This window comes from Anaerobacterium chartisolvens, assembly GCF_003337415.1.
Classification (GTDB): Bacteria; Bacillota; Clostridia; order Acetivibrionales; family DSM-27016; genus Anaerobacterium; species Anaerobacterium chartisolvens.
Genome location: NZ_QPJT01000004.1, coordinates 230686 through 274022 on the forward strand (window position 1 = coordinate 230686; position 43337 = coordinate 274022).

The 43337-nt window shown below is 41.1% G+C and carries 42 protein-coding genes, 2 tRNA genes, 1 other RNA gene and 1 riboswitch (1 of these 46 running past the window's edge); of the genes, 7 read left to right on the top strand and 38 right to left on the bottom strand.

The annotated features are described in order from the left end of the window. The 5 genes from DFR58_RS05180 to DFR58_RS05200 all read right to left on the bottom strand — a co-directional run. A protein-coding gene (locus DFR58_RS05180; RefSeq protein ID WP_114296748.1) for an Msr family ABC-F type ribosomal protection protein crosses the window boundary here: on the bottom strand, nucleotides 1-1094 show its 5' portion. 409 nt of this gene lie to the left of the window's left edge; 1094 of the gene's 1503 nt are visible here — the first part of the coding sequence; it begins with the start codon at nucleotides 1092-1094; its stop codon lies beyond the left edge, outside the window. A 586-nt stretch (nucleotides 1095-1680) separates the two neighbouring features. Next, nucleotides 1681-1866 carry an ATP-binding protein gene (locus tag DFR58_RS22345; RefSeq protein ID WP_341457385.1) on the bottom strand — a complete coding sequence of 62 codons (186 nt, stop codon included), beginning with the start codon at nucleotides 1864-1866 and terminating at the stop codon, nucleotides 1681-1683. A 64-nt stretch (nucleotides 1867-1930) separates the two neighbouring features. Beyond that, a complete protein-coding gene (locus tag DFR58_RS05190; RefSeq protein WP_114296749.1) occupies nucleotides 1931-2242 on the bottom strand; it encodes a type II toxin-antitoxin system RelE/ParE family toxin in 312 nt (103 codons plus the stop codon). Next, on the bottom strand, nucleotides 2229-2501 hold the full coding sequence (locus DFR58_RS05195) for a type II toxin-antitoxin system Phd/YefM family antitoxin (RefSeq protein WP_114296750.1): 273 nt from the start codon (nucleotides 2499-2501) through the stop codon (nucleotides 2229-2231). Before DFR58_RS05195 ends, DFR58_RS05190 begins: the two co-directional genes overlap by 14 nt. A gap of 333 nt (nucleotides 2502-2834) precedes the next feature. After that, nucleotides 2835-3155: a helix-turn-helix domain-containing protein gene (locus tag DFR58_RS05200; RefSeq protein WP_114296751.1), complete on the bottom strand. Its 321-nt coding sequence runs from the start codon at nucleotides 3153-3155 to the stop codon at nucleotides 2835-2837. Between the two features lie 252 nt (nucleotides 3156-3407). On the opposite strand from DFR58_RS05200, the gene DFR58_RS05205 reads away from it, so the two are divergent. Further along, on the top strand, nucleotides 3408-3788 hold the full coding sequence (locus DFR58_RS05205; protein WP_114296752.1) for a hypothetical protein: 381 nt from the start codon (nucleotides 3408-3410) through the stop codon (nucleotides 3786-3788). 208 nt (nucleotides 3789-3996) lie between these two features. On the opposite strand, the gene DFR58_RS05210 is transcribed toward DFR58_RS05205, so the two are convergent. From DFR58_RS05210 to DFR58_RS05250, 9 genes are all read right to left on the bottom strand, one after another. Then, a complete protein-coding gene (locus tag DFR58_RS05210) occupies nucleotides 3997-7122 on the bottom strand; it encodes a type III restriction-modification system endonuclease (RefSeq protein ID WP_114296753.1) in 3126 nt (1041 codons plus the stop codon). Beyond that, the gene (locus DFR58_RS05215; RefSeq protein ID WP_207659130.1) at nucleotides 7123-8991 is read right to left on the bottom strand and encodes a site-specific DNA-methyltransferase; all 1869 of its coding nucleotides are present in this window, start codon (nucleotides 8989-8991) and stop codon (nucleotides 7123-7125) included. It abuts the gene before it with no gap. After that, nucleotides 8984-9601: a DUF4391 domain-containing protein gene (locus DFR58_RS05220; RefSeq protein WP_114296754.1), complete on the bottom strand. Its 618-nt coding sequence runs from the start codon at nucleotides 9599-9601 to the stop codon at nucleotides 8984-8986. The genes DFR58_RS05215 and DFR58_RS05220 overlap by 8 nt, the downstream gene beginning before the upstream one ends. Before the next feature lie 9 nt (nucleotides 9602-9610). Continuing rightward, nucleotides 9611-12850, bottom strand: a complete 3240-nt coding sequence (locus DFR58_RS05225) for a helicase-related protein (protein ID WP_114296755.1) — start codon at nucleotides 12848-12850, stop codon at nucleotides 9611-9613. A 36-nt stretch (nucleotides 12851-12886) separates the two neighbouring features. Beyond that, nucleotides 12887-13078, bottom strand: coding sequence for a helix-turn-helix domain-containing protein (locus DFR58_RS05230; RefSeq protein ID WP_114296756.1), 192 nt, complete (start codon nucleotides 13076-13078; stop codon nucleotides 12887-12889). Nucleotides 13079-13876: 798 nt separating this feature from the next. Beyond that, nucleotides 13877-14092, bottom strand: a complete 216-nt coding sequence (locus DFR58_RS05235) for a PIN domain-containing protein (RefSeq protein ID WP_207659131.1) — start codon at nucleotides 14090-14092, stop codon at nucleotides 13877-13879. A 54-nt stretch (nucleotides 14093-14146) separates the two neighbouring features. Continuing rightward, entirely contained in the window at nucleotides 14147-14386 is a 240-nt protein-coding gene (locus tag DFR58_RS05240; protein ID WP_114296757.1) for a hypothetical protein, read from the bottom strand. A gap of 154 nt (nucleotides 14387-14540) precedes the next feature. After that, on the bottom strand, nucleotides 14541-15350 hold the full coding sequence (locus DFR58_RS05245; protein ID WP_114296758.1) for a class I SAM-dependent methyltransferase: 810 nt from the start codon (nucleotides 15348-15350) through the stop codon (nucleotides 14541-14543). Between the two features lie 93 nt (nucleotides 15351-15443). Then, nucleotides 15444-15797 (bottom strand): PadR family transcriptional regulator, encoded by a 354-nt coding sequence (locus tag DFR58_RS05250; protein ID WP_114296759.1) that lies wholly within the window; start codon nucleotides 15795-15797, stop codon nucleotides 15444-15446. Nucleotides 15798-16167: 370 nt separating this feature from the next. On the opposite strand from DFR58_RS05250, the gene DFR58_RS05255 reads away from it, so the two are divergent. After that, on the top strand, nucleotides 16168-17445 hold the full coding sequence (locus DFR58_RS05255; RefSeq protein WP_114296760.1) for an MFS transporter: 1278 nt from the start codon (nucleotides 16168-16170) through the stop codon (nucleotides 17443-17445). Between the two features lie 47 nt (nucleotides 17446-17492). Here the strand turns inward: DFR58_RS05255 and helD are convergent, their stop codons facing one another. Further along, a complete protein-coding gene (helD, locus tag DFR58_RS05260; protein WP_114296761.1) occupies nucleotides 17493-19814 on the bottom strand; it encodes an RNA polymerase recycling motor HelD in 2322 nt (773 codons plus the stop codon). Between the two features lie 29 nt (nucleotides 19815-19843). After that, nucleotides 19844-20041, bottom strand: a complete 198-nt coding sequence (locus tag DFR58_RS05265) for a helix-turn-helix domain-containing protein (protein WP_114296762.1) — start codon at nucleotides 20039-20041, stop codon at nucleotides 19844-19846. A gap of 316 nt (nucleotides 20042-20357) precedes the next feature. On the opposite strand from DFR58_RS05265, the gene DFR58_RS05270 reads away from it, so the two are divergent. Next, entirely contained in the window at nucleotides 20358-21818 is a 1461-nt protein-coding gene (locus DFR58_RS05270; protein ID WP_207659132.1) for a SulP family inorganic anion transporter, read from the top strand. A gap of 98 nt (nucleotides 21819-21916) precedes the next feature. On the opposite strand, the gene DFR58_RS05275 is transcribed toward DFR58_RS05270, so the two are convergent. From DFR58_RS05275 to epsC, 7 genes are all read right to left on the bottom strand, one after another. Further along, nucleotides 21917-21992, bottom strand: a tRNA-Thr gene (locus DFR58_RS05275). A gap of 3 nt (nucleotides 21993-21995) precedes the next feature. After that, nucleotides 21996-22069 (bottom strand) — tRNA-Gly (locus DFR58_RS05280). 73 nt (nucleotides 22070-22142) lie between these two features. Next, entirely contained in the window at nucleotides 22143-22793 is a 651-nt protein-coding gene (gene sigH / locus DFR58_RS05285) for an RNA polymerase sporulation sigma factor SigH (RefSeq protein WP_423230827.1), read from the bottom strand. Nucleotides 22794-23009: 216 nt separating this feature from the next. Continuing rightward, nucleotides 23010-23846 (bottom strand): 23S rRNA (guanosine(2251)-2'-O)-methyltransferase RlmB, encoded by an 837-nt coding sequence (gene rlmB, locus DFR58_RS05290; RefSeq protein ID WP_114296764.1) that lies wholly within the window; start codon nucleotides 23844-23846, stop codon nucleotides 23010-23012. 82 nt (nucleotides 23847-23928) lie between these two features. Next, complete coding sequence (locus tag DFR58_RS05295; protein ID WP_114296765.1) at nucleotides 23929-24363, bottom strand: Mini-ribonuclease 3; 435 nt, start codon at nucleotides 24361-24363, stop codon at nucleotides 23929-23931. A 106-nt stretch (nucleotides 24364-24469) separates the two neighbouring features. Continuing rightward, nucleotides 24470-25885 carry a cysteine--tRNA ligase gene (gene cysS / locus DFR58_RS05300; RefSeq protein WP_114296766.1) on the bottom strand — a complete coding sequence of 472 codons (1416 nt, stop codon included), beginning with the start codon at nucleotides 25883-25885 and terminating at the stop codon, nucleotides 24470-24472. A gap of 57 nt (nucleotides 25886-25942) precedes the next feature. Beyond that, entirely contained in the window at nucleotides 25943-26602 is a 660-nt protein-coding gene (gene epsC, locus DFR58_RS05305; RefSeq protein ID WP_114296767.1) for a serine O-acetyltransferase EpsC, read from the bottom strand. 512 nt (nucleotides 26603-27114) lie between these two features. On the opposite strand from epsC, the gene DFR58_RS05310 reads away from it, so the two are divergent. Further along, nucleotides 27115-27480 carry a phage holin family protein gene (locus tag DFR58_RS05310; RefSeq protein WP_114296768.1) on the top strand — a complete coding sequence of 122 codons (366 nt, stop codon included), beginning with the start codon at nucleotides 27115-27117 and terminating at the stop codon, nucleotides 27478-27480. Between the two features lie 61 nt (nucleotides 27481-27541). Here DFR58_RS05310 and DFR58_RS05315 read toward each other — a convergent pair whose 3' ends face one another. Next, nucleotides 27542-28480, bottom strand: a complete 939-nt coding sequence (locus DFR58_RS05315) for a hypothetical protein (RefSeq protein WP_114296769.1) — start codon at nucleotides 28478-28480, stop codon at nucleotides 27542-27544. 216 nt (nucleotides 28481-28696) lie between these two features. Here DFR58_RS05315 and DFR58_RS05320 point away from each other — a divergent pair, with 216 nt between their 5' ends. Beyond that, nucleotides 28697-30154: a coiled-coil domain-containing protein gene (locus tag DFR58_RS05320; protein ID WP_114296770.1), complete on the top strand. Its 1458-nt coding sequence runs from the start codon at nucleotides 28697-28699 to the stop codon at nucleotides 30152-30154. 37 nt (nucleotides 30155-30191) lie between these two features. On the opposite strand, the gene ssrS is transcribed toward DFR58_RS05320, so the two are convergent. The 3 genes from ssrS to DFR58_RS05335 form a co-directional block, all read right to left on the bottom strand. Continuing rightward, nucleotides 30192-30405, bottom strand: a non-coding RNA gene (ssrS, locus tag DFR58_RS05325) — 6S RNA. Between the two features lie 207 nt (nucleotides 30406-30612). Further along, nucleotides 30613-30858 (bottom strand): putative Se/S carrier protein, encoded by a 246-nt coding sequence (locus DFR58_RS05330; protein WP_242987405.1) that lies wholly within the window; start codon nucleotides 30856-30858, stop codon nucleotides 30613-30615. Between the two features lie 96 nt (nucleotides 30859-30954). After that, nucleotides 30955-31845 carry a DNA-3-methyladenine glycosylase family protein gene (locus tag DFR58_RS05335; RefSeq protein WP_114296772.1) on the bottom strand — a complete coding sequence of 297 codons (891 nt, stop codon included), beginning with the start codon at nucleotides 31843-31845 and terminating at the stop codon, nucleotides 30955-30957. 125 nt (nucleotides 31846-31970) lie between these two features. On the opposite strand from DFR58_RS05335, the gene DFR58_RS05340 reads away from it, so the two are divergent. After that, nucleotides 31971-32747, top strand: a complete 777-nt coding sequence (locus DFR58_RS05340) for a DUF6062 family protein (protein ID WP_114296773.1) — start codon at nucleotides 31971-31973, stop codon at nucleotides 32745-32747. An 87-nt stretch (nucleotides 32748-32834) separates the two neighbouring features. On the opposite strand, the gene dapB is transcribed toward DFR58_RS05340, so the two are convergent. After that, complete coding sequence (dapB, locus tag DFR58_RS05345) at nucleotides 32835-33713, bottom strand: 4-hydroxy-tetrahydrodipicolinate reductase (protein ID WP_114296774.1); 879 nt, start codon at nucleotides 33711-33713, stop codon at nucleotides 32835-32837. A 178-nt stretch (nucleotides 33714-33891) separates the two neighbouring features. Then, nucleotides 33892-34095, bottom strand: a riboswitch (cyclic di-AMP (ydaO/yuaA leader). A gap of 195 nt (nucleotides 34096-34290) precedes the next feature. Further along, entirely contained in the window at nucleotides 34291-35355 is a 1065-nt protein-coding gene (locus DFR58_RS05350; protein WP_114296775.1) for a DUF1646 family protein, read from the bottom strand. Nucleotides 35356-35748: 393 nt separating this feature from the next. On the opposite strand from DFR58_RS05350, the gene DFR58_RS22465 reads away from it, so the two are divergent. After that, on the top strand, nucleotides 35749-35880 hold the full coding sequence (locus DFR58_RS22465) for a hypothetical protein (RefSeq protein WP_278278798.1): 132 nt from the start codon (nucleotides 35749-35751) through the stop codon (nucleotides 35878-35880). A 525-nt stretch (nucleotides 35881-36405) separates the two neighbouring features. On the opposite strand, the gene fusA is transcribed toward DFR58_RS22465, so the two are convergent. The 9 genes from fusA to DFR58_RS05390 all read right to left on the bottom strand — a co-directional run bounded on the left by fusA (nucleotide 36406) and on the right by DFR58_RS05390 (nucleotide 43100). After that, nucleotides 36406-38496 carry an elongation factor G gene (fusA, locus tag DFR58_RS05355; protein ID WP_114296776.1) on the bottom strand — a complete coding sequence of 697 codons (2091 nt, stop codon included), beginning with the start codon at nucleotides 38494-38496 and terminating at the stop codon, nucleotides 36406-36408. Between the two features lie 292 nt (nucleotides 38497-38788). Next, nucleotides 38789-39136, bottom strand: coding sequence for a DUF3793 family protein (locus tag DFR58_RS22350; protein ID WP_242987400.1), 348 nt, complete (start codon nucleotides 39134-39136; stop codon nucleotides 38789-38791). Then, nucleotides 39106-39402 (bottom strand): hypothetical protein, encoded by a 297-nt coding sequence (locus tag DFR58_RS22355; RefSeq protein WP_242987401.1) that lies wholly within the window; start codon nucleotides 39400-39402, stop codon nucleotides 39106-39108. The genes DFR58_RS22350 and DFR58_RS22355 overlap by 31 nt, the downstream gene beginning before the upstream one ends. Before the next feature lie 25 nt (nucleotides 39403-39427). Continuing rightward, complete coding sequence (locus DFR58_RS05365) at nucleotides 39428-39859, bottom strand: flavodoxin (RefSeq protein ID WP_114296777.1); 432 nt, start codon at nucleotides 39857-39859, stop codon at nucleotides 39428-39430. A gap of 35 nt (nucleotides 39860-39894) precedes the next feature. Further along, nucleotides 39895-40197 carry a DUF2325 domain-containing protein gene (locus DFR58_RS05370; protein WP_114296778.1) on the bottom strand — a complete coding sequence of 101 codons (303 nt, stop codon included), beginning with the start codon at nucleotides 40195-40197 and terminating at the stop codon, nucleotides 39895-39897. A gap of 78 nt (nucleotides 40198-40275) precedes the next feature. Continuing rightward, complete coding sequence (locus DFR58_RS05375) at nucleotides 40276-40431, bottom strand: FeoB-associated Cys-rich membrane protein (protein WP_114296779.1); 156 nt, start codon at nucleotides 40429-40431, stop codon at nucleotides 40276-40278. 71 nt (nucleotides 40432-40502) lie between these two features. After that, nucleotides 40503-42572 carry a ferrous iron transport protein B gene (gene feoB / locus DFR58_RS05380; RefSeq protein ID WP_242987402.1) on the bottom strand — a complete coding sequence of 690 codons (2070 nt, stop codon included), beginning with the start codon at nucleotides 42570-42572 and terminating at the stop codon, nucleotides 40503-40505. A gap of 66 nt (nucleotides 42573-42638) precedes the next feature. Further along, the gene (locus DFR58_RS05385; RefSeq protein ID WP_114296781.1) at nucleotides 42639-42863 is read right to left on the bottom strand and encodes a FeoA family protein; all 225 of its coding nucleotides are present in this window, start codon (nucleotides 42861-42863) and stop codon (nucleotides 42639-42641) included. A 21-nt stretch (nucleotides 42864-42884) separates the two neighbouring features. Further along, nucleotides 42885-43100, bottom strand: coding sequence for a FeoA family protein (locus DFR58_RS05390; protein WP_114296782.1), 216 nt, complete (start codon nucleotides 43098-43100; stop codon nucleotides 42885-42887). Nucleotides 43101-43337 lie beyond the last annotated feature (237 nt).

Here is a 43337-nt window from a genome sequence, read left to right on the forward strand (position 1 = left end):
TATCCGGTCTGAGCGAAGTAGCCGATGACAGCTTTCGGGGAGATGTATATCCCTGGCTCCCGGTCTAAAATCATTTGAAACAATGTGGTTTTACCAGTTCCGTTATTCCCTGTAAAGACAACCTTTTTACCAAGGGGAATCTGGAAAGATACCTTGTCAAACAAGACCTTATCATCAAAGCATTTACTTATATCCGTTGCGGTAATTGGATATGGGTTGTGAAGCTCAAGTGACTTGCTCTGCCGGAAACGTATTGTGCGAATATTTTCCGGCGCTTGTATGTCTCCCATTGCTTGCAACCGGTGCTCCATATTTTTAGCTGCATTATAAAGCTTTTTTTGTTTACTTCCAACGGTTTTTTGATGTCCCAGACGACCGGCACTTTCTGAGTTATTCTTTTTTTCGGCACCTTTTTCTTTTTGAGTAACTTTTCGTGCCTGCTTTCGTTTTTCCTCAGCCGCTTGTTCTAAGCGGTTGCGTTCAGCGATATATAGCTCATACTGTGCTGTTTGATTTTGGCGTTCTTCCTCCTTTTGCTGTAGATAATCGCTATAACCACCCCAATATTCAATGATTTTTCCATCTTTTAGTTCCCAAATCTTATTTACTATTTCATCCAGAAAATATCGGTCATGACTGACCAGAAGCAATGCTCCTGAATAATATTTTAACTGGCTAATCAAAAAGTCAATCCCGAGCCTGTCTAAATGACAGGTAGGTTCATCAGCAAAGATACCATGTACATTTCCTGAAAGGGCTTGTGCGATTTTCAATCGTGTCTCCTCACCTCCACTCATGGTTTGAGCGGATAACTGGTTTACACCCAACTTACCAGTCAGCACATGGTTAATATCCTTCTCTACAACTGTCTCATCAAGTTGGGGAATGTAAGAAAATGTTCCATATCTGCTGATTTTACAGTCAGGCAATGAAATCTCACCCAAAAGCATTTTAAGCAATGTGCTTTTCCCGGCTCCATTACCCCCAACCAGACCAATTCTATCATAGTCGTAAAGTTCCAAATCATCAATATCCAAAACATCGCGTCCAACATACTCAACGCGAATGTCTTTTGCTTTTATCAATAGGTTCATTAATCCAACCTCCTTATTAAATTCGCAGTTTTCTAATTATCTGAATATCCTGCAATTTCCCCAATGAGGCATATGCGAAATAAACCAAGGCATAGTTCTTTCCTCTTTATCTCTGATGAATTAAAACCGTTCACTTAAAGTTTTTTCACATATGGATGCCATATACTCACGAGTACAAGAGTCAAAGACATGATGCCTATTTTGTTTATTCATATAAATTCTCCTCATATTCTTTAATATTTTAGCAATTTAGGCAATAAAAATGCAGATTAGAAGCTACGACAAGAGCTTCTAATCTGCATATATACGAGAAGAAATCACAACGAAAGGGCACAGTAAAAAACTATCCCCAATTACAAGTCATGTCTGCATCTCAAAATAAGCACAACAAAAAAAGCTCATCATCATAAGATGAAATCCACTCTTTATTGCTAACTTATTTTAAACATGGATGCAGAGTCATAACTTCAAATCCTCCTTAATCTTTATACATTGTAACATCCAACGTGTATATTTGTCAAAAATATGTCTCCACTGTTTTGCAGTTACATTTTGTGAATTTCATAGTTTGGAAATTCATCATCGCCTAAATATCTTGTTTTCCAGCAATTAATGGATTTCTTGCGTAAGAAATACCTATTTTCATTTTTTCTATGGTAACAGTATTCGGTAGTCTGCCTGGGCTGTGAAATTCCACTCTGTCATCGAACATAAATATCCTTATCTTTGAGCCGCCTATACTATAGTTACGATGAACCAGCGTATTAACGATTGCTTCCCTTAAAACAAGGACTTTTTATCATTTACACATTGTTTCTCTTTCAATAGTCTTAGCCTCATGATCTAAATAATCTAGGATAGTCTCTTGAACCATGTACTATATGATAAACAAAAACAGTATCTCCAATAACTCTGTATATACAAACATATTTTCCACTAGCTACAAATCTATATCCTAATAAATTCAATTCATTATCTTGGACAGCAACACCCGATAGCGGATATGTTTTAAGCCGCTCAAGCGATGTAAGTATTTGATCTGTTATATTTTTTGCAGACACCGGACCAACCATAATTAAATGATAGTCCGCAATTTCCTCAAGTTCTGCCCATGCAGGGGCTAAAATATCTAAATTATACTCCTGCATTTCTGTATTTCTCCTCTAACCTTTTTTTAGCGTCTTCTAGTGAAACTGTGGGTTCTCCAGAAAGCCTTGACTGTTCAGCCATTGCAAGCTTAGCTTTGAGCCTTAAAAGTTGCTCTCTCTTTTCAAAAGCTTCAATGCTCATTACCACAATGTCTCCTTCACCATTCTTGGTAATATATATAGGCTCTTCTACCTCATGAGCCAAGGTAGAAATTTTGCCGTAATCGTTTCTCAATGTTGTTGATGATTTAATTATCATAAATAACAGCCTCCAGAATTAATTATTCTGCTATTATTATACCATAATTCTTAATGGTATATCAATAAATATGGTTTTCCAACTAACTAATTACAATAGATTCTAATTGCAACTACTATCACATTTATAACGGTAGTTTATATTTTCGTTTATTTACGGTATATAATTAATAGTACGTGAATTTTAAAAATAAGTTTTATACACCATCCGTAATTATTGGACTAAATGGCAATTCATTAAAAGCTGTTTAGACTCTAACCCAAATCAAACTGGCACTCTCCCCTTGCCAATGTATTCTTTATGAATAGCCGCTTCCTATTGTTTCAGATATCGCTATCTGCCTTTGTTTTTCAGCATTGAAGCGTATTCCTTGATTTTATCCATATCCTCCTGAGAAAGTCCCTCAGAATCAATATAAATAATGTTTGAGCCATCTTTTGAAAAGCTGCGGATTTCAGTCCTGCCCAAAAGCCAGTCAATTGAGACATTAAAGAAGTCGGCAAATTTTATTAAGGTTTCTTTTTCCTGCGGAAATCTTTTATTAGTTTCATAAAAACCAATAACTCTATATGGAATATCTATTGCTTTACCTAATTCTTCTTGAGATAAATTTTTTTCTTTTCTTAATTTCTTTATTTTTTCTGCAAAATCCATTATTATCACTCCATCAACAGTTTAACATAGAAAATTAATATTGTATATATTGAACTAATTAGTAGTATTTCCTTGACATTCTACTTTTATGTAGTATAATTATATTATAACCTACTATTAAGTAGCATAAATTAAAAAATTCGACCATATATACAAATATTTATAATCATATACCCGATTTAATGTATATTTGTCTAAATGACAGCTGTTTTCCATTCGCAGATAATAGTCTTTTTTAGGGAGGCATTAATTATGTGTATTGCAATAGATACATTGGATATGATCCGGGATAAGCTTGATAAAGCTAATAAGGAATATCGCAGGCTGCGCCAGGAGCTCAGTACAGCAGATAAAACAATCTCAGATATCCTTCATGAGCTGGAATTCTGCGAAGCCCTCAGTGCCTCTCAGGGCTATAAATACGCCAGAATGCTTAAAAAGCTTCGGAAAGACCGAAGGTATATAAAAAATGAGCTTGAAGAGCTGCAGGTATTTCTTGAGAAATTTGCCGGATTCGATTTTCATAAGCTGAAGAAGTCCCTGCTCGATCTGGAAAACCGCCAGAAGCATAGAAAATATACCCCACGGGTATTGACACCTGAGAAGCGCGAGATAATGCTGAATATTTTATGAAATTTTGCCCTATATTTGCAAGCTCCTTTTACGCCCCTCCCAAAACCCCTCTCTTTTCTGCCCGATTTTCGCCGCAGCCTGATACAGTCAGCTTGTTTCAGGTTTTTATACTTTCCGATAAATCAGCGCTGTACTGGACATTGCCACTCACTTTTTTAGCCTGTGAGTTCTCACTAATATCTGTATGTAAAGCGGAGCATCATTTTATCTACAGTGTCTCCATAACATCGAGCAAACTCTGGTAGCTGTCAACATCATAGTACTTTACACCTGCTGTGGAAATCTCATTAAATAGTTTCTTTGCGCACATAATTTTAGCTTTCTCAATATCGTCGGTACGGTTCATTTCACCGAATTTCGTCGATTGCATACTTCCTTTAGTTTCAGCAATGAAGAAAATATGCTTTACCGCGCCTTTCTTAAATGAAATTGCCCAGTCCGGCGAATATTCGCCAACGGGTGTAGGAATATAAAACCCACGCCGGCCCCTGGGGAGTTTGGCGTAAACAACAACCTCGTCGGCAGCATCCAAATCCTTGGCAAACCGCCGTTCTATGCTATCAGCCGCCGTACCGTCCGTGAATACATAGTCTTGAATGGCATGTTTCGCCTTGAACGCCTTTGCGTATTCGTCAGTGGCTCGGCTCATATTGAAGATGCTCTGCGAATACGGTTCTTGCGCGCTTGGTGTATAGGTGATATGCTCCACTACAACCGACGCTTTTTGTCGATTGATGATTCCAGCAGCTTTGATAATAAACTCCTCCGGGTTTTCTCGAAACAGCCATAGCTTTTCAAGTGAAATACCTCTCAGAATTGCTGTTGCTGACCTACGCGTTAAAATTGTTCTTTCCGCAATTTTACCAATTAGATCATACTCGGCAAAGCTTCCTTGTGCACGTTCAAGTCTTTTTGTTTCAGTACGCTTTACATTAAAGTCTATGCCTGTCTGCTCACCTTTCGTCAAGGTATATGTCAAGCGGGCTACCCTAAGCTCGCTATTTATGGCGGCAATAGACTTTTGAATAAGTTCTGTGCTGTCAAACTCTACAGTATATGCGTACCTTTTGTTAATCCGTTCCCACAGCTCTTTGAAGTCCTTCCAGTTTTCATTCAGCGGGTTATTCTTGACCTTTGTATCGTGTCCATTTCCCGCCATTTCTTTCAGAATACTTGGGTCAAATATCGCTTGGACCAGTTTATGTATGTTTTCTGCAAGCGGAATCAGTTCCGGCTTTAGCGGAGCAAAGCTGCCCGCTTCGGTGGCAGCACGGTAAGTATCCGTAATACCAAAGTTATCGTCAACATATTCATTACGGACAAGGTAGTTGTATATTGCATTTGCTTCTTCGATTGTAATAGAGTGCGTATCTTCTCCAATTATAACATTCTTGCCGGCGAAATATTCCACATTTGCCTTTGTCGGACGCTCATAAAGGTCGGACTTGATTTCTCTCTGTAAATCTGCTACAAATCCTGCATAGCTTTCACTCGCAACAACCGTCAGAACATTTACACCATGAACAAGGGTTTCACCGCAAACTTCAACATCTTGCCGTTCGCCAGTACTGTTAACACAAAGACGCAGGCCGCGCCCTACTTCTTGCCTCTTTGCTGTCGCATTATCCGAATGTTTTAAAGTGCAAATCTGGAATACATTGGGGTTATCCCAGCCCTCACGCAATGCGGAATGTGAGAATATAAATCTTGTCGGCTCTTCAAAGGAAAGCAAGCGTTCCTTATTTTTGAGTATGAGGTCATAGGCTGAAATATCGTCCGAAAACTCACTTCCACGCTTTACATTACTATTTACAGATCTGCCTTTCTTATCTATGGAAAAATATCCACAATGGGTTTCCGAGGTTTGGATTCCTCTTAAGTAAGCTTGATAGTCCGTAGGAAATAGTGTCAGTCGTTCATTGAGTGCTGCATTGTACTCCTCTTCAAAAATACGTCCGTACTCACTGGGAATTTCCTCTCCATCTTCATTGTACTGACGGTACTTTGCCACTTCGTCGATGAAGAAAAGAGACAGACACTTTATGCCCTGCTCAAACAGCCCTTCCTCTTTATCGAAATGCGACGCTATTGTTTCCCTAATCTGAATGCGTCGGATATCATCCTCATTCACATTGCCGCTTGCCTCACCCGTTGCTAAGCTATCACCATTAGAGAATGTGATCATAGCGCGTATCGGATCTATTTCTGCAATGGAAATACCCTTGTATTCCTCCAATCCTTTCGAAGCCGTATAAAGGCTATCCCCTACGCGGAGGGTTTGTATTTCACGCTTGATACCGCCGCCACGTTTAACCTCAAGTTCTAAGCGCGCGCGCGGAGGATTTTTGGGGTCTATTACAATAGCGGCAAGATACAAATATCTGCTTGTGCCGCTTAGATTCTTCAGTTCAAACCCTTTGACCTCAATTTTTTTGACAAGCTTATTTTTAAAAGCATCCAGCGCATCCAAAACATAAACGAGGTTGTGTGACGTCTTATGCGTTGCGGAATAGTTCAGCGAAAACAGAGGGTTAAAATTCTTTTTCAAAGCATTCTGCGTTGCCGTGCCACCCATTTTCTGCGGCTCATCCAAAATAATAATGGGACGGTTCGCCTTGATAACGTCAATGGGACGGCGCGAGCCGAACTCGTCGCGCTTGGTATAAATAATGCGGGCGGCCTCGTTGCCGCTTCTGCCTTCGACATTCTTTTCCTCGTTCATGGTGGTGTTAAATGCTTGTGTATTGATTATCATCACGTTAATACCGGAGTTTTGCGAAAACTCGTCCAACTGGTGGAGGTTTGAAGAATTATACACAAAGAAACGAGCCTTAAGCCCATATGATTTCATAAAATGTTCCTGTGTAATCTCAAAGGTTTTTTTCACACCCTCACGAATGGCAATGCTCGGAACGACAACGATAAACTTACTCCATCCGTATGCCTTGTGGAGTTCAAACATAGTCTTTATGTAGCAATAGGTTTTACCTGTTCCTGTCTCCATTTCAACGTCAAGCGAAACAGCACCAAGCCCGGAGATTAGTTCCGTCGAATATTTGATGTTGTTGTCAGTCTGCACTGCGCGGATATTCTTCAGAAGCTGTTCTTTTTTCAAATCTACTTCTGCGTTGCGGTAGGCGATTTCGAACTCTTCCATTGTCTGTTCTTTTTCATCTTCAAGGAAAGAGCCTTGGGCAGGCTTTTCTTCCGGCCTTGTTGTGCCTATATCGCGACGGTATTTTGATATTCCATAGTTCGGCTGCCCGGCAAATACCTTGACGATGCTTTCGGCAGCCTCTGTTTGGAAAGGCTGTATTTTAAACTGAAATTTCATTTACAGCACCCTCCTTACAGTTTTCGGGCTATACGTATTGAACACCTGTTCAAAATTCGCAAGCGCACTGTCACTAATAAAACTGCTGTCGCGGAATACGGCATAGTACGGCTGACGCTTTGCAATTTCTGTTATCAAATTAGTGTCGACCTTATCAAAATATGCTATTAGGTAGTTGCCGTCTACATTAAACATTTTTCCATCCTGTTTTATTTTTGCCGACAGCGGAATCCCAAAGTCGAGCATAACCTGAAACAGTAAATCTTCATCCGTTCGGTCATCTTTGATGTTGTCCATAAATCCGTCGATGGCAAAGTTCATCTGCGCGTACTCTTCCGGCTTATAGTACACGTCTTTCATATTACTGCTGTCGAGCTTGAGGACGCGAAAGCCTGTGTCTAAATTTTCAATGCCCTCTTTATCCCTGTTGTCTTCTTTAATTTTCTTTCCCGCTCGTCGTATGCGCTCCTTACCGATTTCGCAGATGGTGGCGTAACCTGCTTTAGCTGCTTCGCTGTCCTCTGAGCAAACTTCTGGCAACTGCACCATAATGAATTTGCGTTTATCACTGTCCTCAGCATTTAGCTGCATTACTGAATGCGCGGTAGTAGCTGAACCTGAAAAGAAGTCAAGGATGATTTCGTCGTTTTTTGACGCCAATTCGACCATCCTCTTTATTAAACGTACAGGTTTTGAATAATCAAATATGGTTTTTGATCCCAAAAGGGAAGTAAGTGCCTGCGTTGCTTCTTGCGTATGGCCCACTTCGCTATTTATCCACCATGTCCAAATAGATTTTCCTTCTTTTTCACTTAGAAAAACTTTTTTTCGTGGCACACCATTCCCATCAGCTCCAAACCACATTCTGCCATCAGCGAGTAATTTTAGGAATACTCCCTCAACGTTTTTCCAACATCTTCCTTCCGATGGATAATATTCTTTACCGTTAGGTGTTGTGATTTTGTACATTTGATTCGGGCGATAACCTTGAGCACCAAAATCCGTTGAACGCCATGGCCCGCGAGGATCATCGTCTGGATTTTGGTAGCCATTTGAATCACTCTCTTCCAATGATAGATAATTCAATGCTTCGTTTATTAAAGCTGAGTTCTTTGAATACAATAAAATGTGTTCATGTCCATCACTCAATACTTTTCGTGCATCTGGAGATGTACGTTTTTGCCATAAAATATTTGAAATAAAATTTCCTGCGCCGAATATTTCATCACATATCTTCCGCAGATTATGCACTTCACTATCATCAATACTAATAAAAATCACGCCATCCTCAGTCAACAAATCTCGCGCCACACGCAAGCGTGGGTAGAGCATATTCAGCCAATCGGTATGAAAACGTCCGTTGCTGTCAAGATTCAGGGCTAGACGGTTGCCCTGCTCGTCATACTGCCCATCACGGCGCAAAAACGAGCTGGATTCCTCTGAAAAGTCATCTTCGTAAACGAAGTCGTTACCCGTGTTATACGGCGGGTCAATGTATATCATTTTCACGCGGTTAAGGTACGTCTCGCGGAGCAGCTTCAGCACGTCGAGGTTGTCACCCTCTATGTAGAGATTCCCGGTTGTGTCAAAGTCCACACTCTCCTCTCGGCAGGGGCGTAAAGCCGCCGCAATAGGTGCATTGGCAAGCAGTACGCTTTTGCGCTTGTCCGGCCATGTGAACTGATATCGCTCCTCTTTGCCCGACACCACTCGGGTGTTGATTTCTTGTGCAAGTACATCAGCGTCAATGGCACGGACAACCACACCGTTCTCATCCACTGTTTCCGTTACGGCATTTGGAAACATTGCCGCAAGGGCAGCAAAGTTGTTGTCGGCAAGGTTTGGTGTTTGCATTTTCATTTTATCCATTGTTAAGTTCCTCCAGTTCAACTTTCAGTCGTTTAATTTCCTCGGCTAATTCCCACTTGCGGCGGGGCTGCCGTTCGTTCATCGCCTTATTATCCAAGGCGGAAATTTGCTTTATTAGTTTATCACGCCGTTCATTCACAGCGATAGTATCATCAAGTTTCTTACCACCCGTGAGGTCAATATCCATGATTTCGGCGATCATATTCTCCCATACCACGCCAAGGTCAAGCCCTCTCAGGTTTAGCTTCCATTCATCAAGCTGCTTGCCCTGTGACACAAGTACACGTTCAGCACGGCAGACAACAAATCGGATTGTATCCTCATATTGCAATGCGAATAGCATACACTGGTCTATCAACTTTGATAGAAGGGCAATGTTCTTCTTGTCACAGTCCGCGGCCTTCAGTGTGACGAGAATGATATATATTGCCGAAACATCCTCACTTTCCGCTATACTCAACGTCTGTGGCGAGATCTCCGAGACAATTGTGAGGCGACTTATCTGATCGTCAAACAGCTTTCGGTGAGCCAGTGACGGCTTGAACTTATCAAATATCGTCTTTTTGGGAAGCATCTTATTTATTTCAGTTGATTTTGGCAGTCCAAACATTTAAATACCTCACTTCACTGTAACAAAGCAAACCAGTTCAAAGTCATCCAAGCCGTCAATCGTGTTTGCAGCAAGAGACATTTGCTTGCCCGAAAGGAAGCTGTTGATGGAGTCATCCTCATTCAGATCCACAATGGACTTCACAGTAAAATAAAGTAGTTCTGAATAGTGCCGCATATTCCTTCCGTCTTTCGTCTCGGTATTAAATTGCCTGCACAGCTCTTGATTTGGCACTGTTTTCCCTTTGCATAAACGTCGGAAAACATCCAACAGTTTTTTCGGCTGCAAATGGTCTATATGGACAACCGAACCGTCACGGACATACACCATATAAAACGGGTGCAATTGGTTTTTGTTCTGTGAGTTTATATTTGCATTACGGTTCTTTAAAATAAATATCGTACCCTTTGGTGCATCATCATTACCTTTTACGACAGCGTGCAAACCAAACGGCACCTTATCCAGATTATCATGATTTTTGACATAATCGAGCAGGTCGAGCCTAAATTCATTCAGCCCCAAATCCATTATAGAAACACCACTTTGCATTTCCTCAATATCCACAACCTCGTTTTGTAAACGTTCAAGCTGTGCCTTTCTGTACTCGAGGTCACCCTGTTCCTCTGTATCAATCGGGTTGTCGTCACCCGTAGCTGTCATAACCGTTGCTTTCATGCGGGTTTCTACGCGCCCTTTTAACTCAAGGTATTTGTCCAAGCCAATATTAGGCCAGAAGTTCACTAGCTGTATCTTCTGGTTGCGGCTTCCTATACGGTCAACGCGCCCGAACCTCTGGATAATGCGAACAGGGTTCCAATGTATGTCATAATTCACACAGTAATCACAGTCCTGCAGGTTCTGCCCCTCAGAGATACAGTCCGTCGCTATGAGAATATTTATTTCAGCGGAATTGTTCGGCATAAGCAAAGCTTTGTCTTTAGAGAGGGGCGAGAACAATGTAAGTATCGTATTCATATCGGTATGCGGAAGCTTAACCGTCGTCCTGCCATCAGTCGTACCGGTTATCATCGCAATATCAAGCCCGAACCGTTCTTTTACAAACGGTGCAATGTGCGCATAGAGGTATTCCGCGGTATCTGAGAATGCTGAGAAAATCAGTACTTTTTTATTTTCTTCATTGAACGGGTGTTGGACTTTCTCAGCTATCAGGTTAAGCATTGTCTGAAGCTTTGTATCATGATCGGGCGAGATGTCCTGAATCATCACCGACAACAGTTCGAGAATATCAGAATCCTCTGATAATTTCCCCCGCCAGGAAACATAGTCCATATCTAAAAGGTCGATGTCGAATTTCTTGCCTCTGTTCTCAAAGAAATCGGCGTTACTATCATCACCATCAAGCTCTGTGTCAGTGATTTCCTGCGTGTTGATAATCTTACCGTTTCCTCTTTCGTAAGCATCAATATCGGTTATAGTACCGTCAATCAGCTTCCTCACACGTTCAAGCGTAATGCGGAAGGAATATACAGAACTCTCAAGTCGCTTTAAAAGATTAATGCACATTAAACGGCGGATACCGATTTCACGCCCGGCACGGTCGATGTTCACGCTTGGGTCTATATATTTTGATCGCCTGCTGTCCAGTAGAAAATCGGTAGGTATATAAATAGCTAGATTGAGTTTCATTAACAGGTCATAAATCTCATCATAGTCAATTGCTGTGGGCAAATCGGTCAATTTAGGACGTAAGGCGAGTGGCTTCATCCTTTCAGGGAATTTGCCTATCTCTTCTGTATTGTAATACTTCTGTATATGCTTGCGCGAGCGGGCAATTGTAACATTGTCCAGCATCGTAAAGAAGTCGAAATCCAAAGAACGCAGGAGATTCTCAGTCGTGCGTTCCTCCACATCAAGTTTACTCCATTTGTTAAAAGCGGTCTGGGCATTTCGGAATATAGAATCAATTGGTTTTGAAGTTCCAAGCTTGTCCAGCTTATCATTTATCAGCGCGGGATCGCCTTCATAGGCCAGTTCAAGCTGATGCCTCAGATCGGAAAAGCTATTGTTGACCGGTGTTGCCGAAAGCATAAGCACCTTGGTCTTAATGCCCTGACAGATAACCTTGTTCAGCAATGTAAGGTAACGGTTCTCTCGCTTATTATCACTGCGTCCCGAATATTCACCGCCGTTGCGGAAGTTGTGACTTTCATCTATTACCACAAGGTCATAATTGCTCCAATTGAGCTTTGAGAGGTCTACCCTCCCAGAAAAGCCGTGTTCTCGGGATAAATCGGTATGGTAAAGCACGTCATATCTCAAGCGGTCAGTAGCTATGGGATTGTTGAGATAATTTTCCTTGAACGTTAGCCAGTTATCACCGAGTTTTTTAGGGCAAAGCACCAGTACGTTGCGGTTGCGGAGTTCGTAGTATTTTATAACGGCAAGGGCGGTGAATGTCTTACCCAAGCCAACACTATCGGCAAGGATACACCCATTGAACTTTTCAAGTTTATTGATAATTGCAAGAGTGGCGTCCTTTTGAAAATTGTATAGCTTGCTCCAGATTTTTGTTTCCTTAAACCCCGTCGCCTCGTTCGGCAGTACGTCCTCACTGATATCGGTGAGAAACTCGTTAAATATGTTATAGATAGCGACAAAGTAAACAAATTCAGGAGAATTCTCATTATAAGCTGCGGTTATGCCGTCGATGACCTGATCAGTCACATCCCGTAAGAGATTCTTATCATTCCAAATCTGCTCAAAAATTTTGACATATTCTCCTGCTAGCGGAGCGTCAATTCGGTTGACAAGGTTCATTATATTGTTGCCGCGTTCACACCCCAAGTCCGAGGTCGTAAATGAGTTCAACGGGGCATATGCAATTGTTTCGCTTGGCTTGACAACACTTAAAAAGCTTCCCATTGTTCCGCCTGTCACATTGGAACGGAAGCGCACTTTCTTTTTAATCCATTCAGCGCACTCGCGGGCAATAGCCTTTTGAGTCAATTCATTACGAAGCTTAACTTCAAATTCTGTTCCATAAAGGGAACGCTCACGGTTAAACTGGGGGATATAGAACTCACGCTTCTCCTTTGGTGCTTTTTCTTGAAGAAATGTCGGTGAGGTAAATACAAAGCGCAGCTCATTTACCCCATTAAGCTGTTTCTTAAGTGCTTCATAAGCATATATTGAAAAACAGGCAGCAGCTATTGAAAGCTTATCACCTTTTGATACCGTCGCTGCCAGATCGTCTTTGACGGTTTTATTCACATTGTCAAGGATTTGCATATATCTCCCCCCTTGTTTACAACATTTTACATTTATTCACTCAATCTCTGCACTTTTACCGCTATTTACCCATGCGTCTACTTCAGATATCTTAAACTTGTATTGTTTACCTACCTTTCTGTAAGGAATAGCTCCTTTTTTGATCCAGTTACGGACTGTATCCTTGCTAACACCGAGATGCTCAGCGATTTCCTCAAGGTTTGACCATTTTTCTGGTTCACTTATCATTATTGCTCCTCCTTATGGGTTCCACTCGCATACTACTTATTTTCAGCATTTTTGAATTTAACTGCTGTTCATTAAATGAATTCTTCACTATCGATTTCTGAAAGCAAGTTGGCATGTTTTCCCGGATTTTTGCGAGTGTCACTTACCGAAAGCCAGTAATCATCACCAACTTTTGCAAACGTAGAAAATTCATAAATCTCAAACTTTCCTTCTGGATCATTAACATGCTTGCACTGATTGGTTTCTATCTCCTCTATTCGTTTAAATTCTTCAATAATCTATTGTAAGTACCTGTAAGTAAGGAGTAAACATCACTCAATTTTGATGAAAGCCTCTGCTGAATTAAACTAATGTCAGAAGCTCTGGCATCGGCTATTTTATTGTTTAAAGCAATAGCAGTTCCTACTAATTCATATTAAATCATTTTAACACATTTCTTTCTTAATGTCAAACTATGGAAAAGAATGTTGAAAAAAGAGGACGATCACTAAACTGCTGTTGATTAAGGAAGGAACAAAATATACCCCACGGGTATTGACACCTGACAAGCGTGAGATAATGCTGAATATTTTATGAAATTTTGCCCTATATTTGCAAGCTTATATACTACTCTCTTACTATAGAGCTTTCTTTACTTATAATTTCCAGAAGCCTTTGAGAAGAACCTTGGGGGGAATATTAGTCCCTGCTTCCCATGCTTAAATAGTTTTTCTTGACACACCCATGAGGTTTGCAAATGAGGTCTGCGTTGATTGCAAATCAAGCATTTTAAGGGTGGTAACTCAATTCTCAAACTTTTTAACTTACCCAATTTTCAATTCTTAATCCTTCTATTCTTTCAAAATGCTTTGTATTATTGGTTACAATAACGCAACCATTTTTTATTGCAGTACAAGCAATTAAAATATCAAAGTCATCCAATATTTTGCCTTCAATCTTTAATTTGGCTTTAATTATTGCAAATTGCTCCAAGCAATCTCTATCAAGATTTAAAATCTGAGATTTTTTTATCAATGCCGTGTATGCCTTTAAACCAGTAAATGCACATATTCGTATCAAGAAGATATTTCATAACCCTATTTCTCCCTCTCTCGAAGCTCTGGAAGAATATATATCATCAATAGTATCATCCGCACTTTTATTATCATCCCATGTGCCAAACGTTTCCATCAATCTCTTTTTTCTATCGGACTTTCCCTGATAATCTTCCAAAAACACAACAAGTACTTTGGACTTTCCTTTGATCGGTACTTGTTCATTTAATATAACTTTCCCTTCGTCATATATTCCTTCAACAGCCTGTTTCATATAGCTGCACCTTCTTTCATTACAACCCTATTATAATTATAGCATATTAATAAACTGCTTACACTAAAAGAATAGTGGAGTTTATATCAATCCCCTGAAAAAATTTGCTTTATCTCTTCTCTTTTCAATATATTCATAAACTAGAATTCGGTTTTTATACTTTCCAGTAAATCAATGCCGTACTGGAACAAACCACACCCTTGATCACTTTATCCCCCTGCTTCTCTAAGAGAAAGGCCTTCATTTCATCCTCCCGCACCCCGGCTTCAAGCGCCCATCCATGATGACCCATCGCCTCCTCGGCAGTCAGCTCTATATCCTGTTTCATATTAAGGTACGTAATTTCGGGACTGTATCCCGACATCCATAATAAATTAAACATGGCGCACACCTTGTCTCTGTCGTTATGGGGATCATATTTCCTTTCAATTCCAAAATGCTCCGACAAAGCGTCTGCAATACTGTCCTTTCTTTGAATTGTACGGCTTATAAAGCAGTGGCCCCTTGACACCTCCGACATTTTTTCCAGCGCTCTCCTGCTGTCTATTCCCGGACACATGGACGCAAAAACAAGATCAAAGCTTTTTTCCCAGCCAAGCTCTTTAAAATCCGCTGTCCCCCAGTCCAGCTTGATATAACGGGTATTTTTCACATTCTCCCTGCTGCTGTTCTCAGCGGCATACTCCAGCATTTTGGAAGAAACATCAATACCCGTTACTTCTCCCGCCACCTTTGCAAACTCAACGGTATACCTGCCTGTACCGCAGCCGATATCCAGAACTGAATCCCCGGCTTTTAAAAGCTTGTTTGCCTTCAATACCGATATAAGAGCCTCCACCTGACCGCCTCCGCCTTTTTGCACATTGCTGTTAAACTGCTCCGCCCTTCCGTCCCAAAATGCCTCCGCGCTAACCCCTCTCTGATTTTTTCCCTTCAATAGCTCCTCAAAAAATGTACTTTCCATTTTATCTCCTCCATTGCGATATAGATATTCATTATCATTTAGCTTCTATAAATTAACCTCTGAGCGGCAACCCATATCAGAGGCTAAATCCCGTTAAGTTTTCTTATCCTTTTTTAGATTTTTATAGGTCGTGAGAAAATACTGCAAATTGCCCAGCCTGTGCCGGATGTCTTCCTCCCATTTATCTAGCTCCTCCCACCCCAAAGGCGTAATGTTATATATTTTTTTGGCAGGCCCAGGCTCTGAAGTATTCCATACCGATTCCACAGCCTTGTCGCTTTCAAGCTCCTGTAAGCACCTGTATACTGCTCCTGTATCGGTGTTAAAATTCGGCAGCGTTTCACAAAGCGTTGAGTGAATAGCGCCACCGTGCATCTCCTTCTGTGCCAGAACCAAAAGTATAAACGCCGTCAAATGCCTGTAATTGCGGCCCTTCACAACTGACATAAGTAGCCTCCTTACTGTCAAATACTTTTTAATACAAAATCCAGTTTACTGCAATTGACAGTATGTGTCAAGAAAAGCTTGCCCGCAGTCTATTGACTCATTATCAGCACTGTACAATATCAAAAACTCTATAGTGTTATTTACAGTATAATGTATACTCCATCTTGATGTCAAGAGCCATATGAATTGTTTTTGTACAAGGAAGACATTATCCTGAGGCAGGCCGCAGACATTTCTTGAGAAATTTGCCACCTGTGTTCAAAAGGGCTCATGCTTTCCTTCACTCCATCCGTTTTGATTATAAATAACATTTGTGGTATCCTATTACGGTATCAAAATACCTATAATGATAACATCGGAGGGTTTCCATATGAGGCAGAACAACGCAGCAAAAAACATAGTAAAAAACAGCCGTTTCTACTACGGCTGGGTTATCATAGCTATTTCAGCACTTGGCTATTTCTTTTCGGGACCCGGACAGACGTATTTTACTTCTGTCTTTATAGACTCATACATCAAGGACTTCGGCTGGAGCCGTTCTACAGTTTCAAGCCTTTATTCCGTGTCTACCTTGATAGCCGGACTCTTATTATTTATTGTAGGCCGCTTTGCAGACAGGTACGGTCAGAAAAAGATAATTATTATTGTTGCTGCACTATTAGGGGCATCCTGCATGTGGAACAGCTTCATATCAAGCTTATGGATGCTGTTTCTCGGTTTTTTTATCGGCAGGTTAACCGGACAGGGTTCAATGACCTTGCTCCCCGCCACAATTGTTCCCCAGTGGTTTATAAAAAAAAGAGCCTTTGCTTTCAGCATGATGTCTATGGGCGGTGTCGCCGGGTCTGCGTTCCTTCCACCCTTTAACACCTGGCTTATTGGCATATGGGGGTGGGCCGGGGTATGGAGGCTTTGGTCAGTACTGCTATGGTTTTTCTTTATACCTATAGTGTTTGTTTTCCTTTATGATAACCCCGAAGACCTAGAGCTTCTGCCTGACAATGTACCCACTGACGATACTAAGGATGCAGGAGTTGCTGCTTTTGAAAACACAGCAGGTTCATGGACATTAAAAGAAGCAATGCATACACGCTCTTTTTGGGGCATGCTTTACTGCCAGATACTTCTTCCGATGATTGTCACAGGAGTAGTTTTTCATTTTGTTTCAATATTAGGTACAAAAGGCCTGTCAGCCTCTTTTGCCTCTTATGTATTAAGCCTGCTGGCAGTAGTAAGCTTTCCTGCCACCTTGCTGGCAGGGTATATACTGGACAGGATTAAGCTGCATCATGCCGCCGCGCTAATATCCTTTTTGCAGCTTGCAGCATTAGCTGTACTGTTATTCTCAGCACCTATGTATGCCGCAATTGCCTTTACTGTTATTCAAGGTGCGGCAATGGGTCTGCAATCGGTTTGCGGGGGCGTGGTATGGCCTGATTACTATGGTATGAACCATCTTGGAAGCATCCGTGGACTGGCCATGACTGCAGCAGTTATTGCCTCTGCGGTGGGCCCCATTCCTTTCGGAATAGCATTTGACGCCTTCGGCAGATATACAGAAGCATTCCTTATAATGATGATTTTCCCTGCAATAGGTGTTCTTGCGGCACTTTTGTCTCCCAAGCCTATAAAAAACACCGGCCTGTAAAGAAATTCGCTTTAGCTGCCACTTTACGATGCTATGAAATATTTATATTATTCCTTTACAACATCCACCATCAAGCCTTCAGCCATTTGCTCCAGCAAAGCCATGTTTTTATCCGTGCATATGATATCAAGGCTGTGCAGGGCTCTGGTCATGGCTACGTAGAGGAGCTTTAAGTCAAGCTCTTCCAATAAATAGTCGTCCTCAAAGGCACAAATGATAACTGCATCAAACTCCAGCCCTTTTGCCAGATATGAGGGAACAATAACCGTACCTCCTTCATAGCTTATATCATCCGGGCTTAGCTGCTTGGCAGAAAGCCTTCCTCTTTTGTCTAAAAGCTTTTTAACTCTGCCGCACTCTTCAGTTGTTTTGCAAATAACAGCAATGGTATTGTAACGGCTGCTTTTCAGTAACTTCAGCCTTTCCTCCAGTGCATCAAGCATTTTATCCTTTGCCGTAAGCCTGTAAATACCGGGCTTTTCCCCATGCCTTACCACAGGCTTTGCCGGTACCAAGCCCTGAAGCCCGCTCATCTTAATAATCTCATTGGCTGCATTCATGATTTCAATGGTGGTACGATAGCTCTGTTCCAGAGTCAGGTATCTGCAGTTACCTCTTTTAAACACCCTTTGTACGACTTCCTTCCAGTCCGTAATTCCCCTATAGGAGTGGATGCCCTGAGCTAAATCGCCCAATATTGTAAATAGTTCGGTATCAAAAATTTCTTTCAGTGCATATATTTGAAACAGACTAAAGTCCTGTGCTTCGTCTATGATCATATATTTAATGTCCATATTTTTATCAAATGCGAAAACCTTGTACTTCAGATACATTAAAGCGGTAAGATCTTCATACTCAATGGTCTTCTTACTCAAAAGAGCTAAGTTGTGCTTACATAAGCAGGAAACAAATACACTGTCCGGGACACCTCTATAAAACTCCGTGAAATTTTCGGGATTAACCGCAAGCTCCCTGTAATAATGCATCACATCCTGTCTGGGAAGAAGTGAAAGATACTTGGCCACAGCGGTTTTTGCAGTCCTTTTAAGCGACTCCACCTTTCCATCCCTTGCATCCATCAAAGCCACAGCTTGCGCCCTTCTTTCCTCCGATGGCTTCATGGTATCTCTTAATCGCTCAATTTGTTTATCATAGTAGTCTTCCACTTCTTTTATAATAGATGCTCTGTCTCTTTTCAGTTTATTGGACAAGGCTTTTTTAATTTCAGGAATCCTTTTATACAGAGGCAGATAGGAAAAATCGGTCAGGAACATCTTTTTTATTTCATCTGCCGTAAAAATGGTGTGCTCCTCAAGGTTGAAATTCTGATTCGGTATAAAAGCCTGTTCTAAAGAAGCCACATAGCGGTCCATCATGCCTTTGAACTCCAATGAGCCTTTGAATTCCGATATCCGGCGCAGCAATTCAAGCTCATTGCTGTCAGCTTGTCTGCTGTGGCTAATAAGCTTTATCAACTTTTCATCCGGGCTTGCAAGCTTATAAGATGTTCCTGAAAGTTCATATGCCAGATCAATAAACGTGCTTTGTCTTACCTTCTCAACCCCCAGTTCAGGCAGCACTTCAGAAATATAGTTTAAAAACAGGCTGTTTGGAGCAATAATTAAAAAGTTATCCGGGTCAAAGGTTTCTTCATAAGTATAAATAAGGTATGCAATCCTGTGCAATGCAATGGTAGTCTTTCCGCTCCCGGCGGCCCCCTGCACAATCAAGGGACTGCCGATATCGGCACGGATTATTTCATTCTGCTCAGCCTGTATTGTAGACACGATGTCCTTCAGCCTGTTGTCCTTGTTTTCTCCCAAAGCAGCCTGTAAAAAGGTATCGGTAGTTGTAATATCTACATCCAGAATATTTTCAAGATTGCCATTATTAATTGTATATTGTCTTTTCATCTGCAGCTCACCGCCTTGTATTCCGGCAGGTGTGTTATAAGCTACATGCCCCAGCCGCCCGTCATAGTAAACGCTGGCAATTGGCGAACGCCAATCTACAATTAGCGGGAAATCGTCTTCGGCTCTGGACAGAGACATTTTTCCGATATACAATTTTTCTGGCTCGGCAGCTCCGTCCGATCTAAAGTCGATCCTGCTGAAATAGGGCTTTTTTCTTGACCTTATAAGCCCATCATAGTTTTTTTCCAGCATGTCCAGAAATTTGGCATTGGTCATAATCCTTACATAGCTTAAACTGCTGTCAAGAGGATCAAGATCTACATATGCCTCACGGGTATCGGCCCTCAAACGTCTGCGGTTTTCTTCGGCTGCTGAAATAGCATTTATAACATACTCTATTGTATCCTCAAGTCTTTTTAGTTCTTCCCGATAGTCGGGGTGTTTTTTCAATGACATTGGTGTTAATTCCTTTCGTTTATATTGCCTTAGATTCTTTCTCCTTTTTGCAGCCTGTCAATAAGAGAGGTCAAATCGCTTTTTTTCACTCTCCAGTGACGGCCGATTTTAAAAGCAGGAATTCTCCCTTCCTGCACCAGCTTGTAAGTGGTCATTTCACTAAGCTGTAAATATTCCGCCACCTGGCTAACCGTTAATATTTCATTTTCATGAAAGCTATTATCCATTTTGATCTTCTCCTTTATCATCATGTCGGACTAACCAAAGAATATCCGTTGCTATTGTATCTGAAGTCTGAAAGCCGTTGTAAAAATCGGCATATGCTTATCAATTATTATATCCTGTTATATTCTTTTATAATTTTACATTATATACTCATTAATAGTCAAATATATAAGCTGTTAATTGTATTTTATCTTTTTATTTATAAACATGTTTAATATTCTAATTTTAAGCCTATAGTTGTCAAAAGAAGCAAATTAGTTTATAATGTTTCTTTGTATGCTATAAAAACACATAAATCTACAACAAAGGAGTTTTATTTTGAGAGTCGTTGATATTCGGAATTCATGGTTTTGTAATGTTAGGGGAGATATTTTATCTGGAATAACCGTTGCCTTGGCACTTATTCCCGAGGCAATTTCATTTGCAATTATTTGTGGCGTAGACCCGATGGTAGGACTATATGCATCCTTTTGTATTGCTGTCACTATTGCCTTCTTTGGAGGACGGCCCGCTATGATATCGGCAGCAACAGGTGCTATGGCTTTAGTAATGGTAACTCTTGTGAAAGAGCATGGTATAGAGTATATGTTTGCCGCTACAATACTCACAGGTATTATTCAGTTCATATTAGGCAAACTGAAATTCGGAAGGCTTATAAATTTTGTTCCTCATCCTGTCGTTCTGGGATTTGTGAACGCATTGGCTATTCTTATTTTTATGGCACAGCTCCCTCACTTCAAGGGTGAATCATGGGTAATGTACGCAATGGTTGCCGGAACACTTGCCATAGTTTATCTCTTCCCAAGGATTACAAAGGTTGTCCCGTCTCCGTTAGTGGCAATTATAGTAATGACTGTTCTTGCAGTGTATACGGGAATAAATGTAAGAACCGTGGGGGATATGGGAAACATCACTGGTGCATTGCCAATTTTTCACATTCCCAATGTTCCCTTTTCTTTTGAGACTTTATCTGTTATTTTTCCATATGCAGTTACATTGTCTCTCGTAGGAGTCATGGAATCACTGTTAACAGCAACTATACTGGATGAGATGACTGATTCAAAAAGTAAAAAGAGCAAGGAAGTTGAAGGACAAGGTATTGCAAATATTGTAGCCGGCCTTTTCGGTGGTATGGCAGGCTGCGCAATGATAGGGCAGTCTGTAATAAATATTAAATCGGGTGGGAAGACCAGGCTGTCCACCTTGATCTCAGGAGTGTTTCTTCTATTTTTAATAATATGCTTTAGCGATGTCGTAAAAGCAATACCTATGGCTGCCTTAGTGGGTGTTATGATAATGGTTTCGATAAGTACATTTGAATGGAAATCAATTAAAGAAGTAAAAAAGATGCCCTTAAGCTGCGCTGTCGGAATGCTTGCTACTATGGCTGTTGTTGTATTGACTCACAATCTGGCACAGGGAGTTTTAGCAGGTATAGCTATCAGTGCCGTTATGTTTGCATGGAAGATAACAGAGGTTAAAACAAGAGTACATATTGTTGAATATGACGGAACCCCCTATAAAGTGTATAGAATATACGGGCAAGTTTTCTTTGCATCCACATCAAAATTTGTTGATCTGTTCAACTACTTACAAGACCCCGACAAGGTAATTATTGATTTTAAGAATTCTCATGTGTGGGATCATTCAGCGGTAAACGCAATGTTAAAAGTCAGACAAAAGTATTTAAATATGGGCAAGCAGATTTCTTTTGTAGGATTAAATAAAGAAAGCAACTCAGTTGTGATGAAAGCGGATGAAGCTTTTTTAGAATATTAAAACTGTGCTTCTATGATAATGTAAAAACCCTGCAAATACTGTACATTAACAAAAGTCCCTCAAGTACTGTTTTACCAGCACTTGAAGGACTTTCAGTTTGGAGCCCTCAATCGGAATCGAACCGATGACCTCATCCTTACCATGGATGCGCTCTGCCGACTGAGCTATGAGGGCATATGGAGCGGGTGATGGGAATCGAACCCACGCAGTCAGCTTGGGAAGCTGATATTCTACCATTGAATTACACCCGCAAGGTGCGTAACGAAAGATATTATAACATAAGCAGCATCAATAGTCCAGCAATTAAAAGCTCAAATAACCGATTTATACTTTACCTTCTTCAAGATATTTCTCTAATTTACGTTTTACTCTCTGTAACGCATTGTCAATAGATTTTACATGCCTGTCCAATTCCTCTGCAATCTCCTGATACGACTTGCCCTGCAAATATAAAGAAAGAACCTCCCACTCAAGCTCACTCAATATTTCCCCCATCTTGGCCTCTATCCCGACGAACTCCTCACGGTTTATAACCATTTCCTCAGGATCACTTACCGTCTCTTCACTTATTATGTCCATAAGCGTCCTGTCTGACTCTTCGTCAAATATGGGCTTGTTAAGAGAAACATAGGAATTCAACGGAATATGCTTCTGACGCGTCGCAGTCTTTATGGCAGTAATGATTTGCCTGGTTATACAAAGCTCCGCAAATGCCCGGAAGGAAGAAAGCTTGTCCTCCTTAAAATCCCTTATGGCCTTATATAATCCTATCATTCCCTCTTGAATTATATCCTCTCTGTCCGCCCCTATAAGGAAATATGTTCTTGCCTTGGCACGGACAAAGCTCTTATACTTGTTGATTATATATTCAAGGGCATCATGATTCCCAGACCTTGCATCCTCAATTACTTCCTCATCAAGCATTGTATTAAAAATATGCGCAATCTCACTGCGTGCGTTAGTCTTCAAAATCATGCCCCCTTATGCAGTCTAAAAAAAACGCCTGTATATAAAAAATATATCTTAATATTTTTATTATCCACAATTTAGGAAAATTTGTCAACAACAAGTATACAGCAGCATAAAGAGTTTTTATGATTATAGACGAAAATTTTATCTATAGACCGCACATGCATAATTATATGTAACTTCCATGTCCGTGTCAAGTTAAAACTCGTGCCTCTTTTCCTTTTATTTGCCCCGCTGCTTTAATATTTCATACATAACAACCGCTCCCGCAACAGCAGCATTCAGTGATGAAATTTCACCCTTCATAGGGATGTTAACAACAAAATCACACTTTTCCTTTATAAGCTTGCCTATTCCCTCTCCCTCGCTTCCTACCACAATCGCAATGGGACCCCTTAAGTCACTTTCATAAAAGGACTTTTCTCCTGAGGAATCCGTACCTATCACCCATATATTGCGCTTCTTAAGATAGTCTATAGTCTGCGCAAGATTTGTGACACGCGAAACAGGCACGTACTCTACAGCACCTGAGGATGCCTTGGATACGGAGGCAGTAAGGCCTACCGATCTCCTTTTGGGTATTATAACTCCATGCGCTCCCGCCGCATTTGCCGTCCTCAATATAGAACCCAGATTATGAGGGTCCGTTACCTCATCCAACAGCACCACAAAAGGGTCCTCTCCCTTTAGCTCGGCAGCCTTTAGTATGTCATCCACCTCAACATAATCCTTTACAGCCACAAACGCAATCACGCCCTGGTGTGCATGGGTTTCCGACAGGCTGTCCAGCTTTGACCGTTCAACCTCCTGCAATATTATATGCTTTTCTCTCGCAAGGGCAATAATCTGCTTTATAGAGCCTTCCTTGTCCCCTTTTGAAACCATAATCCTGTTTATCGATCTGTCCGACCGCAAAGCCTCGAGTATGGAATTTCTCCCCTCAAGCTTGTCAAAGCATGGCTCGGCTTCAGAAGCCTCCTCATGCCGTTCTCTTGAAAATACCGCCTTTTTCCTTACATTCCTTGCTTCTCCATGCTTTTTATTCCTGTCATATGGCATTATAGCACTTCCCTCTTACAAATATAGTTGAAATTACAGTTGCAATAATATGTTTCCATTAAAGCCGTAAAAATAAACGGAGCTATATACCACCCTGCCTGCCGGACACAGACATGCTTAAAATGTCCATCAGCCGCGCGTTGTCCTCCTTAAGAAACAAAAAGCCCACCAAAGCCTCAAACCCCGTTGCATATTTATATTCCGTAACATCGGCATTTTTAGGTATGGTACCTGACTTTGCATTTCTTCCTCTCCTCACAATATTCTGCTCCTCGGAATCAAGGTTGTCCCATATAAGGTGAATAATATCCGACTGGGCCTTTGCCTTTACAAACCCTATGGACTGCTTATGAAGCTTGTGTACAGGCGAATTTCCGTTATGTATCAAAAACGTCCGTATAAAAACCTCATATACGGCATCACCTATATAAGCCAAAACCAAAGGGTTGTACTGCCCCGGATCCTTTTTGTTAAGATTGAACTTGTCAAAAATCCCTTTAAAATAGCCATCAATCATAAATATTTGCTACCCTATCTATATTAAAAGTGCAATTCTCTATAACAGGCTTATTATATATCATAGAAAATTCCAAGTAAACAGCAATTTTTATATAAAAGCCCCCTTATCTGTCTTTTCTCGATATTTTGACGCCCTGGGGAGTGTCCTCCAGCGTAACCCCCATTTTATTAAGCCTATCTCTTATCTCATCGGCAAGCTTCCAGTTTTTTTCATTTCTTGCCTGCTGCCTTTGAGCCACCAGTTGATTGATTTCGCTGTCGTCCTCCTGCTCCTGCTCCTGCTCCCTCTGTGCAATTCCAAGCACGCCTGTAAGCTCTTTTAAAAGCATATGCGCAAAATCTGCAAGCTCTATGGAAGCTTCAGCAGCAGAGGTAATATTTGAATTAATCTCTTTTACGGCATCAAAAATTCTGGAAATGGCGTCGGCCGTGTTGAGGTCATCGTCCATAGCCTCTATAAAGCCCTCCTTAATCGCAGTCAGCCTCTTGAAAATCTCTTTTTCGCTGCCGGACATATGAGGAACAGACAAATGCTCTCTCACATGCTTAACATTTCCGATGCAATTATATATTCTCTCAAGGCCGTTTTTAGCCTGAGTCAAAAGCTCGTCACTGAAATTAATAGGACTTCTGTAATGAGCGCAAAGCATGAAAAACCTTATAACCTCATAATCAAATTTTTGGGCAATATCCCTCACTGTGAAAAAATTGCCCAGAGATTTAGACATCTTTTCATTATCGACATTTATAAATCCGTTGTGAAGCCAGTACCGGGCAAATATCTTTCCGTTTGCAGCCTCACTCTGGGCTATTTCATTTTCATGGTGAGGAAATACAAGATCCTGCCCTCCGCAATGTATATCAATAGTCTCTCCCAAATACCTGTTGGCCATAGCCGAGCATTCTATATGCCACCCCGGCCGTCCCTTTCCCCATGGACTGTCCCATGACGGCTCACCAGGCTTTTGTGCCTTCCAGAGTGCGAAATCCACAGGCGCCTTTTTTCTTTCATCCACATCAATTCTGGCTCCCGCTTCGAGATCCTCCACATTATGCCCCGACAGCCTGCCATACTTGTCAAACCTTTTAGTGTCAAAATACACATCTCCGTCAACCGCATAGGCATAACCCTTTTTCTCGAGAGTTTCAATTAGCTCTATGATTGCATCAATATTCTCGGTTGCCCTTGGGTGTACTGTGGCCTCGCTTATCCCCAGCCCCTTTGAGTCTATAAAATACTCCTTTATATACCTGTCCGCCAATTCCTTTACAGTAATGCCCTCTTCATTAGCCTTCTTGATCATTTTATCGTCAATATCGGTAAAGTTCTGCACAAATTTAACGTTATACCCTCTGTATAACAGATACCTTCTCATTACGTCAAATATAATAAAGGGTCTGGCATTGCCTATATGAAAATAATTATATACGGTAGGACCGCAGGAATAAATCCTTACCTCGTTATCATCCACGGGCTTAAAGTCTTCTTTTTTTCTTGTCATCGTATTATACAGCTTCATTATATATTTATGTCCCCTTCCTATAAAACCAAGCGCTAAAAAACTGCCGGTATTTTTTTATTTTTTATTCACATTTCCATCTTCCTTACTTCTGAGCGCCGCCTCCAGATGCTCAAGCCGGGCGCGCAGCGAACACAGCTCCTGAGCAACCGGGTCAGGCATATGTATCTGGTCCAGCTCCACCGAGGGTATAAGCTTTTTGCCTTTATGCTTGACATGCCTTGCCTTCGGCCCTGTAACGGTAGTATGCGGAGGAACCTCATCCATAACTATAGAGCCCGCCCCTATCATAGAATTGTCTCCCACATTAAAGGGTCCCAGTATTTTTGCTCCCGCTCCGATAAGGACATTATTTCCTATAGTGGGATGTCTCTTTCCCTTGTCCTTGCCCGTCCCGCCTAATGTAACCCCATGGTAAATTGTGCAATTTTCGCCTACCTCCGCCGTCTCTCCTATAACAACTCCCATTCCGTGGTCTATAAACAGTCCTCTTCCTATAACAGCTCCCGGATGTATCTCAATTCCTGTAATAAACCTTGATAGCTGAGATATAAAACGAGCCGGTAAAAACAATCTCTTTTTGTAAAACCAGTGCGCAAAGCGGTGCAAGAATACCGCATGGAACCCGGCATACAAAAGCATGACCTCAAAAACGCTCTTTGCAGCAGGATCTCTTTTTGCAATGGCTCTCGCGTCATATAAAACCCCTTTAAGCATAATTCCCCCCAATACTAAAAAAACCCCGTCTATAATTTACATTATAGAGGCGAGGTAAATCGCGGTTCCACTCTAATTTAGGAAAATCCATCTCTGACGCAATATTTTAAAGAAAAGCTAATATCACATCTTTAAGCATAACGGTGCTTCTCCGTGAAAGCCTACAGGGACGTGATTATACTGAATATCAGACATTCCCCTTCATCTCCAAATTCATGGGCGCACTTCACTCATATGCCAACCTAAAGCCGCTCTCAGCCTATGACCGCTTCTCTCTGCAGGAACCTACAAGCTACTCTACCCAGTCATCATCTTTAATATATATACAAACAAAATTAATTTTATCAAAGAAGTATGTACAAGTAAATAGTTTTAAAAACTTTACAGCACTGCCTGACTTAGCCACTTGAATAAATGATAAATAATTTATTAATAATATTACTAATGATAAATCAAATTATACACATAACATTTGATTTTTATCATGTCAAATTTGAAAGGGAGTGAATTAATTGGCTACTCAAGATGCCGCACGGACAGGATCATCCGGTATAGTCCATTTTATCATCAGGCTGGTCGTGGGAGCTGTAGTGCTTGCTATAACAGCAGCCTTAACCCCCGGCTTTTCCATATCGGGGATATGGCCCCTGATAGTTGGTGCAATAATTTTAGCAGCTTTAGATTACCTTGCCTCCAGATTTTTAGGAATAAATGCCTCCCCTTTTGGGAAAGGACTTACGGGCTTTATTATGGCAGCAGTAATAATATACGTTACCCAGTTCTTTATTGCCGGGTTTAGCGTCAGTATTTGGGGCGCGCTGTTAGGTGCATTGATCTACGGAATAGTAGATGCTGTTATACCCGGACGGTCTATGTAATAAATGAGGTCAGGGATAGCCCTTTGGCTATCCCTTTTATAACAGAAACCATCTGTGCCGCTTATTCCCCAAAGCTGTTGTTCTTATTCCCCTCTATTCCCTCCTGCATTTCCTTTACTGCTTCCAGCGCACCGGGGAAGTCGAATATTTGCGGAGGAAAAAACTCGTCTACAGGAAATTCTATTGTGTCAAACAGCTCACACGGATCGTCTTCAGTTGAAGCTACGCACTCCTTGTTTGGAACACAAAAATCAAATGCCGGTATAAGCAGCTGTACAAGCCTTGCAAGCTTAATTATTGAGAACAGGCCAACTGTAACAAGCACCCTTCTGCGTCCGAATTCATCCTCTACTATATCGTCGGCATCGTCAAGATCCACATCCTCCTCGTCTCCAAACAGATTGCAAACACTCCTTGGCATTTTCTCTATGTTGCAGCAATCATCGAAATACTTGTCGCACGACTCCTGAATTCTCGCGCTGAGAGCTATGGGATCAGCTACTTCTATCTTAGAGAAGGGAAGGTTATCCTGCTGCAGCCTTGAGCCTTCATCGTCTGCTCCGCATTTTGAAAAATGCGCCTTAAAGATTTTCACGCTTCCCTCTGAGCCGAACAGTATAACTTTTTTATCAAAAAGCACCAGCCCTTTTCTGGTTATTATCCTTGTGCTTCCATTTTCTCTGGGTACGAAGAAATCAAGCTCTACCCTGATGAAAAATTTAATATCTACAGTATAGAAGCCCCTTTTAAACGGTACAGGCTCGATATCCGAATACACATCCACAACCTCGGCCCTTTTGGCCTTTACATTGATAGCTCTATGTATTATTTTTCTTATGCTTTCAGTATTTTTAAATAAAACTCTCGCGTCCTCTATGCAGTCTTTTTCTCTACAGGAGTCAAATATTTTTTCTACCTGTATGCAAACGGCTTCTCTGATTTTACAAAGATCTCTCTCGCTTATCAGTCCCGCCACTACCCTGTCATTCTCATGACCCATATCAATACCTCCTTAATTAAACAATATATTTACCTCTTTTTAAAGAAATCTTCTGTCAATTACATAATATGTTGTTGTTATTTTTTTGTGATAATGGTGCTGCAACTTTGGCTAAATAAAGAATAATTTAAATTTTTCTTTGTTCTTAAAATTTTATTTAGATATTCGTCATATATATAATTTAAGAGTTATTAAGAAAGTTAGAAGGTGCGGGATTTGTATAACTATGATAAAAGGCAGTATATTTTTAAGCAGTCCGACGGCAGGACAGTAAATATTTTTTTTGATGAAAAGCTGGGGCTCTGTCATTGTCACCTCACCCCAAAGGGTACATGGTCGGAGGCTGTTTCTATCAGTCGGAACTTACACCCCCTGTTTTATGCAGACATGGACTCCGAGGATTGCTTTCACATATTATCCCAAAGCAGAGAGGGAAATATAATATACTTTTTTTTAAAGAACCTTGATATAAAAACCTTTACCATACTTACCAGCAGGACCTCCTACACGTATAATAAGCACTTGTTTCTCTTGCCGCTTAAAAGTGCAGTTCATTTATTTTATGTGCTAAAGCATGACAGCTCCCTTATTTTCGCCCATCAATTATTTACTAATAACGTTGCCGGCTACCCCAAGGTTATTGACTATATAACGGGCGACCCTATTCCTCATTGTATAGTATGCGACAAATGGGAGAATATATATGCGTTCTATAGATCCACAGACGGCAAATACCTGCAGCTTGGGTATAAAAAATATCTCAGCGACAGGAAAACATGGGGGGAATTCATACCCGTCACCAGCCTTGACAGCCATTGCGAATATGCAAAGGTAATATGCGATACCTCAAACGTTATTCACATGTGCTGCCAGAGCAGACCAAACAAGCAATATGAGCTTGTATACAAGCAAAAGGCTCCCGATAAAAACATATGGTCCAGAGAATCGGTATTATGTACCTCACCCCACTCTTTTGATAACCTGTCAATTTTACAGGTGTATGAAAAGCTTATAATATACTGGGTACACAATGACATAATATACTACTGCCTGTCGGAGAACAACGGCAGCATATGGAGTAAGCCGGGCCGTTATAATTTCCCGACAGGCAGGCACTTAATGTGCATTGCATATAAATCCAATGTTTTCGGTGATTCAGACAGCATTATTGCCCCTTACATACCCGGCAATTTTATTAGTGGCTTTAAGCTGGCCTTCTACCAGAACAATTCCCCTGCCGCAAAAAATGAAGCTGAAGATTCCCTAAAAAGCCTTGTTGGGGATGAATTAAAGGTTTTGAAGGAAAATTTTGAGGGTTTAAAGAAAACTGTCCGAAGCAATAGCGAGTACAGCTTAAAAATCATCTCCTCTCAGGAAAGCATTGAAAAAGAGATTATAAAATTATCTCTCAGGCTTAATCTTATTGAAAATGAATTAAACCAGCTAAGGCAGCTAGAAAACAGGCTGGACAGCTTCAGGCTGGAGCTGGATGACCTAAAGACGGAGGTGCCCTTAAAAATAGCCGGCTGTTATGAATTCAAGGATAGAATTCCTCATATAAAAGCCCTTATGAACAGCAGCTTGGTCAATACTACTGAAAGCCAAGCGGAGCCCGCAGAAGAAGCTTCCGGCGTTACCCTCCGGGGAAAGGAGCATGAAGAAATTTCCGATTAGCAAAAAGAGCTCTGTATACAGAGCTCTTTCAAAACTTTAAGCACCCGAAATGCCGTTCGCCTATATTTTGACACCTAGCCTTAGCTAGGTGGGTGTTCTGCCGAAAGCTTCAACCTTCCCCCGCCGTTGCATTCGCTTAGTACCGAATGGCGGAATTAACCTGGGGCCTGATATCAGCTTTCAAACGCCAAACTCCCTTATGTCCGATGTAGGTTCAAAATAATAGGTTTATCCGAGCATTTCAGGATTATTTCGTTTGCACCCTTATTATACACCAGTTAAAATCATTAAACAAGGATTCTAATGGCACATTAAAATCCTTTAAACAAAATCTATATCAACAGTCTTTAAAATACTCCATAAATCAAAACATGTTTCATGTATTGTATACATGCCATGTATTGTATACATACCTTTTCTTGGCTGCATTTTAAATAATTAAGGAAAAAAATGCCGCCTTAAGCATGAAATCTCTCATATTTATTCTTTGTGAACGCAGGTATAACCTTATACATTTCTCTTATGTACAGCTTGTTTAATGCTCCTTCTCGTATAACAAGGCCGGCATATTCAAAAGGAAATTTTATACAATAGCTGCACCCTCCTCTGGATATCTGGCACGGGGTTGAAATCACTTCAAATACATAACCCTTCCTTTCCAATATTCTGCACAGGCTGAAAGCATAATTCCCTGAGTCAAGCATCCCCAAACAATACATAAACACACTCCCTCAAAATATCATGTATTTTATATCAATAAATAAAGAATTATTAATCAATATATAATACTGAAGCTGCATTTACATTGTTACCCCTATTTTATGTTCCCGGGCATAGTAAAAAAGATACTGCTGTGCAAAGCCTGCCAGTTGTCCGAAATAGTCATGGGCAAAAGCCTGAATTTCCTTAAAGCTTGCTTCTCTTTTAAAATAAAGCTCCTCCATTACCCTCTTGACCCATACATCGGTGGGAAAAACATCATATCTGGTGCCGCTGTACAATAGGGTACAGTCGGCAACCTTGTTCCCCACTCCCGCAAGCCTTGTAAGCTCGCTTCTTGCTGAATCGGCATCCATTTTGCCCAAAGAATATATATCTACTTCTTTATTTTTCACCATTACAGAGGATTTAACTATATATTTGCACCTGAAGCCCGCACCGTAAGCCTCAAGCTGCTCAGCCCGGCAGGAGGAAAGCGTTTCTGTGGCAGGAAATTTATAATAGCTCTTGCCCCGGTATTCTATCTCCTCTCCATATGCCTGTGATATACGCTCCACAGTCCGCATAATTCTTGGAATCCGGTTGTTTGCCGATATTATAAACGATATAAGGGTTTCCCATATGTCCTGCTTCAAAAGCCTTATACCATGCCCGAATTCTATAGCCGTTTTCATTATGTCGTCCTTTGCCAAAGCGGCCTTTATTGCTCCGTAGTCCCTCCCGAGATCAAGGTAATCAAACCAAATATTTTTAAAATCCTCCATGCAGGTGTTGGAAATTATAAGCCGTCCATCACAAAAGCTTATATTTGCAGCCCTTCCTCTGACTACACCGGTGTAGCTCCCATCCGTTTCCCTTATCCATCTGAAGCACTGTCCACACTCAAATATATGAGTGCAGTTAAAATCCCCGACATTCTCCGCAATTACTTTTCCGTCCTCCTGATAAATCTCATATCCCCTGTAATCCAACAGCTTTCATCCTTTCATAAATTTAAGCTTTAAATTTTCCGCCATATATATATTCCCACCTTTTTCTGTTATAATTTAATAAAACGCATATTTATAAAAATATTATTATTTTATAGAGGGAGCTTATGAGAGAAAAAATTTATACCATACCTGTAACCGACGCATTCAAAGAAGAGTGTGAATGCCCGGTGTGCATACTTGAAAAAAAGCTTGAGGATGAATATATCGAATATATTCTGGGGCCTTCTCTTATGGAACCCGACGGAAGGGCCGAGACTAATAAAAACGGCTTTTGCAGGCACCATATACAAATGCTTTACAGCATTCAATCCACAAGACATGCTCTGGCTCTTATACTTGACACTCACCTGTCGGAGCAAAACTCAAAGCTCAAAAAAATGTATCTGGACAAATCAGATGCCCTTAAAAGGGATTCGGAAATCTCAATGGTAAAAAATATATCGAACAAAATTTCATCAAAGCAGACTGAAACCGACAAGTTCCTTGACAGCCTTATTAAAGAGCTGACTACTCTTGAGAATAGCTGTGCCGTGTGCAATAAGCTAAACTACACAATGGACAGATATATGGATATTGTGTTGTACTTATGGTTTAAGGAGGACGATTTCAGAGCCCTTTTCAACTCTAAAAAGGGGTTTTGCCTCAGGCATTTTCGTCTTTTGGCCGAAAGCACAAAAAAATACTTAGGCTCAAAGGATGCCGCAATATTTCTGGAAAACCTGCTGAAGCTCCAATTAGAAAATATGGAGCGTATCCAGCAGGAGGTAAACTGGTTTACTAAAAAATTTGATTACAGGAATAATGATGCTCCTTGGGGAAATTCCAGAGATGCCGTGCCTAGAAGCATAGAAAAAATCGTAGGCCATTGCAACCTTAAATAGTCTTAAGTGGGGTGGCAGCTTAAAAGGGTAAAAAAGCCGCTTCCTTAAGCCTTTCACCCTCTAAAAATACAGCCTGTTTAAAACTACCTAAAGTACTATCTGGGAATCTTCTATTTCGTCGTCTGCGCCATAGCGATTATGGCGCTTGTTTGTTGCAACGCTTTCCTTTTCCACATAATCACTCAGCACCTTTTTGAGGTTTAAGACATCACTCATTTCAAAATATCCCGACTTGCCCCGTACAAATTTTACCGCCTTTACAGCTCCCGCGGCAAATGCCTTTCGGGAAAACGACTCATGGCTTATTTCTATTTTATCCTCCTCGCCTACAATCATAACCTCATGCTTTCCTATAACCCCTCCTGCACGAACCGAGCTTATAGGAACATTTATGGCATTTTCCTTCCTTCCCGAAGACTTCAGACCCTTTTCAATTTCTCTTGCTATTTTAATGGCTGTGCCTGAAGGAGAATCCTTTTTGTTCTTGTGATGAATTTCAGTTATCTGAAAATCGTAATTATTTAAAAGATTAGATGCCAGGTTGGTAAGGAGCATAAGCACATTCACCCCTAAGGTTATATTGGGGGCATATACTATTCCGTTCCTGTATTTTCGGGTAAGCACAAACAGCTTTTTTAATGCTATTTTAGAAAACCCTGTGGTACCTATAACTATATTGACTCTCATTTTAGAAAAAATTACGGCATTTCTGAGCGCAGCCTCGGGGCTTGAAAAATCCACAACCACATCCGGCTTGGTTTTAAAAACAACCTGCTCTATATCCTTTGCGCTGTTAACTATTATTCCTGTCTTTGACTTTCCTATAACCTCACCCAGGTCCTTTCCCTTTTTTGCGCTGGAGGCACTGCAGATCGCGCCTACAAGCTTTATACCATCCTCTTCAAATAAAGCTCCGGCAATCTCCTTGCCTGTTTTGCCCAGACCCGCTATACATACTCTTATCATAATTATCTCCTCCATTTCATAACAAATTCAAAGCCTGTCACTTTTATTGTATATTCAGCCATTAATGGCATATATAGTCACTGGAAAGGGGAAAATAAAACCACAGAGAAGTCTCTGTGGTTCTTTACTCTTTAGAAATGCGTACCTTTTAAAAGCACATCCTAATAAAGCACATCAATCACCTTCTCTTCCAACGCTTACGAGATTAGCTGACGGATTCGGGTCGAAAGATAACCCTAAACTGTTTATCAGATACTCTAAAAAAACAATTATTCACCCCAAGTATTGCCGGCACATTGTCCGTGTCCGGCCTTTATAATTCCGTACAAAGAATTATATATGGTTCTCCCGCTCTTAACTTAAGATTAAGCGCTATAAAATAATTAGACTATATTAAATTATATGATATATTACCAGTAATATATATTAAAAAATATTTTTTACATTAAATTAATTAAAGGGTTAATATTCCAAAATGCAGACGCATAGGTATACTGGAACTTTCATAATATAACTTTACCAAAAAGCTTTTCCTTTGTCAATAAATACACTTCATAATATTATTTTTATCTTTTATTTAAAACATAAAAATTATACCATAATACGCCAGCAGCATTAAAACGCCCATGGGAACACCCATTGCAGCCCAGTCGCGGCTTTTTATCTTAAGCTTTCCTGCAGAAATTATATTTGGTATATTTCCAGGAATCATCATTCCGCCGCTTATCAAAAGCCCCATAAGTATTGCCTTTATTTGCTGCAAATTCATGGCAGGGCTTAATTCGGCAGCCGCAATGGTTGCGTTATCCAATACGGATGATGTCATATTTATCCAGTACAGAATCCTCCCGTCGAGATGAATTATGTAATTGTTTATAAGCGGCTTAAAACCTGCGCCAAGCAATTCCAATGCTATTACAAAAATAAATATTTTAAATGCCCGGATAAAAATAACCTTAAGCTCTTCCTTCTCCTCTACCTGCTCTATGCAGTTGCTTTCTCCCGATGCCGCCACCTCTGCGGTTTCTCCAAGCCTGCATTTTTTATCCATATAATCAATATAAAATGCTCCAAAGATTCCTACAATTATAATACCAGGTATTATGAATATTCCTATTTCCCGTAAAAGATAAAAGAAATCAACCTTCATGACAGAAACAACAATGGTTGAAAGGGGTTCCCCTATCGGTGTCAAGGCCGCTCCTAAGCCTATTGAAAAGCACGCTATTATAGCAAAGGCTGTCTTATTCTTTTTGTTAAGAGGTAATGCATGTATAATCTCAACAAGTATTAATGACGCTACAATAGCGGTAATAACACTTGAGATCAATCCTAAAAATACAATAATAATAAAAATAAATACTTTCAGGGGAATCCTCTTCGTTACCGTCTCAACCCCAATTCTTATTTTGTCCACCGAAAGCCTGAAAAGAAGTCCCGCTATAAGAACCGCCGCCGTTATTATATACAACAGGTGATTTTCTAAAATATGCAATATCAGCTCACTTGACATTGTGCCTGATATTATTGCGGCTGCAATTCCCATAAAAAACAGAAAATACTCAAGATTATGCTCAACAAATCTGAATAAAAAAGGAAGAAATAAAATAAACCCCAAAACCACTACCAACCCGATAATCATATGTCTCTCTCCTATACTTATATAATAATACAAAAACAAAAAGGCCGAAAGCGCCTCTTGGGGGGCTTTCCGCCATGGAAATCTTTTTCCCTAAAGATAAAAACGTCTCACCTTCCCTCATATACCGTTAATCGACAAAAGATCAGCCATTGACCCTAATAAATTATACTATGAACTCTAAAATATAACAATGCCCATTTTATTTTTCTTTTATTTTTGTAAATTTTTAGTGTTTTTTGTACAAGAAAATTTTTCCACAGAAGCTATCTGTATAAGCAGAGTACAAATCAAATGCGATTTTTATCGGCCTCTTTATGGCGGTAACAGAAAAGCAATGCAGGGAATACTATGTAAGTATATTTAAACGGGTAAAGTATAAGGAGGATTATTTTTATGCCGGACAGAGGTTTTTTGGGAGGCTTGCAAAACGCGTTCGATAATGATGAGGTGCTGTGGTTTATTATTTTATTCCTGCTTTTATTCTTCAGTTGGAAGGGCGGCGGCTTCTTGGGAATCAGCAAATAGGCGGCCTGATACCTTCTCTGTAAAAATTACAGCTTGAAGGGAGGGAGTATTGATGCCGGATAACGCAAGAGGCTGGGGAAGTGTATTGATTTGGATAATCATAATATTCCTGGCGGTACTTATTTTTTGTCCCGCATTTTTCTTAGGGGCATGGTGAAATCGGAGCAAACATAAAATTACGGCTTTAAATTTAATAAAAGGGGCTGCTTTTATAATGATAAATAACATAAAAGCAGTCCCCTTTTGCCTATATATTTAGCAATAAAGATTTTACATGGAGGATATAATTTGATGAAAGAAATTTTTTTGACCCGTAAGGAATACATCTAAGAAAAGCGCCTGATGACATACCCGTGAGACATTTCCCCGCAAGGCGTCTTTTCGTTGTAGTTAAAAATTTCTGTAAGCAATTATATCCTCTATGTTTGTAAAATCTTTATTGCATCCTATATAAGTCCCATATTTTCAAAAACTCATTTATGCCAAAAGGCTCTAACCCTGCCTGTCACAAGCCGCTCCGTATCTTTACTCGCCATAATCCTCCTCGACCATATGCTTTTTGGCTTCCTCAATAACCTTATTGCTTACAAGAGGCGGCGCTTCCTCATATCTTTCAAACCACAGCTTGAAATATCCCCTGCCTTGAGTCATTGATCTCAAGTCATTTGCATACTTGGCCATTTCCGATTGAGGAACCTCGGCGACAACCTGCTGGATATTTCCCTGATGAGGATTCATTCCAAGTATTCTTCCTCTTTTTTTGTTAAGATCCCCTATTATGTCTCCCATATAGCTGTCGGGAACGTATACCTCTACATGGGCTATAGGCTCAAGCAGAACGGGTGAGGCAAGCGGAATGCCCTTTTTATATGCAAGCCTTGCCGCTACTTTAAAAGCCATTTCCGATGAGTCAACATCATGATAGGAGCCGTCAACAAGTGTAGCCTTAAGGTTTACAACAGGAAAGCCCGCAAGAACACCTCGCGTTATAGCCTCCTTAAGGCCCTTCTCAACAGCGGGATGATACTGTCTTGGAACCGATCCCCCAAATATTTTCTCCTGAAACGTAAGATCTTCACTTTCCCCGGGCTCAAATTCCATCCATACATGTCCGTATTGTCCATGTCCCCCTGACTGCTTTTTATGCTTTCCCTCAACCTTTACCTTCTTTTTTATCGTCTCCCTGTATGGCACCTTGGGAACAGTCAAATTGACTGAAACACCGAATTTGGCCTTCAGCTTGCTTACTATAACATCAAGGTGCTGCTCTCCCACACCTGAAATCAGCGTTTGATGTGTTTCAGAATTTATGGAGACCTTAAAGGTTGGGTCTTCATCCTGAAGCTTATGCAGCCCCGAGCTTATCTTCTCTTCATCTCCCTTTGCCTTGGGCTCAACTGCCATGGATATGGCGGGCTCCGGAAAAACTATCTTATCCAGCACTATTTGATTTGACTGGCTGCAAAGAGTATCGTTTGTATTGGTGGACTGAAGCTTGGATACGCCTCCTATATCACCTGCACAAAGCTTACCCACAGGTATTTGCTTCTTGCCCCTCATTATAAACAGCGAGCCTACCCTTTCACTTTTCTGAGACGATGCATTGAATACTGAAGAGTCTGATTTCAGAGTTCCCGAGTAGACACGAAATAAGGATATTTTACCCACAAAAGGGTCTGCAACGGTTTTAAACACAAGAGCAGAAAACGGAGCGTCAAAAGAGGTGCTCATCTTGGCCCTGTCTCCGCCGGCAGGATTTTCACCCTCAACGGCAGGCTTATCTGCGGGAGAGGGCATATATTGTATTATGGCCTCCATCAAAGGCTGAATTCCGAGGTTGCTCAAAGCTGAGCCGCAAAAGACCGGCACCACAGACCCATCGGCTATTCCAGCCCTCAGGGCCCTTAATATTTCCTCCTGCGTAAACTCCTCCCCTGAAAAAAACTTTTCCATAAGCTGCTCATCCGTCTCAGCTATTATTTCATTCAGAGAATCCTTAAGTTCGGTAATTCTATCATTTAAAGCAACAGGGATAGCCGTATCAACCAGCGTATCCCCATTAAACCTTTTTGCTTTCATATTGATAACATCGACAATGCCGACAAATTTACCGCCCTCGACAATAGGCATATCAAATGCCACCATACCTTTCCCGAAGGTATCTGTAAGCTGCCCGTACACCTTAAAAAAATCAGAGTTCTGTTCATCCATTTTATTTATGAATATCATCTTGGGGATTCTTTGCTCCAGCGTATAGGACCAAGCTTTTTCGGTTCCGACGGCAACTCCGCTTTTGCCCGAAACAAGTATTAAAGCCGAGTCGGCCACCCTGATGCCCTGCTTGACCTCTCCCACAAAATCAAAATATCCGGGAGTATCAATTATATTAATCTTATGATCCTTCCATTCACAGGCTGCTATAGCAGTGCTTACAGAAGTCTTTCTTCGGATCTCCTCAGGGTCATAATCTGTAGTAGCGGTCCCATCCACCACTCTTCCCAATCTGTCCAAAACACCTGTGTTGAATAGCATGGCTTCTGCAGAGGTGGTTTTGCCTGAACCCCCATGCCCCAGCAAGCATATGTCGCGTATTTTTTCCACGGCATATTCCTTCATAAAAATTCCCCCTTAAATTTAATTAGATTGCCAAACGCTGCTCACTTTATAATCACAATCCCTCAAAATGAGGCATATCATATATAAGCTTCACAAACCGCTTACCAAAGCATACTGTCCTTTCGGTATAGCATTCCTTATAAAAAGTATTGGGGTATTTAAAAAATCATAAAAATTAAGCTTAGACATGGAAGCATATATAAAGAATCGCTTTAACCGATTCCTCATATATTAATATTATTCTATTTTTTTTGAGATTTTCCTCTTTCCTTAATAAATTTTTAATAATTTTTTAATAATGAGCGTAAATTTTTTCTATAGCACCCGGCACAAAAGCCATTGCCCTGTCATATGTATTAAATAAGCTTAACGAGCGCCGAGGGTTTTTATATACCTTCCAATATTTGCTGCACATAAGGCTTTTCTCTCCCTTATGCTGTATAAAGCCCTTTATATCCTCAACTGGAATGCCAAGGAACACTCCTATTTCATGAGGGCACAGGTGTTCAAATCTTTGCTTAAGCTGCATAAGGCACTCATCCAAGTCCATTCCCTCACCATAGCCCATGTCGTATAAAAATCTTCTGCACTCCTTTTTATTTATATATCTTAGAAGAGTTCTCCTTCTATAAAAAAGCACCCGTATGCTTTTTCCCGTATGCTTTTTCCCGTATCCTTAATTTCAATAAATTCCAGCCTTAGCTTTTTACAGATTTCCAGCTTGTATACGCTCCACAAATCATAAGGATTTTTGTGACCCTTTGTAAAGGTTACAAGCGATGCCGGCTTGCCTCCCCAGATAGTGGGTGCCGCCCTATAAGCGATAAGAGAGAACAGATGCTCCTTTTCACTTAAAGCATGCAATATATTTATAAAATGAAGTGCTTCCGATTTTCCACAGCTCATAAATGCCCCTCCCAGAAAATACATTTTATAATGAGGCAAGCTTACTTCCCAGCTCTCTGCACTGTGCAAGCCCATCCTCATCGGGGGTGTTCTGAATAGTCAGACCTTCCGCCGCAAGCCTTACACCAAGCTTTCCCATTCTATCATCCCAGTCCCTCATCCATTGACCGTCTCCCCAATCGTATGATCCGAAAAGCACCATGGGCTTACCCTTTAAATCCTCGCCTTCAAGAGACTCCACAAACGGCTCCATCTGCTCCTCCTCCAGAACCTCACAGCCCATTGAAGGACACCCCAGTGCAATGGCGTCGGATTTTACAACATCCTCCTTTACAGCATCCTGAACCTCCACAACATTAACGGAATTTCCTCCCTCTTTCGCGCCCTCGGCAACTGCCATAGCCATTTTTTGAGTATTTCCTGTTCCACTCCAGTATACGATAGTTATATTTTTCATAAAAATACGCCTCCTATTATTTTATTTATGTGATTTTACGCACTTACTGTGACCATATTCTTTTGCATTTGCTCAAGTACGGCATTAAGCGATGCACCGCTGCTATTATGACACCTCATCAAGGGAATATTTTTTCTTTTGGCTTCCTTCACAGCAATTCTTATCATCTTATGCGACACGGTAGAGGTGAACAATACAATGCCGTCCGGCGTCCCTATCACCTTGTCAAATCTCGCCGGCATATTGGTATATACCTTCAAATGATGTCCATGCCGGGAACAAATTCCTTTATATTCATCGTGCATCCTTTCGTGTCCTCCTACAAGTACAATACTCATATAATATCTCCTTTCTTAAAATAAGCGTTTTTGATTTTGATAATCATTATCATGATACAGTTAAATTTTTTTGCCCTGTCAGGGCTTATTATGGCAATGGCAATTTCCGCTGTCCCCGGAAGAGCTGCATCCGCTACAGCATACACTTTTGCCTTTTCTCAGCTTTAAAACGGCTCTTACGGCAATATATATGGTTAAGCCAAAAACTACTATACCTATTATCCAGTTAATCATAACAAGCAGCCTCCTTTTTTAAAAGCGGGGGGCATTCCTATGAAAGCAAGCACAGGAATACCCCTTCCATCCTATTGTAATCCCATCAGCCGGCCTACCTGGAATATGAGGAATGCAACCACCCAGGCTATTCCGGTCTGAAGTCCTACCGTGAACACAGTCCACTTCCAAGAGTTCATTTCTCTTTTTATTGTGGCAAACGCAGCCATACAAGGCATATACAGCAGTGTAAAGGCCATAAACGCATAAGCGGTAAGGGGAGTAAACACTCCTTGAATGACAGCGGCCAGAGCAGTGGTATCCTCGGCTATCTCACCGACTCCATGCAGTATTCCCATGGTACTTACCACAGCTTCCTTTGCTATAAACCCGGTGATAAGCGCAACAGCCGATTTCCAGTCTCCAAAGCCTAGCGGGGCAAATATAGGAGCGATAACTCCTCCTATGGCGCCGAGAACACTCTCTGCCGGATCCTCAACCATCTGAAACGAGAAGTTGAAGCTCTGAAGCACCCATATAACCACAGCCGCCGCAAAGATAATTGTACCGGCCTTTTTAATAAAGCCCTTTCCCCTGTCCCACATGTGTATAAGCAAGCCCTTAATTGTAGGAATACGGTAAGGCGGAAGCTCCATAACAAACGGCGCCGCCTCTCCCTTCAGCACTGTCTTTTTAAGTATTATTCCAGTAATAACGGCAATGACAATACCCAGCAGGTATAGCGAAAATATTATTAAATCCTGATTTTTAGCAAAGAAGGCACCGACAAACAGCAGATAAATAGGAAGCCTTGCGCCGCACGACATAAACGGCGTCAATATGATTGTCAGCCTGCGGTCCTTTTCATTTTCCAGAGTCCTAGCTCCCATAATGGCAGGCACGCTGCAGCCGAATCCCATCAGCATAGGTATAAATGACTTTCCGGTAAGTCCCAGCTTTCTTAAAAGCCTATCCATGACGAACGCGGCTCGTGCCATGTATCCGCTGTCCTCAAGTATTGAGAGGAAAAAGAACAGTATCATAATCTGAGGGACGAACACAAGCATACTGCCGACACCGCCTATAACGCCTCCCACAATAAGCCCGTTCAACCACTCCGCAGCCCCCGCCGCCTCAAGCCAGCCCGACACCGCATCAGAAACAGTACCGTTTATAAGCCCGTCAACCCAATCTATTGTAAATGATCCTATCTCTCCGAACGTAACCTTAAAAACAAGGTACATCAATGCCAGAAACAGAGGAATTGCCAATATCCTGTTTGTAACAACCTTATCAATTTTATCGGATATGGTAAGGCTGCCGCTCCCGGACTTTTTCTTTACCGCCTTGCCGACTATGCCGGATATCATTTTATACCTGCCGTCGGCAATCACCGTCTCGACATCATTGTCATAATGGCTCTCTATTTGCTTGCGGCAAGCCTCAATATCCTTTAAAAACGCCGCAGGAACCTCCATTTTCTCAAGTACCTTTTCGTCGCCCTCCAAAAGCTTTATGGCTGTCCATCTGGCATTGCCTGTCTTTTTGCCCAGAGAAGGAACAATATTAGTCTCTATATTGCCTATATATTTTTCAACCTCCTGATCATAAATCTGAGCCTGAGGCTTTGCCGTACCCGAAGCAGCAGCATAGGCCACCTGAATGGCCTTATCCACAAGCTCCGTTACTCCGCGCCCTTTACTGGCTGAGGTTGGCACCACAGGAATTCCAATACCCTTTTCCAGAGCCCCCGTATCAATTTTATCCCCTCTGGCCTCCACCGCATCCATCATATTCAGTGCGGCAACCACGGGAATTCCCAATTCGATAAGCTGCGTGGTAAGGTAAAGGTTTCTTTCAATATTGGTGGCATCTATAATATTTATTACTACATCAGGCTTTTCATCCAGTATATAATCTCTTGCAATAATCTCCTCCAGAGAATAAGGCGATAGGGAGTATATTCCGGGCAGGTCGATAATTTTTACATCCTCCTGAACCCTTCTGGCCTTTCCTTCTTTCTTTTCAATTGTAACCCCCGGCCAGTTTCCCACATACTGGGTGCTGCCAGTTATTTCATTAAACAAAGTGGTTTTCCCGCAATTAGGATTTCCCACCAGTGCAAACCTCAAAGACATCTTGAAACCCCTTTCGTTCTTCATTTGAAACTGATAATCATTATCATATAATGCTCCAAAAAAATGCTGCCCCTTATTTAGCAATCAATACTATTCCACAAATATGTTTTCCGCCTCAGCTTTTCTGAACGTAAGCTCATACCCTCTGACATTCACCTCTATAGGATCTCCTAAGGGTGCCACCTTTCTTACAAAGACCTCGGCCCCTTTTGTAACGCCCATATCCATAAGCCTTCTTTTTACTGCGCCCTCACCGGCAACCTTTGTGACAACCGCCTTATCTCCCGGCTTTAACTCCCTCAAAGTCCTTTGCAAAATACTCGCCTCCTATAAAATTCAAGCCTGCACTAAAAGCTGCTGAGCAACTCCTCTATTTAATGCCAATCTCGAGCCCTTTACAGACACAATCAGACTGCCGCCCATTTCAGATACAACCGATATGGATGTTCCGGGCACTATTCCCAGTGATTCAAGAAATTTCTTTGTCGTCTCTCTTGCCCTGCATCCGTTTATAATAGCCTCCTTGCCGGGGGCCAACATAGTCAACGGCATTCCTCATCACTCCTTTTTTACAAATCATACCAAAACGATATTGATAATTAGTATCAAAATTAATAATTCCAATTAATATTTTACCAGCATTGCTTCTCATAGTCAATGAAAAAACTTAATTTTTGTAGAAAAAATAACAAACCCTCAGTTGACAAAGTAAATGCAACCTTGGCGAATAAAGCTAGCTGCATTATGTCTTACAAAGTGGCAAAGTGTATTTAGTATTACAAATAATAA

Coding starts and splice junctions, on each gene's coding strand:
- DFR58_RS05190 (WP_114296749.1), bottom strand. CDS start 2,242: ATGCAGGAGTATAATTTAGATATTTTAGCCCCTGCATGGGCAGAACTT.
- DFR58_RS05195 (WP_114296750.1), bottom strand. CDS start 2,501: ATGATAATTAAATCATCAACAACATTGAGAAACGATTACGGCAAAATT.
- DFR58_RS05200 (WP_114296751.1), bottom strand. CDS start 3,155: ATGGATTTTGCAGAAAAAATAAAGAAATTAAGAAAAGAAAAAAATTTA.
- DFR58_RS05205 (WP_114296752.1), top strand. CDS start 3,408: ATGTGTATTGCAATAGATACATTGGATATGATCCGGGATAAGCTTGAT.
- DFR58_RS05210 (WP_114296753.1), bottom strand. CDS start 7,122: ATGAAATTTCAGTTTAAAATACAGCCTTTCCAAACAGAGGCTGCCGAA.
- DFR58_RS05215 (WP_207659130.1), bottom strand. CDS start 8,991: ATGGATAAAATGAAAATGCAAACACCAAACCTTGCCGACAACAACTTT.
- DFR58_RS05220 (WP_114296754.1), bottom strand. CDS start 9,601: ATGTTTGGACTGCCAAAATCAACTGAAATAAATAAGATGCTTCCCAAA.
- DFR58_RS05225 (WP_114296755.1), bottom strand. CDS start 12,850: ATGCAAATCCTTGACAATGTGAATAAAACCGTCAAAGACGATCTGGCA.
- DFR58_RS05230 (WP_114296756.1), bottom strand. CDS start 13,078: ATGATAAGTGAACCAGAAAAATGGTCAAACCTTGAGGAAATCGCTGAG.
- DFR58_RS05240 (WP_114296757.1), bottom strand. CDS start 14,386: ATGAAACAGGCTGTTGAAGGAATATATGACGAAGGGAAAGTTATATTA.
- DFR58_RS05245 (WP_114296758.1), bottom strand. CDS start 15,350: ATGGAAAGTACATTTTTTGAGGAGCTATTGAAGGGAAAAAATCAGAGA.
- DFR58_RS05250 (WP_114296759.1), bottom strand. CDS start 15,797: ATGTCAGTTGTGAAGGGCCGCAATTACAGGCATTTGACGGCGTTTATA.
- DFR58_RS05255 (WP_114296760.1), top strand. CDS start 16,168: ATGAGGCAGAACAACGCAGCAAAAAACATAGTAAAAAACAGCCGTTTC.
- helD (WP_114296761.1), bottom strand. CDS start 19,814: ATGTCATTGAAAAAACACCCCGACTATCGGGAAGAACTAAAAAGACTT.
- DFR58_RS05265 (WP_114296762.1), bottom strand. CDS start 20,041: ATGGATAATAGCTTTCATGAAAATGAAATATTAACGGTTAGCCAGGTG.
- sigH (WP_423230827.1), bottom strand. CDS start 22,793: ATGATTTTGAAGACTAACGCACGCAGTGAGATTGCGCATATTTTTAAT.
- rlmB (WP_114296764.1), bottom strand. CDS start 23,846: ATGCCATATGACAGGAATAAAAAGCATGGAGAAGCAAGGAATGTAAGG.
- DFR58_RS05295 (WP_114296765.1), bottom strand. CDS start 24,363: ATGATTGATGGCTATTTTAAAGGGATTTTTGACAAGTTCAATCTTAAC.
- cysS (WP_114296766.1), bottom strand. CDS start 25,885: ATGAAGCTGTATAATACGATGACAAGAAAAAAAGAAGACTTTAAGCCC.
- epsC (WP_114296767.1), bottom strand. CDS start 26,602: ATGCTTAAAGGGGTTTTATATGACGCGAGAGCCATTGCAAAAAGAGAT.
- DFR58_RS05315 (WP_114296769.1), bottom strand. CDS start 28,480: ATGGGTCATGAGAATGACAGGGTAGTGGCGGGACTGATAAGCGAGAGA.
- DFR58_RS05330 (WP_242987405.1), bottom strand. CDS start 30,858: ATGCTTGACTCAGGGAATTATGCTTTCAGCCTGTGCAGAATATTGGAA.
- DFR58_RS05340 (WP_114296773.1), top strand. CDS start 31,971: ATGAGAGAAAAAATTTATACCATACCTGTAACCGACGCATTCAAAGAA.
- dapB (WP_114296774.1), bottom strand. CDS start 33,713: ATGATAAGAGTATGTATAGCGGGTCTGGGCAAAACAGGCAAGGAGATT.
- DFR58_RS05350 (WP_114296775.1), bottom strand. CDS start 35,355: ATGATTATCGGGTTGGTAGTGGTTTTGGGGTTTATTTTATTTCTTCCT.
- DFR58_RS22465 (WP_278278798.1), top strand. CDS start 35,749: ATGCCGGACAGAGGTTTTTTGGGAGGCTTGCAAAACGCGTTCGATAAT.
- fusA (WP_114296776.1), bottom strand. CDS start 38,496: ATGAAGGAATATGCCGTGGAAAAAATACGCGACATATGCTTGCTGGGG.
- DFR58_RS22355 (WP_242987401.1), bottom strand. CDS start 39,402: ATGAGCTGTGGAAAATCGGAAGCACTTCATTTTATAAATATATTGCAT.
- DFR58_RS05365 (WP_114296777.1), bottom strand. CDS start 39,859: ATGAAAAATATAACTATCGTATACTGGAGTGGAACAGGAAATACTCAA.
- DFR58_RS05370 (WP_114296778.1), bottom strand. CDS start 40,197: ATGAGTATTGTACTTGTAGGAGGACACGAAAGGATGCACGATGAATAT.
- DFR58_RS05375 (WP_114296779.1), bottom strand. CDS start 40,431: ATGATTAACTGGATAATAGGTATAGTAGTTTTTGGCTTAACCATATAT.
- feoB (WP_242987402.1), bottom strand. CDS start 42,572: ATGAAGAACGAAAGGGGTTTCAAGATGTCTTTGAGGTTTGCACTGGTG.
- DFR58_RS05390 (WP_114296782.1), bottom strand. CDS start 43,100: ATGCCGTTGACTATGTTGGCCCCCGGCAAGGAGGCTATTATAAACGGA.